Raw genomic sequence first — 57,671 nt, 5'->3', positions numbered from 1 at the left:
TTAACCCGACCCTGGTTGTTATATGAGGATGTAAAAATGCTCAGTCAAATACAACGCTTTGGTGGCGCTATGTTCACCCCGGTTTTGCTATTCCCCTTTGCCGGAATGATTGTGGGAATAGCAATTATGCTGCAAAACCCCATGTTTATCGGCGAATCGTTAACGCAACCCGACAGCTTATTTTTCCAGGTCATAAAAATTATTGAAGAAGGTGGCTGGGCGGTATTTCGTAATATGCCGCTTATTTTTGCCGTAGGTTTACCTCTTGGCCTGGCTAAACAGGCGCATGGCCGGGCGTGCCTTGCGGTATTAATTAGCTTCCTGACCTGGAACTATTTCATTGGCGCAATGGGAACGGTCTGGGGCGATTTTTTTAACGTTAACTTTAACTCAGAACCGGTAGCCGGAAGCGGGCTGGCGATGGTCGCCGGGATTAAAACGCTGGATACCAGCATCATTGGTGCCATCGTTATTTCTGGCCTCGTCACGGCGCTCCATAATCGCTTTTATGATAAAGCCCTGCCTGTTTTTCTGGGTATTTTTCAGGGCACCTCGTTTGTGGTGATTGTCGCGTTTTTCCTGATGCTCCCGTGCGCGTGGTTAACGCTACTTTGCTGGCCGAAAGTTCAGGGCGCTATTCAGTCGTTACAGACATTTTTAAGCAGCGCCGGGGCATTAGGCGTGTGGATTTACACCCTGCTTGAACGCCTGTTAATTCCCACCGGCTTACACCATTTTGTTTACGGTCCTTTTATTTTTGGCCCGGCGGTTATTGAAGGCGGTTTACAACCGTACTGGATCCAGCATATGAGTGAATTTAGCCAGAGCGCGCAGCCATTAAAAGAACTTTTCCCGGCGGGCGGTTTTGCCATGCACGGTAATTCAAAAGTATTCGGCGCGCCGGGTATTGCGCTGGCAATTTATTACACGGCGGCCCCGGAAAATCGGGTTAAAGTCGCGGGATTATTAATTCCGGCTACCTTAACCGCCATTCTGGTGGGCATTACGGAGCCGCTGGAATTTACCTTTTTATTTATTGCCCCTTTCCTGTTTGTTATTCACGCCCTGTTAGCCGCGACAATGACCGCGCTCATGTATCTGTGTGGCGTCGTCGGGATGTTCGGCGGCGGTATGTTAAATGAATTTTTACCCCTCAACTGGATGCCGATGTTCCATAACCATGCCTCAGTGATGTTTATTCAGCTCGGCATCGGCTTATCTTTTACCGCCATCTGGTTTGTTGTTTTCCGCACCTTAATTCTGCGCTTCAACCTGAAAACGCCGGGCCGTGACGAGAGCGAAATCAAGCTCTACAGCAAAGCCGATTACAAAGCGGCGCAGGGGCAACCCCTCGCCTCACCGGAATCCAAAACCGGCCAGGCCGCGGGTTTCCTGCATGCACTCGGCGGGGCGGCCAATATTGAAAGCGTAAATAACTGCGCCACCCGGCTGCGTATCACGCTGATCGATATGACCAAAACCCAAAGCGACGATGTTTTTAAAGCCCTCGGCGCACATGGCGTGGTCCGGCGCGGCAATGCCATTCAGGTGATTGTCGGCCTGCACGTTCCGCTGGTGCGCGATCAGCTTGAAACCCTAATGAAAACCCCTTTAACGAACGAACCATCCACCATGACGGAGGCTTTATCATGAAAAAATTCTCAGTGGTTATCGCTGGCGGCGGCAGCACCTTTACCCCCGGCATCGTGCTGATGCTGTTAGCCAATCAGGATCGTTTCCCCCTGCGGGCGTTGAAATTTTATGACAACGACGGCGCGCGGCAGGAAGTGATTGCCGAAGCGTGCAAAATCCTCCTTAAAGAACAAGCGCCGGAGATTGAGTTCAGCTACACCACCGATCCCAAAGCAGCCTTCAGCGACGTGGATTTTGTGATGGCGCATATTCGCGTCGGTAAATACCCGATGCGTGAAAAAGATGAAAAAATCCCGCTGCGCCACGGTGTATTAGGCCAGGAAACCTGCGGACCCGGCGGGATCGCCTACGGGATGCGCTCTATCGGCGGCGTGCTGGAACTGGTCGATTATATGGAAAAATACTCCCCCGACGCCTGGATGCTGAATTACTCCAATCCGGCGGCGATTGTGGCGGAAGCGACCCGCCGCCTGCGCCCTCACGCAAAAATCCTCAACATCTGCGATATGCCGATTGGTATTGAGGGGCGCATGGCGCAGATCGTCGGGCTGAAAGACCGCAAGGAGATGCGCACCCGCTATTACGGGCTGAATCATTTTGGCTGGTGGACAGGTATCGAAGATTTGAACGGCAATGACCTGATGCCGAAACTGCGCGAATACGTGGCGAAACACGGATATGTTCCCCCCACTGACGACGCGCACACGGAAGCAAGCTGGAATGATACGTTTGCGAAAGCGCGGGATGTGCAGGCTCTGGACCCGGACACCATGCCCAACACCTACCTGAAATATTATCTGTTCCCGGACTATGTGGTGGCGCACGCCAACCCGGAACGCACCCGCGCAAACGAGGTGATGGATCACCGGGAAAAACAGGTGTTCGGCTCCTGCCGGGCGATTATTGAAGCGGGTCACTCCTCGGCCGGCACGCTGGAAATCGACGAGCACGCGTCTTACATTGTCGATCTGGCCCGCGCCATCGCCTTTAATACCCAGGAGCGGATGCTGCTGATCGTGCCGAACAACGGCGCGATTCATAATTTTGATGCCGACGCGATGGTGGAGATCCCGTGCCTTGTGGGTAAAAACGGACCGGAGCCGCTGACCGTGGGCGACATCCCGCATTTCCAGAAGGGGATGATGAGCCAGCAGGTGGCGGTGGAAAAACTGGTGGTGGATGCCTGGGAACAACACTCCTACCAGCGGCTGTGGCAGGCGATCACCCTGTCCAGAACCGTCCCGAGCGCCTCCGTGGCTAAGGCGATTCTCGATGACCTGATTGAGGCGAATAAAGAGTACTGGCCTGAACTGCATTGATGCTGGTCCCCCTCACCCTAACCCTCTCCCCCAAGGAGAGGGAACCGATCGAGCACGGACTTGCTCCTCTCCCCCAGGGAGAGGGAACCGATCGAGCGCGGACTTACCTTTCCCCCTCTCCCCCAGGGAGAGGGAACTGGCCGGGCGCGGGCTTGCTTTTCCCCCTCTCCTGGGGGAGAGGGCCGGGGTGAGGGGGCATCTCACGGCAAAAAAATCGCGGCTAGCCAGGCATAATGTCGGCTGTTAATCTGTCCGTCTCAGGGAGTATATCAAAGGAGATCTGATGAAAATTTCCCGCATCGGTGAGGCCCCCGACTACCGCTTTTCGCTGGCAAATGAACGCACGTTTCTGGCCTGGATCCGCACCGCGCTTGGGTTTCTGGCGGCAGGTGTTGGGCTTGATCAATTAGCCCCCGATTTCGCCACGCCGCTTATCCGTGAGCTGCTCGCGCTGCTGCTGTGCCTGTTCGCGGGCGGGCTGGCGATTTACGGTTATCTGCGCTGGCTGCGCAACGAACGCGCCATGCGGTTGAAAGAAGATCTGCCGTATACCCGCAGTTTACTGGTTATCAGCACGAGTCTGGTGATCGTCGCCGCCATCGTTATGGTGCTCGTGTTCTATGCCGGATAGCCGCAAAGCCCGTCGTATGCAGGACCCCGGCCTTCAGCCGGAGCGCACCTCGCTGGCCTGGTTTCGTACCCTGCTCGGCTATGGCGCGCTGATCGCCCTCGCCGTAAAGCACCACTGGTATGAATCCGGCATCACGTTCTGGATTTCGCTGGTGGCACTGGCGCTGGCGGGCGTGATCCTGTGGCGCTACACCCGCCAGCGTAATCTGATGGACGTCGAACACAGCGATTTTGCGCAGTCTGCGGCGGTGCGCGACAAACTGCTCATCGCCCTGGCGGTGCTGTCGCTCGCGTTACTGTTTGCCGTCACGCACATCCGCCAGGTGATCCTTTTTCTTCAGGGCTGGCTTTAACGCCCTTTCGCCAGATAAGCGGCCATTTCGTCTTCCGGCACCATCCCGCCGCCCGTCGCCCACACCAGATGGGTGGCGTGGCGGAGTCGATCAGCCGTCAGTCCCTGTAACTGGTGGTAGCCGCTGTCGCCACAGACGAGCTGCGGTCCGGCCATGCCCGCCAGGGCAGACGGTTCAAGGCGGATGTTCTCCTCCTGTGCCAGCCAGCCGAGCATGTCGTACAGCGTCTGATCGTCGAGGGTGTAAAACCCGTCCAGCAACCGTTCCATGGCGCGGCCCACAAAGCCGGACGCGCGCCCGACTGCCAGCCCATCGGCGGCGGTCAGGTTGTCGATACCCAGATCCTGGACCGCGATGGTGTCGTGCAGCCCGGTGTACACGCCAAGCAGCATGCAGGGCGAGTGCGTCGGTTCGGCGAACAGGCAATGCACATGATCGCCAAACGCCATTTTCAGGCCAAATGCCACCCCGCCGGGGCCGCCGCCGACGCCGCACGGCAGATAGACAAACAGCGGGTGATCGGCATCCACGCGGATGCCCTGCTCAGTAAACTGCGCTTTCAGGCGCTCGCCCGCCACGGCGTAACCCAGAAACAAAGTGCGTGAGTTTTCGTCGTCGATAAAAAAGCAGTTCGCGTCCGACTGCGCGGCTTTACGCCCCTCTTCCACCGCCACGCCGTAATCCTGCTCATACTCCACCACGTTCACGCCGTGACTGCGCAATTTCGCCTTTTTCCATTCGCGGGCGTCAGCAGACATATGCACGGTGACCTTAAAGCCCAGACGCGCGCTGATGATGCCGATGGACAGCCCCAGATTCCCCGTCGATCCCACTGCAATGCTGTACCGGGAGAAAAACGCTTTAAACGCAGGCGTCGAGAGCTTGCGGTAATCATCATCGGGCGAGAGCAGCCCGGCGGCGAACGCCAGCTTTTCGGCGTGGGTCAGCACTTCAAAAATGCCGCCCCGCGCTTTGATAGAGCCGGAAATCGGCAGATGGCTGTCTTTTTTCAGCCACAGCGAACCGGAGATCGGCTGGCCTGACTCCGCCTGCAAGCGTTGCTGCATGGCCGGGATCGGCACCAGTTCCGACTCAATAATGCCCTGAGTGGCCGCGGTTTCCGGGAACGCCTCAGCCAGCCAGGGCGCAAAGCGATGCAACCGGGCATGGGCGTCGCGGATATCGGCCTCGCTGAGACCCACAAACGGCAAACCTTCAGCCAGCGATGTGGTGTTGGGATTAAACCAGCAGGTTTCCTGGAGGTTGATGAGCGAGGCGACGAGCGGAAAGCGGGCGGTGAGTTCGGCTGGTGTCATGGTGGCTCTCTTTGCGTTAGCGATAACTCAAGAAAGCAGGAAGGCGGCGACGGTGCAAGAAAAAAGACCGTCGCCGGGGACAGGAAGTTAAATGGCCTGCTCGTGGTGTGCGAAGCGCGAGGCGAGCGGCAGCCAGCACAGCAGGATCAGCAGGCCCATCAGCGTCATCAGCATCCCAAGGCTTGCCTGACCGCTTTGTGGCAATAGCGCCGACAGCCATGCCAGCACGCCGGAACCGATGTTTTGCAGCCCGCCAACCAGCGCACCGGCGGTACCCGCGAGGAACGGAAACGGCTCCATCGCGCCGCTGGTCGCCAGCGGAAACAGCATTCCCGCGCCGAAGAAGAACAGCGCCGCAGGCACCAGTAACGTCCAGACATTCATCACGCCGAACCAGCCCGGCACCCACATCATCACGCCCGCCAGCAGGCAGCTCACCACCGCCTGCCACATTAACGTGGTGAAGCGTTTGTTTTGCCGTCCGGCGAACCAGGCTCCAAAAAAGGCCGCCGGGATCGGCAGGATAAACAGCACGCTCACCGCCATGCTGCTAAGTCCCAGCCCTGCCCCGAGCAGTACGCCGGAACAGGCTTCAAACACCGCAATCCCCGCCAGACCGCCGATTAACATCAGCAGATAACAGGTGAATGCGCCGTTGCCAAAAAGCGTTTTATAACTGTCGATAAGCCGGCTGCGGGGGGCTGCAACCGGGCGGGTTTCCGGCATCCAGCGGGCCATGCTGAAGGTGACGATGACGCAGAGGATCAACAAAAAAGCGAAGCACGCCCGCCAGCCCCATACCGTATTGAGCAGGCCGCCAATCAGCGGGGCCAGCAGCGGGCTGACCAGGATGCCCATGTTCAGCAGGCTGTTGGCATGGCGCAGTTGCGTGCCTTCATAGAGATCGCGCGGCAGCGTGCGCGCCATCACGCCACCGACGCCGGTGCCCATTCCCTGTAGCGCGCTGGCGACAATCAGCACCGTCAGGCTGTGAGTGGTCATCGCTATCAGCGTCGCCAGCAGGAAGATGCTCATGCCCGCGAGGATCACCGGGCGGCGGCCAATCCGATCTGAGAGCGGGCCATAAAACAGTTGTGAGACGCCGTAGGTCAGCAGATACGCCGCCATTACGCTTTGAACTGCTCCGTCCCGCACCTTAAATGCCTGCGCCATATCGGTGATAGCCGGAATATAAATGGTTTGCGCCATCTGCCCGACAGCCACCAGCAGCACCAGCATCAATAACAAATTGACGTTTCTGTTCCGTTTCATTTCGCTGAATACTTTTCAAAAAGGAAAAAACAAAGAATAAGTTGCTGGGTATCCCCATAAATGCGAGAGGAATCTACCACACCACGGAAATGAAGCCATCATGCACGGCGTGAATGACAGAACGAAGAAAGTCAGGCTTTGTAAACAATTATCGGCAATAAATGTTGCCAGTTTGCCTCAGGCGAGACGAAGTAATATTGCGCCGATGGCGATACCACAGGCGGCAACAATCCGCATCCCGGATACCCGCTCTTTAAGCAGGATAAACGCGATGAGTGCGCCAAAAAGAATGGAGGTTTCCCGCAGCGCGGCGACCACCGCCAGCGGTGACTGCGTCATTGCCCACAGCGCCAGGCCGTAGGAGCCCATGGTGCCAATCCCGCCAAAAACCCCCTTTTTCCAGTGCGCGGCCAGATAGCGCGAAGCGGCCTGCCGTCGGGCGATCATCGCCCAGACCAGCAGACAGACGCCGTTCATGAAGAAGGTCCACAGTGTGTAACCAAAGGCGGTTTCAGACAGGCGCACGCCCGTGCCGTCCACAAGGGTGTATCCGGCAATAAAACAGGCGTTGAACAGCGCAAGGACAATGCCCTTATGCGAGCTGGCGCGGCCGTTGAAGGCCATTCCAAGAATGGCGAGGCAGATAACGGCAATCCCCGTCCAGGCCAGCGGCGAGAGGTGTTCACCCAGCGCCACGACGCTGATTAACGCGACCAGCAACGGGGCGGTGCCGCGCATCAGCGGGTAGGTCTGGCTCATGTCCGACACCTGATAGGTTTTAGCGACCAGCACGGTATAAACCACCTGTAACGCGCAGGAGACAGCAAGATACGGCGCGCTTTCCCAGGTCGGCTGCGGCGCGAAAGGCAGCAGGATAAGGGCGATGAGCGCTGCGGAACCGCTCACGCTGATGGCGGAATAGAGTTTATCGCTGCCCGCCTTAACGATGGCGTTCCAGCTTGCATGCAGCAGAGCGGCAAAAAGCAAAGTGAGAAAAACAGTGAGCGTCATAATGGACAACACAGGTGAATTGTCATGGAAATGTAACACTCTTTGCTGATTTGACCAGCGCGTATCCTGTAAAAGGGGGCGGTGGCCCGCCCCCTTTGGTGCGGCTTGAACCTGATTTACTTGAGGTATTTCAGGACGGCATCAAGCAGTTGCAGCAACGCAACAATGAGTTTCAGGATCAGTACAGCAATATCCACTCCGCTCATACGCTTCTCCTTAAGGTATAAGGAGTACGTCCGGCTGGCGTACCTGTCCGCCGCCTGTAACCAGCCGTATATTCACACGCTGCCGCCCGTCTGCCTCTTTGCTTATGCAGCCCGACACAAACGGAACGAGATTGTGTGATGTTGGCGTATCACAGTGTGCACTCCCGGGGTTAAGGCACTGACGGCACCACCCGTTTCAGCCAGGACTTATTTGCGCCCGTCAAACACGCGGCCCCGTATCGCACACTCTGAAAGCTCTTTTATTATAGAAAAATACTGTATGCATGAACAGTATTTTTTAGACAAAATGACGGCTTTGAACCATACTCATACTGCGCAAAATTGCGTCCATTGCGTATCGCACGTATACTCACAGAGTTGACGTAGCACAGTGTGCACTGCGGTCTACCACCCGCAAACGCACGCGAAAATGGCCCTTTTCCGGGCCATTTTCTTTTGTGTCATTCCCCATTTGCTTCACTCTCTTTTCGGTAGCCCAGTGCCAGGCTCTGGCTGGGATCAAACAGCGAAATGCTCTCCACCTGATCGAGTAAAATCACCTTGCGAAAATGCAGCGCGGAATGCGGCTCAGAGCTTAAGGTAATATTTTGGCTGGCATATAACGCGCTGTAATTATTTTCTATTTTAAATTCTGCGCTGTCGCGCTCGCGATATCCCGTTAGCATAGGAATAAGCACAATATTATTTAATGATGTGCTGTCCACGGTTGCGGTATGGATCATACCAATATAAACGCGCTGTGATTTCAATGTCAGCCATGCCAGTTGACCGGTTTCCATGCACTGATAAATTAATCCTTCAATGCCATTGGCGCGGGAAAGATATTTATAAAGTTGTCGCCGTCCATCGCTGTTTAAATTTGCACTGCGCGCCCAGTTGGAGCGATACAGACAAAATAAAATAGCAAAGGCAAGCATAATGACGACCGGGGCCTGAATCCCAAGAAAACTCCAGTTCATAAACGTCATTTGCAGGCGGTGATCGTCACTGCCGGTCATTTCCGGCACCGCGTTCATGGCAATCGACGTTAACAGCAAACAGAGCCAGATGATCGCGGTCGTGAGTATTCCCTGAAGAACGAAAATGCAGCCGTAAAGCGCGACAAGAAAGTAAACGTCCCAACCGAAGGTGCGCCGTAGCTTCAGGCGGGTAGAGAGGTCGCGGCTGGTGTACCAGTAGCCGCAGACCATCAGAACCATAAAAATAGCCGTGCCCATATTACATCCTTTTTAATGCATCAACATGACGGGAAAAATCATCAATAACGGCCGGGCAGTTGATATTCACCCCGGCATTACCGTCTTCATCAATGACAATACGATCTCCATCCTCAATGGCTTCTTCCACATGTCTGCGATCAATCACATTCAGGAGCCTTTCCGGGCTTGCGAACAATTTGCGTAGTGCGTGTAGCATAATTACCCTTTTACGACTAAAAAATTAAATATCCCTAATATTAGTCGTGACAACGGCAGATGGCTATTATTACAAAACGTAAATAATGCCTCTGCCGAAGTGTCATATTATTTCGGCTATCAGACTTTTCTCCTTTTAATAATCAGACTTGCCAGATAATGAGTTTGCCACCAGGCTTAAATAGAGAAAGGGTGTTAATACGCTATTTAAATAACCCAGAGGAGAACGTCATGATTTATATCAATAAACATATGAGCGGTGCCAAAGATGACCCGTCAGAAGCGCCAGAATCCGGAGACAAACCGGAGAACGATCCGAAAAAATCGTCCTGACGGTCGCTACAGCAGCTTGCTCCCGGGGTCAGTCCGCTGGCTCCGGTACATCAGAACCCCCCTTCACATGTCTAAAAAAACTCGTTTTATCGACATATCTGCGTGACATGTTTATGCTATCGACATAACATCACGCTATGTCGAAAAAAAGGACTTTAATAAACATGTGGAATCCAGAGCATCCGTATAACCAATTACCTCCGCTGCCACCTGATTTGGCTACGGTAGAAACCCGGTCCGTTCTCAAAGCCTGCATTAGCGCACGCGCTGCGCTCGCGGAGTTAAAAGCCGCAGGCGAGTTGTTACCCGATCAAGGGTTACTGATCAATCTGTTACCCATGCTCGAAGCAAAAGACTCATCACGCATTGAAAATATCGTGACCACCAGCGATCAGCTTTTCCAGTATGCCGATCGGGCCGAGTACGCCGATCCGGCAACAAAAGAGGCGCTGCGATACCGCACGGCGCTTTATCAGGGCATTAATCAGCTAAGCCAGCATCCACTGTGCGCAAACTCAGCGATAAAGATATGCACGACGCTACGTGCGGTAGAAACAGACGTACGCAAAACGCCGGGTACCGTGCTGCGCGATCAGAATATGAAAGTGGTCTATACCCCGCCTGAAGGAGAAAAGGTGATCCGCGATTTGCTCTCAAACTGGGAAAAATTTCTTCATGAACGAGATGAACTGGATCCACTGGTAAAAATGGCAATCTCTCACTATCAGTTTGAAAGCATTCACCCGTTTCCTGACGGTAACGGACGGACAGGCCGCATTCTTAATATTCTGTTTTTGATAGAAGCAGGGTTACTTAGCCTTCCAATTTTGTATCTTTCCCGATTCATACTGGCGCAGCGGAGCGATTACTACAGCTTACTGCGGGGTGTGACTGAACGAGGAGAGTGGGAGAAGTGGATCCTATTTATGCTTGAAGCTGTAGAAAACACCGCAGTCTGGACACGCAAAAAAGTTGCCATTATTCGGGCGCTGGTAGAAAACACGGCGGTGGTTATTCGGGAAAAGTTACCAAAAATCTACAGTTGGGAGCTGGTACAAGTGCTCTTTGCCCAGCCTTACTGTCGTATCGAAAACCTGGTGGAAGCGGGAATTGCAAAACGCCAGACCGCATCGGTTTATCTTAAGCAGTTAGTGGCAATGGGCATTCTGGAAGAAGTAAACGCAGGCCGGGAAAAGCTGTATATCAATACGCGATTGCTGCAAGAAATGAATAGCTAAAGCATATTTTGCGATCACGGTCATTTGCAACAAACCGTGATCCCCGGCGCATTTTTACGCCGCTGTGCATAAAGTCGTTGTCTGAATCCACATCCTGTGTTTGTATGAATCCTGTTAATTAAATGAACAACAGGCCCCTAATGAACCCAACCATGCTGACCCCGACCCTACTAAAAACCGCGCCATTCGCCGCGGTGGTCGTCGTGCGTGTGGTGGTGGTCGTCGGCATCGCGCCGTAGGGTCCGGAACACACGATTCCAAACCCCGCCGGCGCAAACCGGGCGGGGTTTTTTATTGTGACCTCCCCGGAAAGTCGGCCCAGAATAAAAGGACTGGAGCATGGCAAGTTCGGGCACAACATCACACCCTAAGCGCTTCACGGGCGCGCAGTTAATCGTTCATTTACTGGAGCGCCAGGGCATTTCGATTGTCACCGGCATTCCCGGCGGCACGGTGCTTCCGCTCTATGACGCCTTAAGCCAGAGCACGCAAATCCGGCACGTACTGGCCCGTCACGAACAGGGCGCGGGCTTTATCGCTCAGGGTATGGCGCGAACTCAGGGCAAACCGGCGGTATGTATGGCCTGTAGCGGGCCGGGTGCCACCAACCTCGTCACCGCCATTGCCGATGCGCGTCTCGACTCCATTCCGCTGGTCTGCATCACCGGCCAGGTGCCGTCCTCGATGATCGGCACCGACGCCTTCCAGGAAGTAGACACCTACGGTATTTCTATCCCCATCACCAAGCATAACTACCTGGTGCGCGATATCCGCGAGCTGCCGCAGGTCATCAGCGACGCGTTTCGCATTGCCCAGTCCGGTCGTCCGGGCCCGGTGTGGATAGATATTCCTAAGGATATTCAAACGGCTGAAATTGAACTCAGCGACCTGCCGGAACCGGGTGGCGTGGCACCTGCGCCCGCCTTCAGCGCGGCAAACGTGCGCGAGGCCGCAGCGATGATCAACCAGGCGCAGCGCCCGGTGCTGTATCTCGGCGGCGGGGTAATCAATGCGCCAGAACAGATCCGCGAGCTGGCGGAAAAAGCGAATCTGCCCACCACCATGACCTTAATGGCGCTCGGCATGTTACCCAAAGCACATCCGCTGTCTTTGGGGATGCTCGGGATGCACGGCGCGCGCAGCACCAACTTTATTTTGCAGGAAGCGGATTTGCTGATTGTTCTCGGCGCGCGTTTTGATGACCGGGCGATTGGCAAAACCGAGCAGTTCTGCCCGAATGCCAAAATTATCCACGTCGATATCGATCGCGCTGAACTGGGCAAAATCAAGCAGCCGCACGTTGCGATTCAGGGCGATGTGAGCGAGGTGCTGGCTGAGCTGATCCCGCAGATTGACGCCCAGCCGCGTGCGGCCTGGCGCGATCTGGTGGCGCAACTGCAACAGGAGTTCCCGGCGGCGATGGCGGGAGCCGACGATCCGCTGACCCATTACGGGATTATTCGCGCGGTGGCGGCCTGCGTGGATGACGAGGCGATTATCAGCACGGATGTCGGCCAGCATCAGATGTGGACGGCACAGGCGTATCCGCTCAACCGGCCGCGCCAGTGGCTGACGTCTGGCGGTCTGGGCACAATGGGCTTTGGCCTGCCGGCGGCCATTGGCGCGGCGCTGGCAAATCCTGACCGCAAAGTGCTCTGCTTCTCCGGCGACGGCAGCCTGATGATGAATATTCAGGAAATGGCGACCGCCGCCGAAAATAATCTCGATGTGAAAATCATCCTGCTGAATAACGAGGCGCTGGGGCTGGTGCATCAGCAGCAAAGCCTGTTCTACAAGCAGGGCGTGTTCGCCGCCACCTATCCGGGCACGATCAATTTCATGCAGATTGCCGCCGGATTTGGCCTGCACACCTGTGATTTAAATGCTGAAGCGGACCCACAGGCCGCGTTGCAGGCGGCGATTTCTCGCCCCGGTCCGGCACTGATTCATGTGCGTATCGACGCTGAACAAAAAGTGTATCCGATGGTGCCGCCGGGCGCGGCCAATACTGAGATGGTGGGGGAATAAGCCATGCAACATTCTGAACATGACAACGTCATTCTTGAACTCACCGTGCGGAACCATCCCGGCGTCATGACCCACGTTTGCGGGCTGTTTGCCCGCCGCGCGTTTAACGTGGAAGGCATTCTTTGTCTGCCGCTACAGGGCGGCGAGCAGAGCCGTATCTGGCTGCTGGTGGCGAACGATCAGCGGCTGGAGCAGATGATTAGCCAGATCGACAAGCTGGAAGATGTGGTGCAGGTGATCCGCCATCAGACCGATCCAGGTGTGTTCAATAAACTGGGGCTGTTCTTCGAGTGAGATTACTCGCTCCCGGATTCGGGTGTGAGCACTTTCACAAAGCCGTTGCGACAGCAGGCCGGATACTCCGCGGGCAGCGGACGGTCGCTGATTAACACGTCAAACCCGGACAGCGGGGCAATGCTGGCCGGGGCCACTTCATCAAACAGCGCGTAGCGCGCGAGCAAAATTTTGCGGATGCCGTGCTCCATCGCTTTGCGCTTGATCGGCAGATCGTCCGGGTTAAACCAGCTCACGCCAAAGTGTTCATGCACGCCGCTGGCGGAGATAAACACTTTGCGCGGGTTGAGCGAGTCCAGAATCGTCGGATTACTGGCGTCATAGAACGCATCGCTTTTCGCGCGGTACGTGCCGCCGCACAGCATCACCGTGGCGTTAGGTTTGGCGTTGAGCGCCATAAATACCTGATGGGAATAGCAAATCCCGGTAAAACTGATTTCATCGGGGATCATACTCACCACCAGCGGCATTTCCGGGCCGTTGTCGAAAAACACCAGATCGTTCTCGCTCACCAGCCCTGCGGCCAGGATGGCAATCGGCATATCATCGCGGTGATGGGGGCGCACGGGCGCGACAGGCTGGCTGGCGGCAGGCGCGGCGGGCTTGTTGACCATCACAATGTAGCCGCCGAGCAGCGCAAGCGGCAGCGGCTCCTCTTCCTGGCTGAAATCACGACGAATGGTCATCACAGAAACTTCCAGCATCCGCGCCGCCTCTTTTAAGTGGATGCGGTCGGTCTTTTTGAGCAGTTCCATCAGCCGACGAATACGCTCTTTCTGCTTGGTTTCCATTCACTTTCTCCGCGTTACCGCACTCAATTTCTGATGTTCCTAAAGTAACATTTTCACTCTCAGGCGGGAACATTGGGCGATCAAATGTTCCTGTAATTGCGAAATGAGTCACAAATGATACTAAAATAACATGATAATGTTACGATAATATCATTGTTAAGCATTTGTTTCTGAGAGGTAGTAAAATGGATATCGCAGTCATTGGCTCCAACATGGTGGATTTGATCACCTACACCAACCAGATGCCGAAAGAGGGCGAAACGCTGGAAGCGCCCGCCTTTAAAATTGGCTGCGGCGGCAAGGGCGCAAACCAGGCGGTGGCGGCGGCGAAGCTCAATTCCAAAGTGCTGATGCTGACCAAAGTGGGCGACGATATTTTTGCCGATAACACGATCCGTAATCTGGAATCCTGGGGCATCAATACCACCTACGTGGAAAAAGTGCCGTGTACCAGCAGCGGTGTCGCCCCGATATTTGTGAATGCTAATTCCAGTAACAGTATTCTGATTATTAAAGGTGCCAACAAATTCCTGTCACCGGAAGATATCGACCGCGCGGCGGAAGATTTAAAAAAATGTAAGCTCATTGTATTGCAACTTGAAGTGCAACTGGAAACGGTCTATCACGCCATTGAGTTTGGTAAGAAGCACGGCATTGAAGTGTTATTAAACCCGGCTCCGGCATTGCGTGAATTAGATATGTCTTATGCCTGCAAATGTGATTTCTTCGTGCCGAATGAAACCGAGCTGGAAATTCTGACCGGTATGTCGGTAGACACCTACGACAATATTCGTCTTGCCGCGCGCAGTCTGACTGATAAAGGCCTGAACAATATTATCGTCACGATGGGCGAGAAAGGCGCGCTGTGGCTCTCCCGCGATACGGAAGTGCATGTCCCGGCGATCAAGGTTAACGCCATTGACACCAGCGGCGCGGGCGATGCGTTTATCGGCTGCTTTGCGCACTATTACGTCCAGAGCGGCGATGTTGAAACCGCCATGAAAAACGCCACGCGTTTCGCTGCTTTCAGCGTGACGGGCAAAGGCACCCAGTCGTCTTACCCCAGTATTGAGCAATTCAATGAATTCCTGGCGTTAAACGAATAATAAACCCCCTGCACAGTATAAAAGGTAGCACTATGAACGATAAAAACATCGTTCAGATGCCTGACGGGTATCTGAATAAAACACCTCTGTTCCAGTTTATTTTGTTATCCTGCTTATTCCCGCTATGGGGATGCGCTGCTGCGTTAAATGATATTTTAATTACGCAGTTTAAAAGCGTATTTTCATTAAGTAACTTCGCCTCTGCCTTAGTGCAGAGTGCGTTTTACGGCGGGTATTTTTTAATTGCTATTCCGGCGTCGCTGGTAATTAAAAAAAGCAGTTATAAGATCGCCATATTAATCGGCCTGACGCTCTATATCGTCGGCTGTACATTATTCTTCCCGGCATCGCACATGGCTACCTACACCATGTTCCTCGCCGCGATTTTTGCTATCGCTATCGGCTTAAGTTTCCTGGAAACCGCCGCCAACACCTACAGCTCCATGCTGGGGCCGAAGTCCCACGCCACGCTGCGCCTGAACGTCAGCCAGACCTTCTACCCAATCGGTGCGGCGGCGGGCATTTTGCTCGGCAAATATCTGGTATTTTCCGAGGGCGACAGCCTGGAAAAACAGATGGCGGGCATGACACCAGCGCAGATCCACGATTTCAAAGTGCTGATGCTGGAAAACACTCTCGAACCCTACAAGTACATGATTATGGTGCTGGTGGTGGTGATGGTGCTGTTTATGCTGACCCGCTTCCCGACCTGCAAAGTGGCGCATACCGCCAGCCGTAAACGCCCGTCGGCAGCCGACACGCTGCGCTATCTGGCGGGTAACGCCCGTTTCCGTCGCGGTATCATTGCGCAGTTTTTATATGTCGGAATGCAGGTGGCGGTGTGGTCGTTCACCATTCGTCTGGCGCTGGAACTGGGTGATATTAACGAACGCGATGCGTCCAACTTTATGGTGTACAGCTTCGCCTGCTTCTTTATCGGCAAGTTTGTCGCCAACATTCTGATGACCCGTTTTAACCCGGAAAAGGTGCTGATCCTCTATTCGGTGATCGGGGCGCTATTCCTGGCCTATGTCGCGCTGGCTCCGAGCTTTAGCGCGGTGTACGTGGCGGTGCTGGTGAGCATTCTGTTCGGGCCGTGCTGGGCGACCATCTACGCCGGAACGCTGGACACAGTAGATAACGAACACACCGAAATGGCGGGCGCGGTGATCGTAATGGCGATTGTCGGCGCGGCGGTGGTGCCTGCGGTGCAGGGCTACGTGGCGGATATGTTCCACTCGCTGCAACTGTCGTTCCTGGTGTCCATGCTGTGCTTTGTGTATGTCGGCATCTATTTCTGGCGTGAATCTAAAATCCGTCGCGATGTGACGGTGAATGAGGAGACAAATCATGGCAACGCGTCTGACACTGTGGCGTGATTTATTTACCGCGCAGCCCAAAACGCTGCTGGAAAACGCGGATTTTACGGTAAGCGCTTTTCGCTATCCGGGCGGTGTGGAAGGGCTGAAAGTCTCTAACGCACGCGGCCATCTGGTGATCCTGCCGTGGCTTGGGCAGATGATCTGGGACGCGCAGTTCGACGGCCACGATCTGACCATGCGCAATATGTTCAGCCAGCCGAAACCGGCCAAAGAGATTGTCGAAACCTACGGCTGTTTCGCCTTTCACTCCGGGCTGCTGGCGAACGGCTGCCCGTCGCCCGACGACACCCATGCGCTGCACGGTGAAATGGCCTGTGCCGCGATGGATGAGGCCTGGCTTGAACTGGACGGTGACCAGCTTCGCATTTGCGGGCGTTATGAATACGTGATGGGATTCGGTCATCATTATTGCGCTGAACCTGCGGTGACGCTGCATAAAGCCAGCGCGCTGTTTGATATTCACATGGCGGTGACCAATCTGGCGTCGGTGGCGATGCCGCTTCAGTACATGTGCCACATGAATTACGCGTATGTGCCGGATGCCACCTTTAGCCAGAATCTGCCGGACGAGGCGCTGGCGCTGCGGATGTCCATTCCGGCGCACGTTAAACCGACCGAACAGTGGCTGGCGTTTAACGCGCGTATCCAGCACGGTGAAGCGTCACTGAAAACGCTTTCGGAACCGCAGTATTACGATCCGGAAATCGTCTTTTTTGCCGATAAACTCGATCGCTACACCGCGACGCCGGAGTTTCAGATGACCGCGCCGGACGGCACCACTTTTGTGACCCGTTTTGCTAGCGCGGAGTTTAACCATGTGACGCGCTGGATTTTGTATAACGGCGATCAGCAGGTGGCGGCGTTTGCGCTTCCGGCGACCTGTCGCCCGGAGGGATTCCTCGCGGCACAGGCCAGCGGCACGCTGCAAACAATTGCGCCAAAAGAAACCCGCTGCTTTACGGTCACCACCGGCATTGCCGGGTAAAACTGACGATGTACGTCGCCGCATTTCCCCTTATGATAAGCGCTCGGGTAAGAAGCAGGAGCGTTCATGATTTGGATAATGCTGGCGACGCTGGTGGTGGTGTTTGTAGTGGGATTCCGGGTGTTAACGTCAGATTCCCGGCGGGCGGTGCGCCGTCTGAGCGAGCGGCTTGGCATTACGCCGGTGCCGGTTGAATCGATGATCGACCAGCTTGGCAAAACGGCGGGGGCGGAGTACATCCACTATCTGGCGCGCCCGGATGAAGCGCATTTGCAGAATGCCGCCCAGGTGCTGTTTGTCTGGCAGGCGTGCATTGTCGATGGCAGCGAACAGAATATGCAGTACTGGCACCGGATGCTGAAAAAAGCACGGCTGGCCGCCCCGCTGACGGATGCGCAAATTCGTCTGGCGCTCGGGTTTCTACGTGAACTGGAACCGGATGTGGCGGAGATCAACGCCTTTCAGATGCGCTATAACGCGCAGTTTATGCCAGAGGAAGGGGTTCACTGGCTGCACTGATTCTCGCCCTGAAACAGGGCGAGATCATCACAACTATTAATGTGCGTCGATAAAGACAATCTTCAGCACAAACAGCAGGGCCACTACGATCACGCACGGACTCAGCTCGCGCAGGCGACCGGTACCGATTTTCATCACGCAGTAGGAGATGAAGCCCAGCGCGATGCCTTCGGTGATGGAGAAGCTGAACGGCATCATCACAGCGGTGATAAACGCCGGAACGGATTCGGTCAGATCGTCCCATTTCACGCGCGCAAGGCTTGAGGTCATCAGCACGCCCACGTAAATCAGCGCGCCTGCGGCGGCATACGGCGGCACCATGCCCGCCAGCGGTGACAGGAAAATCACCAGCAGGAACAGCAGACCAACGACCACGGCGGTCAGACCGGTGCGGCCCCCGACGGAAACACCGGACGAGGATTCGATATAGGCGGTCACGGATGAGGTGCCGATAAACGACCCGGTCACCGACGAGATGCTGTCCACATACAGCGCCTGCTTCATGCGCGGGAATTTACCCTTTTCATCTGCCAGGCCTGCTTTGTCGGTCACGCCAATCAGCGTACCGGAGGAGTCGAACAGGTTAACCAGCATGAAGGAGAAAATCACGCCCGCCAGCCCCAGGTTAAACGACCCGGCCAGATCGACATGACCAATGACGCTGGTGACGCTCGGCGGCGCAGAGACAACGCCGTGGAACTGCACGTCGCCAAGCCACCAGCCGAGCAGCGTGGTCACGATGATAGAAACCAGCACCGCCGCGTGAATATTACGGGAGGCGAGGATGGCGATGATAAAGAAGCCGAGCACGCCCAGCAGGACGCTGTGCGAGGTCAGGTTACCGATAGCCACCAGCGTTTCCGGGTTAGCGACGATCACGCCAGCGTTTTTCAGCCCCATCATGCCGATGAACAGACCGATGCCGCTGGTGATACCCACGCGCAGGCTGACCGGAATATTGGCAATCATCCAGTAACGCACGCGGAAAATCGTCAGCAGCAGCAGGCCGACCGCGCCCCAGAAAATCGCGCCCATACCGACCTGCCAAGGCAGGCCCATCGCCTGGACCACCACGAAGGCGAAGAAGGCGTTCAGGCCCATGGCCGGAGCCAGCGCCACCGGCAGGTTGGCAAACAGGCCCATCAGGATGCTGCCGAACGCGGCGATAAGACAGGTGGTGACGAAGACGGCGCTGGTATCCATGCCAGCAACGCCCAGAATTTGTGGATTTACAAAGACGATGTAAACCATCGTTAAAAAGGTGGTGAAACCGGCGATCACTTCAGTGCGTGCCGTCGTGCCGTGCTCGCGCAGTTTAAACACGCGCTCGAGCAACCCCTGGCCGGATGGCTGGGTGGTGTGTTGTTGGCTCATTATCAATTTCCAAACGGGAAGGGAAAATCCGGTCGCTATCCTATACCAAAATGCGGCACTATTGACGGGTAAGATGCACTTTTTTTCATTGATTTTGCTTATACGGCAACGATTGCGTTGCGATATCTGCGGGAAGAAAACGTTAAACTTGCTTTGAACAGGAAATGGCATGTCTCAAATTGAAGCGGTATTTTTCGACTGTGACGGTACGCTGGTCGATAGCGAAGTGATTTGTTCCAGAGCGTATGTTCATATGTTCCAGGAATTTGGCATTACGCTCGATCTTGAAGAGATATTTAAGCGTTTTAAAGGCGTGAAGCTTTACGAGATCATCGACATCATTAATGCCGAACACGGCGTGGATCTGGCGAAAGCCGATCTGGAGCCGGTCTATCGCGCCGAGGTCGCACGCCTGTTCGACAGTGAACTTGAGGTTATTGCTGGCGCAAATGCGCTGCTGGATTCGATGACCGTGCCGATGTGCGTGGTGTCGAACGGCCCGGTGAGCAAGATGAACCATTCCCTGGGTAAGCTCGGGATGCTGCATCATTTCCCGGATTTGCTATTCAGCGGCTATGACATTCAGCGCTGGAAGCCCGATCCGGCACTGATGTTCCACGCGGCGAAAGCGATGGGTGTTGATCCGACAAAGTGCATTCTGGTGGATGATTCTTCCGCAGGGGCGCAGTCAGGGATTGATGCGGGGATGGAGGTGTTTTACTTCTGTGCCGATCCTCATAATAAGCCGATTGAACACCCGAAGGTGACGACGTTTACTGAGCTGGCGCAGTTGCCGGGGCTGTGGAAGGCGCGCGGGTGGGAGATTACCCGGTAATTTCACCCTCACCCTAACCCTCTCCCTGAGGGAGAGGGGACAGATCGAGCGCGGGTTTATGCTCATCACCGATCTTGCCCTTCCCCCTCTCCCCAGGGGAGAGGGTCGGGGTGAGGGGTGTTAACTCACTCTTTCGGGTCTTTCCCCGCCAGTAGCTTATCAAGCTCGTCGCCGCCCACGTGGCGGAAATCCTGGCCCTTCACGAAGTAGAAAATATACTCGCAAATGTTCTGGCAGCGGTCGCCGATACGCTCAATGGAGCGCGCGCAGAACAGGGCGGTCAGGACACTGGGAATGGTGCGCGGATCTTCCATCATGTAGGTCATCAGCTGACGCACAATGCCTTCGTATTCCTGATCCACTTTCTTGTCTTCACGGTAAATACGCACCGCTTCGTCAAGATCCATACGCGCAAACGCATCCAGCACGTCGTGCAGCATCTGCACGGTGTGGCGGCCCAGCGACTCGAGGCTTACCAGCAGCGGTTGATGCTGGTGGGAGAATTTCTCAAGCGCGGTGCGGCAAATTTTATCCGCTACGTCACCGATACGTTCCAGTTCGGCGATGGTTTTGATAATCGCCATCACCAGACGCAGATCGCTCGCCGTCGGCTGACGCTTGGCGATGATGCGCACACAGGCTTCGTCGATGGCGACTTCCATCATGTTCACCTGTTGATCGCCTTCCACCACGCGTTTTGCCAGTTCGCTATCCTGATTGTGCATAGCGGTGATGGCATCCGAAAGCTGTTGCTCCACCATGCCACCCATGGTCATAACCTGAGTGCGAATGCTTTCCAGCTCGGCGTTAAACTGGCCGGAAATGTGTTTATTAAGATTGAGATTGTCCATGGTGTACTCCCGAATCAACCGTAGCGGCCAGTAATATAGTCTTCAGTTTGTTTTTTCGCGGGCTTCGTAAACAGGTCGTCGGTGTTACTGAACTCTATTAACTCGCCGAGGTACATAAATGCCGTATGATCGGAGCAACGCGCTGCCTGCTGCATGTTGTGGGTCACGATTACCACGGTGTAATCCTGTTTTAACTCCGTGATCAGCTCTTCGATACGCCCGGTGGAGATGGGGTCCAGCGCTGAACAGGGTTCATCAAGCAGGAGCACTTCCGGGCGAATGGCGATGCCGCGCGCGATACAAAGACGCTGCTGCTGACCACCGGAGAGAGAGTACCCACTCTGATGTAATTTATCTTTGGTTTCATTCCAGAGTGCGGCCTTGGTCAATGCCCACTGCACACGCTCGTCCATATCGGCGCGGGAGAGCTTTTCAAACAGGCGCACACCAAACGCGATGTTGTCATAGATGGACATCGGGAACGGCGTCGGTTTCTGGAACACCATGCCCACTTTGGCACGCAGCAGGGCGATGTCCTGGGTATTGGTCAGAATGTTGTCGCCATCAAGCAGGATTTCACCTTCCGCGCGCTGCTCCGGGTAGAGCGAGTACATTTTGTTAAATGTACGCAGCAGGGTGGATTTGCCACAGCCTGACGGACCGATAAACGCCGTCACCTGGTTTTTTGCAATATCCAGGTTGATGTTTTTCAGGGCATGGAATTTCCCGTAATAGAAGTTCAGATCGCGAACCTGAATCTTACCGGATGCTGTATCAACCATACTCATTTTACTCTTTTCCTCATTCGGCGCGGCCCAGAGCCACGCCGCAAAATATTAACCGTGTTTCTTCTTCGCGAAGATCACGCGCGCCAGAATGTTCAGTAACAGTACGCACAGGGTGATGAGCAGAACGCCCGCCCAGGCCAGTTGCTGCCATTCCGCAAACGGGCTCATGGCAAATTTGAAAATCGTCACCGGCAGGTTAGCGATTGGCTGCATCATGTCCGTGCTCCAGAACTGGTTGGAGAGCGCGGTAAACAGCAGCGGTGCGGTTTCGCCCGCAATACGGGCGATCGCCAGCAGCACACCGGTCAGAATGCCGGAGATCGAGGCTTTTAAGGTGATCGCGGAAATCATTTTCCACTTCGGCGTACCCAGGGCGTAGGCCGCTTCACGCAGGCTGTCCGGCACCAGTTTGAGCATGTTCTCGGTGGTACGGATCACAATCGGCACCTGCAGCAGCGCCAGCGCGATCACGCCCGCCCAGCCGGAGAAGTGCTCCATTTGCGCGACAACGATGGTGTAAACGAACAGACCGACCACAATGGATGGCGCGGAGAGCAGGATGTCGTTGATGAAACGAATCACTTCCGCAAGCCAGGATTTACGCCCGTACTCTGCGAGGTAGATGCCCGCCATGATGCCCAGCGGCGTACCAAATATGGTCGCCCAGAGAATTAACAATCCGCTGCCCGCCAGGGCGTTCGCCAGACCGCCACCCGCCGTGTTTGGCGGCGGCGTCATTTCGGTGAACAGCGCCAGCGACATCCCGTCGATACCACGGGTGACGGTGGAGAACAGGATCCACACCAGCCAGAAAAGACCGAACGCCATGGTCGCCATGGAGAGGGTCAGAGCGATGCGGTTACGGTTGCGGCGGCGAGCCTGCATCTTACGGCGCGATTCAGCCAGCGCCGTGGTGTTTTGCATTTCCAGCGTAGCCATTAGCGCGCCCCCTCGTTTTTCGCCAGACGCATGATCATGACTTTAGAAATCGCCAGCACGATAAAGGTAATGACGAACAGGATCAGGCCCAGTTCCATCAGCGCGGCAACGTGCAGACCGGATTCCGCTTCCGCAAATTCGTTAGCCAGCGCCGAGGTGATGCTGTTGCCCGGCATGTAAAGCGAGGCGCTGTCGAGCTGGTAGGTGTTACCGATGATAAAGGTCACGGCCATGGTTTCACCCAGTGCGCGGCCCAGACCGAGCATCACGCCACCGATCACCCCGTTTTTGGTGAACGGCAGGACGATGCGCCAGATCACTTCCCAGGTGGTGCAGCCGATGCCGTACGCGGACTCTTTCATCATTACCGGCGTCTGCTCGAACACGTCGCGCATAACCGAGGCGATGTACGGAATGATCATGATGGCGAGGATGACGCCAGCCGCGAGAATACCGATACCAAAGGCCGGGCCGGAAAATAGCGCACCCACAAACGGGATGTTAGACAGCACGTTACCGACCGGCTCCTGGAAGTATTTCGCAAACAGCGGGGCGAAAATAAACAGCCCCCACATGCCGTAAACAATACTTGGAATGGCCGCCAGCAGTTCAATGGCGATCCCCAGCGGACGCTTAAGCCAGCCTGGTGCCAGTTCCGTCAGGAACAGTGCAATGCCGAAGCTCACCGGAACGGCGATCAGCAATGCGATAAATGAGGTGACGAGGGTGCCGTAAATCGGAACGAGCGCACCGTAAATATCGTTAGGCGCATCCCACTCTTTGCTCCACAGGAAGGAGAAGCCGAATTTCTGGATGCTTGGCCAGGAGGAGACAATCAGCGACAGGATAATGCCGCCCAGCAGCAATAGCACAATCAGCGCAGCCAGTTTTACCAGCGCGCTGAAGATCATGTCACCTTGTTTCCCCGGAGGGTTAAAAGCAGGCTTGGTTGCAGCCATATGTCACTCTTTTAGTTAAATACATTTTACGAAGTTGCCCGGTGGCGCTAACGCTGACCGGGCCTACAGGTTTAACTGTAGAGCGGGCTGCATTTATGCCACCCGCCATTTTCGTTAATTTCTGCTATTAGTACAGCGCTTTACCGCTGCTGTCTTTCACGTTGGTTTTCCATGCAGCACGAACCTGCTCAACCACGCTGTCCGGCAGGCTGGCGTAATCCAGATCGTTCGCCTGTTTAGCACCGTCTTTGTAAGCCCAGTCGAAGAATTTCAGCACTTCAGCGCTCTGCTCAGGCTTTTTGGATTCTTTGTGAACCAGGATGAAAGTGGTGGAGGTGATTGGCCATGCGTCGTCACCTTTCTGGTTGGTCAGGTCCTGAGCGAAGGATTTGCTCCAGTCCACGCCTTTAGCGGCGTTAGCGAAGCTGTCTTCGGTCGGGCTAACCGGTTTGCCGTCGGCAGAAACCAGTTTGGTGTAAGCCAGGTTGTTCTGCTTGGCGTAGGCGTATTCAACATAACCGATAGAACCCGGCAGACGCTGTACGAACGCGGCGATGCCGTCGTTGCCTTTACCGCCCAGACCGGTCGGCCAGTTTACGGTAGAGCCTGCGCCTACTTTAGATTTCCACTCTTCGTTCACTTTTGCCAGGTAGCTGGTGAACACGAAAGAGGTACCGGAACCGTCAGCACGACGAACCACAGCGATGTTCTGTGAAGGCAGTTTCAGGCCTGGGTTCAGTTTGGTGATGGCTTCGTCATCCCACTTCTTGATTTTGCCCAGGTAGATGTCGCCCAGAGTTTTACCATCCAGCACCAGCTCGCCAGATTTCAGACCTGGGATGTTGACTGCCAGCACCACGCCACCGATAACGGTCGGGAACTGGAACAGGCCTTCCTGAGCCAGTTTCTCATCAGACAGAGGAGCATCAGACGCGCCAAAATCGACGGTGTTAGCAATGATTTGCTTCACGCCGCCGGAGGAGCCGATACCCTGGTAGTTAACTTTGCTACCGGTTTCTTTCTGATAGGTATCTGCCCATTTGGCATACACTGGCGCCGGGAAAGTTGCACCCGCGCCGGTCAGGCTTGCGGCTGCGTTAGCAGCGAAAGCGCTCAGGGATAAGGTCGCGGCGACAACAGTGGCGACAGTGGTACGCATGGCTTTCATAATGTCTCCTGCAAGATTCGTAAATCATTGTTTAAGTGGCTACGAGAGCAAAATAGGACAAACAGGTGACAGTAAAATGTATGAAATATGACAGTTTTATGACAACCCCTGAGATCTCAGTGTCATCATAAATAATTATCTAAAAATCAAAAAGATATGAAGAGAATGAAGGAATTATTACGGGTATATTTTCTTTTTATTACAGGATAAAAAGTAGCTGAAGATGACAGTTTGTCATAAAGAAAGGCGTGAAAACGCCCCGACTTTGCAGACGGGGCGGTTGCAGGATTACTCGACAGTAACCGATTTTGCCAGGTTACGCGGCTGGTCAACGTCGGTGCCTTTGATCAGCGCGACGTGATACGCCAGCAGTTGCAGCGGTACGGTGTAGAAGATCGGAGCGATGACTTCTTCCACATGCGGCATCTCGATGATGTGCATGTTTTCGCTGCTGTTAAAACCGGCGTCCTGGTCAGCAAAGACGTACAGCTGGCCGCCACGGGCGCGCACTTCTTCGATGTTGGACTTCAGTTTTTCCAGCAGTTCGTTGTTCGGCGCAACGACGATCACCGGCATATCTGCATCAATCAGCGCCAGCGGGCCGTGTTTCAGCTCGCCTGCGGCGTACGCTTCCGCATGGATGTAAGAGATCTCTTTGAGCTTCAGCGCGCCTTCCAGTGCGATCGGGTACTGATCGCCACGGCCGAGGAACAGGGCGTGGTGCTTGTCGGAGAAATCTTCTGCCAGCGCTTCGATGCGTTTATCCTGGGAGAGCATTTGCTCGATGCGGCTCGGCAGCGCCTGTAAGCCGTGAACAATGTCGTGCTCAATGGACGCATCCAGCCCTTTCAGGCGGCTTAACTTCGCCACCAGCATCAGCAGCACGGTGAGCTGCGTGGTGAAGGCTTTGGTGGAAGCCACGCCGATTTCGGTGCCGGCGTTGGTCATCATCGCCAGATCGGATTCGCGCACCAGCGAGGAGCCCGGCACGTTACAAATCGCCAGCGAACCGAGATAGCCCAGCTCTTTCGACAGACGCAGCGCGGCGAGGGTATCCGCCGTTTCGCCCGACTGGGAGAGGGTGATCATCAGGCTGTTACGGCGCACGGCAGATTTGCGGTAGCGGAATTCAGAGGCGATTTCTACATCGCACGGTACGCCCGCCAGCGATTCAAACCAGTAGCGGGAAACCATACCGGAGTTGTACGAGGTGCCGCAGGCGACGATCTGAATATGCTCAACCTGGGAGAGCATGTCGTTGGCGTTCGCGCCCAGCTCGGTCAAATCCACCTCACCGTGGCTGATGCGCCCGGTCAGCGTGTTTTTGATCGCGTTCGGCTGCTCATAAATCTCTTTCTGCATGTAGTGGCGGTAAATGCCTTTATCACCCGCGTCATACTGCAAATTAGATTCGATGTCCGGGCGCTTCACTTCGCGGCCAGATTTGTCGAAGATGTTTACGCTGCGGCGGGTTACTTCCGCGATATCACCTTCTTCCAGGTAGATAAAGCGGCGGGTTACCGGCAGCAGAGCCAGTTGGTCGGAGGCGATGAAGTTCTCACCCATGCCAAGACCAATCACCAGCGGGCTGCCTGAACGGGCGGCCAGCAGGGTATCTGGATGGCGGGTATCCATGATCACCGTACCGTAGGCACCGCGAAGCTGCGGAATGGTACGCAGCACGGCATCACGCAGTGTGCCGCCCTGTTCCAGTTCCCAGTGCACCAGGTGAGCAATCACTTCGGTGTCAGTTTCAGAGGCAAAAACATAACCACGCGCCTGCAAGACTTCGCGCAGCGGTTCGTGGTTTTCGATAATCCCGTTATGCACCACCACAATGTGTTCAGACACATGCGGGTGCGCGTTTTCTTCGGAAGGTTCACCGTGAGTTGCCCAACGCGTATGCGCAATCCCCGTTCCGCCATGCAGAGGCTGTTCTTCTGCCGCCTGAGACAGCATCTGAACTTTACCCAGACGACGCAGACGGGTCATGTGCCCTTCTTTGTCGACCACGGCCAGACCCGCAGAGTCATAACCACGATATTCCAGACGACGTAAACCTTCGAGAAGGATTTCAGCAATATCACGCTGCGCGACTGCGCCAACAATTCCACACATAGTTTCATTTCCTGATAATGGCATTTTGCCATGCGTTGTCGCTGACCTGTTTTACCCTTTACGGGTGCCCCGAGCCTTGTAGAGAGTGGGGTTATTTTTTTATTTACTGCTTTTGGGCGGGGGCAATCATTGTCGTTGCCCCTCACCCCGGCCCTCTCCCGCAGGGAGAGGGAGAAAAACCACCCCGCACCCTATCCAGGGTGAGGGGTGAATCTGTTACTTCTTCTTAACCGGACGTACCCAGGACTGCTTATGAACCTGCGGGACGCGGCTTAATACCAGTTCGTTATCTGCAACGTCGCGGGTCACTGTCGTACCCGCGGCAATCGTTGCACCATGACCGACGCTGACGGGCGCAACCAGTTGGCTATCAGAACCCACAAACACATCGTCACCAATAATGGTTTTGTGTTTATTAGCCCCGTCGTAATTACAGGTAATGGTCCCGGCACCAATATTTACGTTGTCGCCAATCTCCGCATCGCCCAGGTAGGTCAGATGACCGGCCTTTGAGCCTTTGCCGAGACGCGCTTTTTTCATTTCAACGAAATTGCCGACGTGCGCACCGTCCAGCAATTGTGCGCCGGGGCGCAGACGCGCAAACGGGCCGATAGTACAGGCCGTTGCCAGCTCAGCGTCTTCTACCACGCTGTAAGGGCTTATCTCACAATCATCGCCAATGACGCTGTTTTTGATCACGCAGCCCGCGCCGATCTTCACGCGGTTGCCCAGCGTCACCGTGCCTTCAAGGATAACGTTAGTATCAATTTCCACATCCCGCCCGTGCGTCAGGGAACCACGCAGGTCAAAACGCGCGGGATCGCGCAGCATAACGCCCGCCAGCAGCAGTTTTTCTGCCTGCTCGGACTGGTAGACGCGCTCAAGACGGGAGAGTTGCAGGCGGTTATTCACGCCTTCCACTTCGCTCAGGCGTGCCGGGTGCACAGCAGCAATTTCGTGGCCTTCGTTATAGGCCATGGCAATAACGTCAGTGATGTAATATTCACCCTGCGCATTGTTGTTGCTCAGTTTGCTGAGCCAGCGTTTTAAGTCCGCACCGTTTGCGATGAGAATGCCGGTATTGATCTCCTGAATCTCTCGCTGCGCATCAGTCGCATCTTTATGCTCCACGATGCCGGTAACAACGCCGTTATCACGGGTGATGCGGCCATAGCCCGTCGGATCGTCAAGTTTCACGGTCAGTAAACCAATGCCGCCCTGCGGTTTGGCATCACGCAGACGTTGCAGCGTGTCGACGGAAATCAACGGCACATCGCCGTACAGCATCAGAATGTCTTCATCGTCGGCGAAAGCGGGAGCGGCTTGCTGCATTGCATGGCCGGTGCCTAATTGCTCTGCCTGTAATACCCAGTTCAGGTTGTCGTTATGCAGCGTTTCTTTCAGCAGATCGCCACCGTGACCGTAAACCAGATGCACACGGCTGGCACCCAATTGATTAGCCGCATCAATGACATGCTGCACCATCGCTTTCCCGGCAAGGGTGTGCAGCACTTTGGGGAGATCGGAATACATGCGGGTTCCTTTACCAGCGGCAAGGATCACCACGCTCATAGCACTGTTCAACATACGCATCCTGACTGTAATTTGAGTGAGAAGTCTTACTTTTTCGCATTGAAAATACTACATTTTTTTCGCCGTGAAATGTAAGTACGCTAAATAATACGCAACAGGGAATAAACCTGCCTTAACCGCGGCATTTTTATACATCAACCCTATTTTTGTCTGCATAAAAGTGCTGCCCCTCAGTCATAAAAAATTTATCCCGATGTTTTTGCTATTTTTTTGCCGCATAAATAAAGATGAGCCAAATAAAAACACTGTTTTAATTACCTCGTAGTGTGATGAGTAAAAAAGAAACAGCATTTCATTTTGATGATAATAGCCAAAACATCAATCTGGAGAATATGATGAACCCTAAAATCCCTCTGGCCCTCACGCTCTGCGGAGCCGTTATTTCACTGCCTGCGCTGGCGCAGGATACCCATGTCTGGAAAGCCATCGCCTTCGGGCAGTCCGTGGACATGAACTTTTCCTCTAACGTTCTGCCTGAAAAAATCGGCGTCAACGATGTCACTATTGATGGCAAGAAACTGACGCCCACTTCCCAGGCTGATTTATCCCAACCAATAATCATCGAAAGTCGCGGCGGCAAAATAGCGAATTCGCATGATGGGCTGACGTTCTTCTATACCGAACTGCCTGGAAGCGAAAACTTTGTTTTGCAGGCAACGGTGACGGTCGATCAGTTTGGCCCGGAGAATGGCGCGAAGCCCGCCGCGCAGGAAGGCGCGGGATTACTGGTGCGCGACGTGATTGGCCTTCCCCGCCAGCAACCGTTGAAAGAGGGGTATGAGGAATTTCCGGCGGCATCCAATATGGTGATGAACGTCATCATGACTCAGGATAAAAAAGATGCCCATCGGGTCAAATTACAGGCCATTGCGCGGGAAGGGATTACGCAGCCATGGGGTAACGCCGGTTCATCGATTACCCGGCAGAGTTATAAAGAAGAAGTTGATCTGAATGCCACCCCGACATTTCGCCTGAAACTTCAGCGCACCAATGACGGCTTTATAACGGCCTGGGCCCCAGCCGGAAGCGATCAGTGGGTGACGCAGGCGGTGCCCCATGCCGATCTCATTTCCGTTCAGGATAAAGAAAAATACTACGTCGGCTTCTTTGCTTCCCGGAATGCCAAAATTACGGTCAGTGAGGCCTCGCTAACTACCGGACCCGCACATACTGTCGCCTCCGGCCCCTATGTCGCAAAAGGCTGGCCGGTAGTGATGCAGATTGCATCAGGTCAGAAAAGCGTGGCGGAGCGTTATACGCTGCAAACGCGGGCGAATTACGACGGCCATTTCAGCGTTCGTCAAAACGAAGTGGTGATCGGTAATGAAAAACCGGTTAAAGCGGGGGAGATGTTTACCCTGACCACGACGTTGCAGGATAAAAATGATTTCAGCATCACGTTTACGCCCACCAGCGGGAAAGACAAAACGCCAGTACAGCAATCGCTTCAGGTGGAGCGGATCGCCGGCGTGACGGGGAGCGAACTCTATACCTCCCCGGCAGGTAAAGCCGATGCCGCAGGCACGGTAGACGCCCCTGTGGATTTAGCGACGGCGGTTGATCGGGTACAGCCGGGCGGAAAAATTATCCTTGCCGCAGGCGATTACCCAAATACGACGATCCCCCTGAGCGCCAGTGGACTGAAAGATCGGCCCAAGACGCTACAGGCGAACGGTAAGGCGGTGATCCACGGCATGTTGCTGGATGCGCATTACTGGAATATTGAAGGTATCCATATCACTGATAAAAGCCTGCGCGTGCAGGGCAGTCATAATCTGATCGAAAACGTGGTGGCTTATAAGAACGATGATACAGGCATTCAGATCTCCTCCCCGGACAAAATTGGTCGTCCGCTTTGGGCCAGCTACAACCGGGTGGTGAACGCTGAATCATTCAGTAATGAAGATCCCGGCAAAATCAATGCGGATGGCTTTGCGGTGAAGATGCGCGTCGGGGAGGGCAACCGGCTGGAAGGCTGCTATTCCCACGATAATATTGATGACGGCTATGACCTCTTTAATAAGATTGAGGATGGGGCGAATGGGGCGGTGACGATCGTGAATTCCATCGCCCGCAATAACACCAGCAATGGTTTCAAACTCGGCGGGGAAGGGCAGCCAGTCGCGCATGAAGTGCGCAACAGCATTGCGGTCGGTAATCATCTTGATGGTTTTACCGATAACTTTAACCCTGGCAAGTTGCAGGTCGCCAATAACGTCGCCGTAGACAATCAGCGCTTTAATTATATTTTCCGCCCCAGCCCTTACGGGAGTGCAGAAACGCAGGGGGTGTTTACCGGAAATCTGTCGCTACGCAGCCAGCCGGGAAAATATGACGATGCCGTGGTGGGCAACATTGATGACACCAATGTTTTTATTCGCGACGGTAAGAGTGTGACCCAAACGGGCAGGGAAGTGAAAAAGGAGGAGTACAGGACGCTGGCATTGCCTCAGCCACTGCTGCGCAACACGGACGGCAGCTTTAATCTGGGTGATTTTTTAAAGAAACCCTGAAAAAACAAAGGTCGCCTCAGGGCGACCTAAAATTCTTATCTGCTCACGCCACCCGCTGTTGTCGTTTTGATGGGCGGTACAACGTGGAGCCAGACTGTTTATTACAGCGTAAACGTACCAAAAGAAACGTTCATGTTGTTGAAGAAAGCGATGATTTTGTTAATCAGTTTCATGATGTTTTCCCGGTCAGTGGATTAATTTGTGTGACTCAGCTCACAAAAAGAAGTCTACTCCTCAAATTTTAACCGATCAACATTTTTGTGAAGCTAATCACAAAAAATTAAAAACAGCATTTCATTATCTGACTCTGTTTATCACGGGCATAAAAAAAGCCAGCCTGGAAACCCAGACTGGCTTAGCCTTTCAAGCAGGTACTTACATCGCTTTTTTGGTCAACTCGATAACGCGCAGTTTCGCGATCGCTTTGGCCAGTTCCGCTGATGCCTGTGCGTAATCCACGTCACCGTGTGAGCTCTTAATGTGCTCTTCGGCTTTACGCTTCGACTCCAGGGCTCGCGCTTCGTCGAGATCCTGGCCGCGAATAGCGGTATCAGCCAGAACGGTCACGCTACCAGGCTGTACTTCAAGTACGCCACCTGACAGATAGATAAACTCTTCATGACCGAACTGTTTTACGATGCGGATCATACCAGGCTTAATGGCGGTGAGCAGCGGCGCGTGACCAGGGAAAATACCCAGTTCACCTTCACTACCCGTTACCTGGATTTTTTCGACAGTACCAGAGAACATTTGTTGCTCTGCGCTGACGACGTCCAGGTGGTATGTCATTGCCATATCACCCTCCGATTAAGGCGTTAAAGTTTTTTGGCTTTTTCCACGGCTTCTTCGATGGAACCCACCATGTAGAACGCCTGCTCTGGCAGGTGATCGTATTCGCCTTCCATAATGCCTTTAAAGCCACGGATGGTGTCTTTCAGGGAGACGTATTTGCCCGGAGAACCGGTAAATACTTCTGCCACGAAGAACGGCTGGGACAGGAAGCGCTGGATCTTACGAGCGCGAGCTACCACCAGTTTGTCTTCTTCTGACAATTCATCCATACCCAGGATGGCGATGATGTCTTTCAGTTCCTGGTAACGTTGCAGCAGGGACTGTACGCCACGCGCGGTGTCGTAGTGTTCCTGACCAACCACCAGCGGATCCAGCTGACGGCTGGTGGAGTCCAGCGGGTCAACGGCCGGGTAGATACCCAGAGACGCGATCTGACGGCTCAGTACCACGGTTGCATCTAAGTGAGCAAAGGTGGTGGCTGGTGACGGGTCAGTCAAGTCATCCGCAGGTACGTATACCGCCTGAACGGAGGTGATAGAACCGGTTTTGGTGGAGGTGATACGTTCCTGCAGAACGCCCATCTCTTCCGCCAGCGTCGGCTGGTAACCTACCGCTGAAGGCATACGACCCAGCAGTGCAGATACTTCTGTACCGGCCAGGGTGTAACGATAGATGTTATCAACGAACAGCAGAACGTCACGACCTTCGTCACGGAACTTCTCAGCCATGGTCAGGCCGGTCAGTGCAACGCGCAGACGGTTTCCCGGCGGCTCGTTCATCTGGCCGTAAACCAGGGATACTTTGTCCAGAACGTTGGAGTCGGTCATTTCGTGGTAGAAGTCGTTACCCTCACGAGTACGCTCACCCACGCCTGCAAACACGGAGTAACCGGAGTGCTCGATCGCGATGTTACGGATCAGCTCCATCATGTTTACGGTTTTACCTACACCCGCACCACCGAACAGACCAACTTTACCGCCCTTAGCGAACGGACACATCAGGTCGATAACTTTGATGCCGGTTTCCAGCAGTTCCTGAGAGCTGGACAGCTCTTCGTAGGACGGTGCTGCGCGGTGGATAGCCCAACGCTCTTCTTCACCGATGTCGCCTTTCATGTCGATCGGCTGACCCAGCACGTTCATGATACGACCCAGTGTTGCTTTACCTACCGGGACTTCGATCGGGTGCTCAAGGTCTTTTACTTCCAGACCACGACGCAGACCGTCAGAAGAACCCATGGCGATAGTACGCACGATACCACCACCGAGCTGCTGCTGAGCTTCCAGCACCAGACTCTCGTTACCATTCTGAACCTCAAGAGCATCGTACACGCGCGGTACGGCATCCTGAGGGAACTCGACGTCAACCACGGCGCCGATTACCTGGACAATTTTTCCAGTAGCCATCTTGAATCCTCTACGAATTAACCTGGTTATACCGCGGATGCACCACCGACGATTTCGGTGAGTTCCTGAGTAATGCTGGCCTGACGAGCTTTGTTGTATACCAACTGCAGCTCTTTAATCAGGCTGCCGCCATTGTCGGTAGCGGCTTTCATCGCCACCATACGTGCGGCCTGCTCGCTGGCCAGGTTTTCTACCACGCCCTGATAAACCTGAGACTCAACGTAACGACGCAGCAGGGTGTCCAGCAGCGGTTTCGGATCGGGTTCATACAGGTAATCCCAGGCTTTCTGTTTCAGCTCATCATCTTCTGATGCCGGTAACGGCAGCAACTGGGTGAGCGTCGGGGCCTGTGACATGGTGTTAATAAATTTGTTGCTGACAATGTACAGCTTGTCCAGACGGCCTTCATCATAGGCCTGCAACATCACTTTAACCGGGCCGATCAGTTCGGACAGGGACGGGTTATCACCCATACCGGTCACCTGGGCAACAATATTGCCACCCACGGAATTAAAGAAAGACACGCCCTTTGAGCCGATCATTGCGAGGTCGCACTGAACGCCTTTATCGGACCAGACTTTCATATCCGCCAGCAGTTTTTTGAACAGGTTAATGTTCAAACCACCGCACAGACCACGGTCGGTCGACACCACCAGGTAGCCCACGCGTTTAACGTCGCGTTCTTCCAGGTAAGGGTGCTTATATTCCAGATTACCGTTTGCAAGGTGACCAATCACTTTGCGCATGGTCTCTGCATAAGGACGGCTGGCTGCCATTCTGTCCTGCGATTTACGCATTTTGGAAGCGGCGACCATCTCCATCGCTTTAGTGATCTTTTGCGTGTTCTGGACGCTTGCGATCTTACTACGTATCTCTTTTGCGCCGGCCATGAGCTTCTCCTCAATGCCTTGCGGTCTGCCCTAAGACAGACCGCCAGACGTTACCAGGACTGGGTTGCTTTGAAGGAATCGAGGATGCCTTTCAGCTTGCCTTCGATTTCGTCGTTATAGCCACCGGACTGGTTGATCTCTTGCATCAGCGGAGCGTGGTCACGGTCAACGTAAGCCAGCAGAGCGGCTTCGAAGCTACCGATTTTCGCCAGTTCCACATCTTCGAGGTAACCGCGTTCAGCCGCGAACAGTACCAGGCCCTGTTGTGCAACAGACATTGGGGCATACTGTTTCTGTTTCAGCAGCTCGGTCACTTTCTGACCATGGCTCAACTGCTTACGGGTTGCTTCGTCCAGATCGGATGCGAACTGAGAGAACGCAGCCAGTTCACGATACTGTGCCAGCGCGGTACGAATACCACCGGACAGTTTCTTGATGATCTTGGTCTGAGCAGCACCACCAACACGGGATACGGAGATACCCGGGTTAACTGCCGGACGAATACCGGAGTTAAACAGGTTGGTTTCCAGGAAGATCTGACCATCGGTAATAGAAATTACGTTGGTCGGAACGAACGCAGAAACGTCACCCGCCTGGGTTTCGATGATCGGCAGTGCGGTCAGGGAGCCGGTTTTACCTTTTACTTCACCTTTGGTGAAGTTCTCAACGTATTCCGCGTTAACGCGGGATGCGCGCTCCAGCAGACGGGAGTGGAGGTAGAACACGTCGCCCGGGAATGCTTCACGTCCTGGCGGACGGCGCAGCAGCAGGGAAACCTGACGGTAAGCAACAGCCTGTTTAGACAGGTCATCATAAACAATCAGTGCATCTTCACCGCGATCGCGGAAGTATTCGCCCATTGCGCAACCGGCATACGGTGCCAGGTATTGCAGTGCAGCAGATTCAGACGCGGTTGCGACCACAACGATGGTGTTGGACAGCGCATTGTGCTCTTCCAGCTTACGCACCACGTTAGAAATGGTGGACGCTTTCTGGCCGATAGCCACGTACACACATTTGATACCGGAATCACGCTGGTTGATGATCGCATCGATTGCCATCGCGGTTTTACCGGTCTGACGGTCACCGATGATCAGCTCACGCTGGCCACGGCCGATTGGGATCATGGCATCAACGGATTTATAACCGGTCTGCACCGGCTGATCGACGGACTGACGATCGATTACGCCCGGTGCGATAACTTCGATAGGCGAGAAGCCATCGTTATCAACCGGACCTTTACCGTCGATTGGCGCACCCAGGGTGTTCACCACGCGACCCAGCAGGCCACGGCCTACCGGAACTTCAAGAATACGGCCAGTACACTTCACCTTCATCCCTTCGGCGAGGTCAGCATACGGACCCATCACAACTGCACCTACGGAGTCGCGCTCCAGGTTCAGTGCGATAGCGTAACGGTTACCCGGCAGGGAAATCATCTCACCCTGCATACAATCGGCCAGGCCGTGGATGCGGATAACACCGTCGCTTACAGAAACAATTGTACCTTCGTTATGAGCTTCGCTCACAACACTGAACTGAGCAATGCGCTGCTTGATCAGTTCGCTGATTTCGGTGGAATTCAGTTGCATGCTCCAGTCCCCTTAAGACTGCAAGACGTCTGCGAGGCGCTCAAGACGGCCGCGTACGCTGCCATCAATGACCATATCACCCGCACGGATGATTACGCCTGCCATTACAGACTTATCGATATTGCAATTCAGCTTAACTTTGCGTGACAGACGTTTTTCCATCGCGGCAGTGATCTTCGAAAGCTGCTCTTCACTCAGTTCAGTCGCAGAGGTTACTTCAACTTCAGCGGTAGCTTCACTAAGGGCACGTAAGTGCTCAAACTGCTCAAGAACATCGGGGAGCACCTTCAGGCGGCCATTTTCCGCCATCACCCGAATCAGGTTCTGGCCATTGGCATCCAGTTGCTCACCACAAATGGCGATGAACGACTCGGCGAGGGTTTCTGGCGCTAACGCACCTGAAAGCATCTCAGCCATGTGTTCGTTTTTCGTTACCTCAGCGGCAAACGCCAGCATATCCTGCCAGCGATCAACACCCTGGTGTTCGACAGCAAAGTCAAAAGCTGCTTTGGCGTAGGGGCGAGCTACCGTAACAAATTCAGACATCAGCCCCTCCCTCCTTACAGTTCAGCGACAAGTTTGTCCACGATGTCGCTGTTAGCAGCTTCATCCACGGAACGTTCGATGATCTTCTCGGCGCCAGCAACAGCCAGGATAGCAACTTGCTTACGCAATTCCTCGCGAGCACGTTTACGCTCAGCGTCAATTTCCGCCTGAGCCTGCGCCACGATTTTGGTACGTTCCTGTTCTGCTTCGGTTTTCGCTTCGTCCAGAATCTGAGAGCGACGTTTGTTCGCCTGCTCAATGATTACCTGGGCTTCCGCTTTCGCCTTTTTCAGCTGGTCGGTCGCGCTGGCCTTTGCAAGGTCAAGATCCTTATGTGCTCGTTCTGCAGAAGCGAGACCGTCAGCAATTTCTTTTTGACGCTTCTCGATGGCAGCCATCAACGGCGGCCATACATACTTCATGCAGAACAGAACAAACAGGACAAACGCGATGGCCTGGCCGAGGATTGTTGCGTTAAGATTCACAGCACAATGCCTCTTATCTGGTTAACGTTCTAAATATTGCTTAATCAAGCAACGCTTACTACGCGACAGCAAACATCACGTACAGACCCAGACCTACAGCGATCATCGGGATTGCATCCACCAGACCCATAACGATAAAGAACTGAGTACGCAGCAGAGGAATCAGATCCGGTTGACGCGCTGCGCCTTCCAGGAATTTGCCCCCGAGGATGCCGATACCGATCGCAGCACCGATTGCCGCCAGACCCATCATCACAGCGGCAGCCATGTACAGCAGATCCATATTCAGGTTTTCCATGACAGTCTCCAGTTTGTTTCAGTTAAAACGTAGTAGTGTTGGTAAAATCAATGCTCTTCAGATGCCATCGACAGATAAACAATCGTCAGAACCATGAAAATGAAGGCTTGCAGCGTAATGATCAGGATGTGGAAAATGGCCCATGGCACATTCAGAATCCACTGTGACCACCACGGCAGAAGACCTGCAATCAGAATGAAGATCAACTCACCGGCATACATGTTGCCGAACAGTCGCAGACCGAGTGATACCGGTTTAGACAGCAGGCTTACCCCTTCAAGGATTAAGTTGACAGGAATAAATGCCCAGTGGTTGAACGGCTGCAGCGTCAGCTCTTTCGTGAAGCCGCCAATGCCTTTCATTTTGATGCTGTAGAACAGAATCAGGATAAATACGCCCAGCGCCATCGACAGGGTGATGTTCACGTCAGCAGACGGAACCACACGCAGTGCCGGCAGGCCAAACACGTGCTCGCCGATGTACGGCAGCAGGTCGATAGGCAGCAAATCCATCAGGTTCATCAGGAATACCCAGACGAAAATCGTCAGGGCCAGCGGAGCAATCAGCTTGCTCTTGCCGTGATACATGTCTTTCACGCTGCCATGGACAAAGCCAATGACCAGCTCGATTGCCGTCTGGAATTTTCCAGGGACGCCGCTGGTTGCTTTCTTCGCCACGCTACGGAACATGACCAGGAACAACAGACCCAGAAGCACCGAGAAAAACATGGAGTCGATGTTAAGCGTCCAGAAAGTGGCTGGGGGGTTATGCGGATCCACCAGCGAAAGTGTACGCAGGTCAATCTGAAGGTTGTTCAGATGGTGGCCTATGTACTCCTGCGGTGTTGAGATTTCTCCTGCAGACATGATGCCTCTTACCCTTTGTTGTTAATTACAGCAGGTGCCAGTATCTGTACAACCAGCACCGAAACCCACGTCACGATCAGCGGCAAGAAAACCGCCTTTAAAACCGCCAGCGCCACCACCAGGAGGGTAAAGGTCGCCAACACCTTAAACACTTCACCGAAGGCGAAGGACCAGGCCATGCGGCCTTTAGCAGGTGTATGCGCCTGATGACGCCAGGCAAAAATCATAAACAACATATTTGGCAGTAAGACTGCCACACCTCCGCATAAAGCGGAAATGCCCCAGAAGGGGTCTTTGAGGCTAAATAGCAATCCACTTGCTACTACCGCCAGGAACTGAATGAACAGAAGCTTACGAGCAACGTTTCTACTCAAGAGCGACAAAGACATCACGTTTTCACTCCTGCTACCTTTGAGGTATGTCGCGTGTCGTATAAAACGTTCTTTAAGGCTCAGAGTCAAGCATCAAAAAGCGGTCAAATTATACGGTGCGCCCCCGTGATTTCAAACAATAAGTAGCGAAAAGGTGAATAAATGTTTAAATATTTTTCTGAGTCGCTATTTTTCCACTTTTCAGCAAAGTGTGAACAATCGAACAAAATGGCGCATATCGCGAAATCACTGATGCTAAAGCGTGCATCAGATCACAATTTGTACATTTACCTTTAGTACTGAATATGCCGCACCGAAAATTCTGGTAGTGCATCTTAATGATATATAAGCGTATATTCTTTACCGTTTTCAAAAAATCGCGATATACATCAAAAACCTTTCATTGACATTCTTAATAAATATTTAACATCTCTGTCAGGTAATATTGCTGATTTTTAGCAGCCTGATATTTTCCCCATTGACTATTTTAAGGGTTAACAAAAAAAGCTACGTTAACGAATAGAAAAATACCAGTAAAAGCAGGGTTAAATTAGTTCCCGGATAGCCTGTTTCTTTGCGCCGTTTTTTAACACATTCACCACAGCGCAAATTAAACATTTTTTGATAAAAATTAACTATTATTTGGTTTAATTACCACCAGGTGACGTTCGCCATCAAGCTGGGGAACCGCTAATTTAACCACTGATTCGACCGTCAAACCCGCAGGCAGCGCGGCGATTTCATCATCGGGCACTTGCCCTTTCAGCGCATAAAACCGTCCCTGCTCACCTGGCAGATGATGACACCAGCTCACCATATCGTTAAGCGAGGCAAAAGCGCGGCTCACGACGCCATCAAATGGCGGCTCAGCCGGGAAATCCTCAACGCGGCTCTGCACCGGGGTAATGTTTTCAAGTTTCAGTTCATGTTGAACCTGACGCAGGAAGCGTATGCGCTTACCCAGGCTGTCCAGCAGCGTGAAATGCGCTTCAGGCAGCACGATAGCCAGCGGTACGCCCGGCAGTCCAGGGCCGGTGCCGACATCAATGAACCGCGAACCGGTCAGATGCGGCGCAACGACGATACTGTCAAGAATATGGCGAATCAGCATCTCGTTCGGATCGCGTACGGAAGTCAGGTTATACGCTTTGTTCCATTTGTGGAGCATATCGACATAGGCCACCAGTTGTTGTTTCTGGTGATCGGTGAGCGAAATGCCTGCTTCATTCAGCAGACGAGAAAGTTTGTTGAGCACGGTGAATACCTGTTTTGATTTGCCGGATAAGCGGGTCGTTATCCGGCCTACAGAGTTGCAGACCCGGTAAGCGTAGCGCCACCGGGCAACGTTTAGCGCATTACGCGCTGCGGCGCAGCATACCTTGTTTTTTCAGCCACACCAGCAGGATAGAAATAGCCGCTGGCGTGATGCCTGAAATACGCGATGCCTGACCAATCGACGACGGTTTATGGTCATTCAGCTTGGCGATAACCTCGTTGGACAGGCCATTCACCAGACGATAATCCAGCGTCGCAGGTAACAGAGCGTTCTCGTTACGCTGCTGTTTCTCGATCTCTTCCTGCTGCCGTGCGATGTACCCTTCGTACTTCACCTGGATTTCAACCTGCTCGGCGGCTTGCGGATCGGCAAGTCCTGGCGCGAACGACGACAGTTGGGTCATCTCCGCGTAGGTCATTTCCGGACGACGCAGCAGATCTTCGCCGTTGGCTTCACGCGACAGCGGCGCACTCAGCTTCGCATTCACTTCGTCAATCTGTGCAGAGTGCGGGTGCAGCCAGATGTCTTTCAGGCGCTGACGTTCGCGCTCGATGCTTTCCAGCTTATCGTTAAAGCGCGCCCAGCGTTCGTCATCAACCAGACCCAGTTCACGACCCACTGCCGTCAGGCGCATGTCAGCGTTATCTTCACGCAGCATCAGGCGGTATTCCGCGCGGGAGGTAAACATGCGGTACGGCTCTTTGGTACCCAGCGTGCACAGGTCGTCGACCAGAACGCCCAGGTAAGCCTGAGAACGTCCAGGTGCCCAGCCCTCTTTTTCCGCAGAAGATCGCGCGGCGTTAAGACCCGCCAGCAACCCTTGCGCGGCCGCTTCTTCGTAACCCGTCGTGCCGTTGATCTGGCCGGCAAAGAACAGGCCGGCAATGAATTTGCTTTCCAGCGTCGGTTTCAAATCACGCGGATCGAAGAAATCGTACTCAATGGCATAGCCAGGACGCACAATCTTCGCGTTTTCCATCCCCTGCATTGAGCGGACGATTTGCATCTGAACATCAAACGGCAGGCTGGTGGAGATGCCGTTCGGGTAAATTTCGTTGGAGGTCAGGCCTTCCGGCTCCAGGAAGATCTGGTGCTGGTTACGATCGGCAAAGCGCATCACTTTGTCTTCGATCGACGGGCAGTAACGCGGGCCGATCCCTTCGATCACGCCAGCATACATCGGGCTGCGATCGAGGTTATTGCGGATCACATCATGGGTTTTTTCGTTGGTATGGGTGATGTAGCACGGCACCTGACGTGGGTGCTGAGCCGCGTTGCCCATGAACGAAAAGACCGGCATCGGGTTATCGCCATGCTGTTCAGCCAGTACGCTGAAATCGATTGTGCGCGCGTCAATACGCGGCGGCGTACCGGTTTTCAGGCGATTGACGCGCAGCGGCAGTTCGCGCAGACGACGTGACAGCGAGATAGACGGTGGATCGCCTGCACGACCACCGCTGTAGTTGTCCAGACCGATATGGATCTTGCCGTCCAGGAATGTCCCGACCGTCAGCACCACGGCTTTCGCGCGGAACTTCAGGCCCATCTGGGTCACGGCACCGACGACACGATCGTTTTCGACGATCAGATCCTCAACCGCCTGCTGGAAGATCATCAGGTTCGGCTGGTTCTCCAGTGCCGTACGCACGGCCTGGCGGTAAAGCACACGATCCGCCTGAGCTCGCGTGGCACGGACAGCCGGGCCTTTGCTCGCGTTTAGTATCCTAAACTGGATGCCTGCCTGATCGACAGCTCTCGCCATCAGCCCGCCAAGCGCATCCACTTCTTTCACCAGGTGTCCTTTCCCAATACCGCCGATCGCCGGGTTGCAGGACATCTGCCCCAGGGTGTCGATATTGTGAGTCAAAAGCAGGGTTTGTTGACCCATACGTGCGGCGGCCATTGCGGCCTCAGTGCCTGCATGACCCCCGCCAATGATGATGACGTCAAAAGGATCCGGATAAAACATGGTGATTTGCCTCGCGTAAAGCGGTTAGAAAGTGGATTGAAGCTGAGGCCGTGGATTCTACTCAACTTTAGTCCATCGAGAAAGAGCCGGGATCCTTGCTATTAAAAAGAAGATCTTTTTATTTAGAGATCTCTTTTACTATGATCTCTTATTAGGATCGCCATGCTCTGTGGATAACTGCGATCCGGTCAGGAAGATCAATCAGTTATTGAGGATCACTAGCTGTGAATGATCGGTGATCCCAGACAGTATAAGCTGGGATCAAAATGAAGGGTTATACACAACTCAAAAACTGACCAAACCTTATACCGTGGATAACTACCGGTTGATCCAAGGTTTTAACCAGAGTTATACACAGTTGATCGCTCGATCTTTACACATTACTGAGTAAATTAATCCAGGATCCCAGCCAGATTTCTGCCGGATCTTCCGGAATGTCATGATCAAGGATGTTGATCCGCAGAGTTTCACCGATCTGTTTTGCCCCGCAGGCGATCAATTCTGCTTCCAGCTTCTCGATCGCCCCGCAAAAGGTGTCGTACTCACGACTGCCGATCCCGATAGCGCCAAAGCGCACCGCTGACAGATCGGGCTGCTGTTCTTTCAGTTCTTCATATAAAGGAAGAATGTTGTCCGGCAGATCGCCTGCACCATGGGTGGACGAAACCAGTAACCAGACGCCCTGCGTCGGGAGATCCTCTAATAAAGGCCCATGCTGCGTGCTGGTGGAAAACCCGGCGTCCTCCAGCTTTTCTGCCAGATGTTCCGCAACGTATTCCGCGCCGCCCAGGGTACTGCCACTAATAAGAGTAATGTCTGCCATGATCGCACGTCCCGGTTTAAGAGTGGCGTATTGTACGCTGTGAATGAGCTGGGATCTACCTGTGGAAAATGTGGTAATTATTTTCCCTGCCTACGGGCGGATCGTGCGCATAATCGGGTTCTGCAGGGAGATCAGCGTTTCAGTGGACTGAATTTCATCAATTGTTTGGATCTTGTTGATAAGTACCTGCTGAAGCGCGTCGATCGATTTACACATCACCTTAATAAAGATGCTGTAGTGCCCGGTGGTGTAATAGGCTTCGGTCACTTCTTCCAGACTTTCCAGGCGGGCCAGGGCTGAAGGGTAGTCCTTCGCACTCTTAAGGATAATGCCGATAAAACAGCACACGTCGTACCCCAGTTGTTTTGGGCTGATGTCGATACGTGCGCCGGTGATAATCCCCGCCTGCTTCATCTTCTCCACGCGAACGTGAATCGTGCCGGGGCTGACGCCAAATTGTTTGGCCAGTTCAGCATAGGCAGTACGTGCATTCGCCATCAGCGCGTCAAGGATGCCGCGATCGAGATTATCGATCTGATAATTTTCCATAGGTTTTTCTTATGTTGATTGATGATTCATGTCAGTTTAGCGCGTTATTTTGATGGATTAAAAGTGAAGGTGGCTTTTTACTTGTGCATTATTGAATATCACTCCGTTTTTGTTGCTTAATTGAAAGCAACAGGACACAGGAGTTACATAATGAAAACCGCTTACATCGCAAAACAACGCCAGATCAGTTTCGTGAAATCCCATTTTTCCCGCCAGTTAGAAGAAAAACTGGGCCTGATTGAAGTACAGGCACCGATTTTAAGCCGCGTGGGAGACGGGACTCAGGACAACCTGTCGGGCTGCGAAAAAGCGGTACAGGTCAATGTGAAAACGCTGCCGGATGCCCGCTTCGAAGTGGTGCACTCCCTGGCAAAGTGGAAGCGTCAGACACTGGGACAACACGACTTCAGCGCAGGCGAAGGGCTTTACACGCACATGAAAGCCCTTCGCCCGGATGAAGATCGCCTGTCAGCGATCCACTCGGTCTATGTCGATCAGTGGGACTGGGAACGCGTAATGGGAGATGGCGAACGCCACACCGGCACGCTGAAAGCCACCGTTGAAGCGATCTACGCCGGGATCAAAGCGACAGAAGCCGCAGTAAGTGAACAGTTTGGTCTGGCACCGTTCCTGCCAGAGCAGATCCACTTTGTTCACAGTGAAGAGTTACTGGCTCGTTTTCCTGGTCTTGATGCCAAAGGCCGCGAGCGCGCCATTGCCAAAGAACTGGGCGCAGTATTCCTGATGGGTATCGGCGGCAAGCTGAGTGACGGTAAACGTCATGACGTGCGTGCACCGGATTATGATGACTGGACGACCGCCACCGAAGCCGGTTTTGCCGGGCTCAACGGCGATATTCTGGTGTGGAACCCGGTGCTGGACGATGCGATTGAGCTTTCCTCCATGGGGATCCGTGTGGATGCCGACACCCTCAAACGCCAGCTTGCCCTCACCGGCGACGACGATCGTCTGGCGCTGGAATGGCACCAGGCGCTGCTGGCTGGCGAAATGCCACAAACCATCGGCGGCGGTATCGGCCAGTCGCGTCTGACCATGCTGCTGCTGCAACTGCCGCACATCGGGCAGGTACAGTGCGGCGTCTGGCCGGCGCAGGTTCGTGAGAGCGTCAGCGCGCTGCTGTAAGTTAACGCCGCCAGCGTCGCAGCAGGCGGCTGCGCATCCCGGTATCAAAGCGCCAGATATGATCGAAAATGCGCATGATGCCGGGTTTGCCATGAACGGACATCGCCACCGCATGAAAACGGTGCTGATGTACGCGCTGCAATTCCGCCACTTTACTGACCACCTCATCCGGCAACCGCTGGGCAATAAAATCAGAAATCACCACCGCATCGGCATCAAACCACTCCCCCCCCTGCATCCGCTCAATGATGGCGCGAAAACAGCTCGCCAGATCGGTGCCGCCGCGAAAACGCTGGCTGAGAAAACGGATCGCCTGCTCGATCCCTTCCGGGCCTGACAGCTCGTAACGCACCACCTCGCTTGAAAACAGCATGATGAAACAGCGGCGTCTGTCCGCCAGCGCGATACGCATCAGGGCCAGGCAAAAGGCTTTGGCGCACTGTTCGTTGAAGCCGCCCATCGAACCGGAGGTATCCACGCAGACGATAAACGGGCCGCGCGGCTGTTCGTCGAAATCCTGATGAATCACCGGCCGCTCGGTGATCTTCTCCCGCCAGGCTTCGCCATGCAGCCGGTAAGTGAGTAACTGCTTCTCCACCAGCTTACGGTAAAACTCATATTCCAGTTCGGTGATGCCGAGGGTGGCCAGTTCCGGCGGCAACAGGCGCAAAATATCGTCGCTCTGTTGCAGGCCATCAACCTGCTCTGGCACGGTCGCCGGTTCGCGTACCAGCGTGCGGAAGGTTTCCATCGGCGCATCTTTTCTTGGCACCGATTTCGCCTCACGCGAGCGCCCGAGCTGTTCGGCTAGCTGTTTTAGCTCGGGCTGATCGGCAAGAAAATCGCCGTACTTAACGATTAACTGGTAATCACCGCGCTTAAGCTGCCCGGCGCTCATGTCCCACAGCCGCCCGGCGGCGTTTTCGTTTTCTACCAGCACCGGATCAAGCTGCCCGCTGAGCGTCATGCGTTCCTGCACTTCGCTGAGTAACTGCTCACGTTCTTCTTCCAGCAGTTGCTGATTGAGCGAAGTGGCCTGAACCACCAGGCTTAAGCGCCAGCGCTGTAAAAACAGGGTGTGCAGGGCGGGAGTCATGGTGCGGTTATCCGCCACCAGTTGTTGCGCCTGCGCGGCATACGGGGAGTGCACCTTCTCCAGCAGGGTCAGGATCTGCGGAAGCTGGAGGATAAACTGGGTGGTCGAAAGCAACTGACTTTGCTGGTAGCTGAGCACCTCTTCCGTCAGTTCCGGCGGCACGCGGGTATCTTTCAGCCTGCTTTTGAGCGCTTCCCGCCAGCGCGGAATATCCTCTGTGACGGCATGTCGTAGTTTTGGGAATTTCTCAAAAAAAATCGCCAGTTGCGGAGACGCCAGTAGCGCCACGATCAACTCTTCGATCAACCCCTCTTCGCTGACCGTCAGGATCATGTTGAGGGTATCCATCGTCAGCATTGACGGGCCTGTTTAATCTGCTCGCTGACGTCCTGTAAGCTGGCTTCGATACGACCTAACCAGTCGTTATGAATGAACAGGCACTTTTGCTGCTCGCTAAAACGGGTGTGCTGCTGATGCCATTCGGTGTCGAGCGCGTCGAGTTGCTGTTTGATTTCATCCGGCACGCTCTCCTGAGAAGCCCCTGGCAGGGCGAGCCGGGAGCTTTGCAAACTCACGTCGCGCACGAGGAGATGCAGCGTGGCGTCCACTTCCAGATTCAGCGGCTGCGCGAAGCCAATCCCGTTCAGCTTGCCACGGATTTCACCGCCTTTTGCCAGCCACTGCGCCAGCGCCGCATGGTCTATCGTCACATGGATAACCTGCATATCGTGCAGTTTGAGCGGCTGCTGTAGTAGCAGCGTCAGCGTAGGGTCGTTGACGTTTGCAGGCAGTTCATAATGCGGACGGCGGCTGAACATACCGCTCTGACGTAACACCGTCAGCGCGGTTTTATCGCTTTGCTGTTGCTGAAGCTGGATGCGGCGCTGGGTGATTGCGCCCAGTTGCGTCAGCATCGCCTGCTGCTGCCAGGCGTGCCCGGTCATCAAAATTTCCATCTGCTGCGCCAGCAAATTCATGCTTTTCGCGTCGTGCCATAAGCAGTCTTTTAGCAGAATCAGATCGATGGGAGCGACCGCATCGCGCCCGCAGAAGAAGGCGCAGGCCTGAAGCAGACGGATCGCTTTTTTCCAGCGGCGGTCAGAGACGTAAGGTGCGTCAGGCAGGTTATCGATTTGCTGGCGCAGCATAAAAATCAGTTCAAAAACGTTATCGGGCAGTTTGATCGTCGGAATCACCTGCTGCCAGTGCTGATACTCTTCATCGGTCACCTGCAACGCAGGCGGAACCGGGTTGTCACTCTCATCCTGCTGGCTCACCAGCATGGCGCGGAAATTCCCCTTTTCCTGCACTTTATCCAGCCACAGCCGGATAAGCAGGCGGTCATACAGCGCCTCCAGGCTGCTGTCGGCTTCCGGTAATTCGTTAGACGCGGCCACCAGCAAACGCATGGGGATTTTTTCTTCGTGTGCGCCGTTGCGAAAACGTCGCTCGTTGATGGCGGTGAGCAGGGTGTTGAGGATCGCCGGGCCTGCTTTCCAGATTTCATCCAGAAAGACGATTTCAGCTTCTGGTAAGTAACCGCTGATGAGACGTTCATAACGGCCTTCGTCTTTTAACGCCTGGATGGAGAGCGGGCCAAAGACCTCTTCGGGCGTGGAAAAGCGTGTCATCAGATATTCAAACGCGCGGGCATGTTGAAACGCGAACTTTAAGCGGCGGGCGATAAGGCTTTTGGCAATCCCCGGCGGGCCCAGAAGAAAGACGCTTTCACCGCTGAGGGCCGCCAGCAGGCATAAACGGATCGCATGGCTTCGCTCAAAAAGTCCCTTTTCCAGCGCGCTGCTCAGGCGGGAAATTCTTTCTGCTAATAAGTGTGAGTGAGCCATAATTCATTTGCATCCTTTCGCCGTGTTGGAGGCGGAAAAAGCGAGTATAGAGGTTTTATTAAGGGCCTGTAATAGACTGAAGATCGGCTTTATTTTCTTTGAGCCAGATTAACCTGACCGCATTTAGCGCTACGATTTACGGGATAATCGTGCATACTGTGCGCCTTTTGTGGGCCAAGGGACTAAGCACACAGTTGTCATTCAAACAAAAAGATTAGTCTATGAGCGCTGATAATAAACAATCGTTGCCTGCTGTCACTCTCGCCGCTATTGGTGTTGTCTATGGCGACATCGGTACCAGCCCGCTTTATACCCTCCGTGAATGTCTGTCCGGTCAGTTTGGCTTTGGCGTAGAACGCGACGCCGTTTTCGGCTTTCTGTCGCTGATCTTCTGGCTGCTGATTCTGGTCGTTTCTCTTAAATACCTCACCTTCGTCATGCGGGCGGATAACGCCGGTGAAGGGGGGATCCTGACGCTGATGTCGCTGGCGGGGCGTAACACCTCGGCGCGCATGACATCGGTACTGGTGATCATGGGGCTTATCGGGGGAAGTTTCTTCTATGGTGAGGTGGTGATCACCCCGGCGATATCGGTGATGTCGGCCATAGAAGGTCTTGAGATTATCGCGCCGTCGCTCGAAACCTGGGTGGTGCCGCTGTCGATTATCGTCTTAACCCTGCTGTTTATGATCCAGAAGCACGGCACAGGGCTTGTGGGCAAACTCTTTGCGCCAATTATGCTGACCTGGTTTGTGATCCTGGCGGTGCTTGGCTTGCGCGGTATTATGAGCAACCCGGAAGTGCTTCAGGCGCTCAATCCGGCATGGGCGGTGCACTTCTTCCTCGAATATAAAACGGTGTCGTTTGTGGCACTCGGCGCGGTGGTGCTGTCTATCACCGGGGTTGAGGCGCTGTATGCGGACATGGGGCACTTCGGCAAACTGCCGATCCGCGTGGCGTGGTTCAGCCTCGTGCTGCCGTCTCTGGCGCTGAACTATTTTGGCCAGGGCGCGCTGCTGCTGAAAAACCCGGAAGCCATCAAAAACCCGTTCTTCCTGTTAGCCCCCGAATGGGCGCTGATCCCGATGCTGATTATCGCGACCCTGGCGACGGTGATTGCGTCTCAGGCGGTGATCTCCGGGGTCTTTTCGCTGACGCGTCAGGCCGTACGCCTGGGGTATTTATCGCCCATGCGCATTATTCACACCTCGGAGATGGAATCCGGGCAGATTTACATTCCTTTTGTGAACTGGATGCTCTACTGCGCGGTGGTGATTGTGATTGTCAGCTTTGAGCACTCCAGTAATCTGGCGGCCGCCTACGGCATTGCGGTGACCGGCACGATGGTGCTGACCTCCATCCTGTCGACTACCGTAGCGCGTAAAAACTGGGGCTGGAACAAAGTGCTGGTGGGGCTGATCCTGATTGGCTTCCTGTGCATTGATGTTCCGCTGTTCTCGGCCAACCTCGATAAGCTGCTCTCTGGCGGCTGGCTGCCGCTGAGCCTGGGTATCGTGATGTTTATCATCATGACCACCTGGAAAAGCGAGCGCTTCCGTTTGCTGCGGCGTATCCATGAACACGGTAACTCCCTTGATGCGATGATTGCTTCGCTGGAGAAATCTCCGCCGGTGCGCGTGCCGGGGACGGCGGTGTATATGTCGCGGGCGCTGAACGTGGTGCCGTTCGCCATGCTGCATAACCTCAAGCACAACAAAGTGCTGCATGAGCGGGTGATCCTGCTGACGCTGCGTACTGAAGACGCGCCTTATGTGCCCAATATTCGCCGGGTACAACTGGAGCAGCTTTCACCGACCTTCTGGCGTGTGGTCGCCAGCTATGGCTGGCGTGAAACGCCGAACGTGGAAGAAGTATTCCACCGCTGTGGACTGGAAGGACTCAGTTGCCGGATGATGGAAACCTCGTTCTTTATGTCGCACGAGTCGCTGATTCTGGGTAAACGTCCGTGGTATTTACGCCTGCGCGGTAAGCTCTTTCTGCTGCTTCAACGCAACGCGCTGCGTGCGCCGGATCAGTTTGAAATTCCGCCTAATCGTGTTATTGAATTAGGAACGCAGGTCGAGATTTAAGCGTAAAAACGCCGGGTGGCGCTGTGCTTACCCGGCTGATAAACTGGCAGGCACACGCAAGCGTAGTGCCGCCGGGCAGTCCCTATCTTCTTCCACATTTCACTTAGCGAAACGTTTCGACGACGATCACAATTCTGTTACTTCATGATGGTTTTCTGAACGGCATTCGGAATAAACTTACCTCAGCGAAACGTTTCGCTAGTGGAGAAGAAAATGAAGAAAGGGTCTGTACTGAATTCTGATATTTCGTCGGTTATTTCCCGTCTTGGGCATACTGATACGCTGGTGGTGTGCGATGCCGGATTGCCGGTGCCGCGTAGTACGCAGCGCATTGATATGGCATTAACTCAGGGCGTGCCCTCGTTTATGCAGGTGCTGGAAGTCGTTACCGCCGAAATGCAGGTTGAGACAGCCATTCTTGCTGCGGAAATTAAACACCATAATCCGCAACTCCACGAAACGTTGCTCAATCATATTGAGCAGCTGCAGCAACACCAGGGAAACACCATCGCTGTTCGCTACGTTACGCACGAACAGTTCAAACAACAAACCGCAGACAGTCAGGCGGTGATTCGCAGCGGGGAGTGTTCCCCGTATGCGAATATCATTCTCTGTGCTGGCGTCACCTTCTGAGGCCATCATGGACGCATTACTGCAACTTAAAAATATCGATAAAGCGTTCCCCGGCGTCAAAGCGCTTTCCGGTGCCGCGCTAAACGTTTATGCCGGTCGCGTCATGGCGCTGGTGGGTGAGAACGGCGCGGGCAAATCCACCATGATGAAAGTGTTAACCGGCATCTACCAACGTGATGCGGGTTCACTGCTGTGGCTGGGTCAGGAAACCACCTTTAACGGGCCGAAGTCGTCGCAGGAAGCCGGGATCGGCATTATCCATCAGGAACTGAACCTGATCCCGCAGCTCACCATTGCTGAAAACATCTTTTTGGGCCGCGAGTTCGTTAACCGCTTCGGCAAAATCGACTGGAAAAAGATGTACGCGGAAGCGGACATTTTGCTGGCGAAGCTCAATCTGCGCTTTAAAAGCAACCGGCTGGTGGGCGACCTCTCCATCGGCGATCAGCAGATGGTGGAAATCGCCAAGGTGCTGAGCTTTGAGTCGAAGGTCATCATTATGGATGAACCTACCGACGCGCTGACCGATACCGAAACTGAATCTCTGTTCCGCGTGATCCGCGAGCTGAAAGCTCAGGGACGCGGGATTGTCTATATCTCCCACCGCATGAAAGAAATCTTCGAAATCTGCGACGACGTGACGGTTTTCCGCGACGGGCAGTTTATTGCCGAGCGTGAGGTGGCGTCGTTAAGCGAAGATTTGCTGATCGAAATGATGGTCGGCCGCAAGCTGGAAGAACAGTATCCGCATATTGACCAGGCTCCGGGCGATGTTCGTCTCAAGGTGGACAGCCTGTGCGGGCCGGGCGTGGATAACGTCTCCTTCGTGCTGCGCAAGGGCGAAATTCTTGGCGTGGCCGGGCTGATGGGTGCCGGACGTACAGAATTGATGAAAGTGCTGTATGGCGCACTGCCGCGTACCAGCGGTTATGTAACTCTCGACGGTCATGAAGTCGTCACGCGCTCGCCGCAGGATGGCCTGGCCAACGGCATCGTTTATATCTCCGAAGACCGTAAGCGTGACGGGCTGGTGCTCGGCATGTCGGTGAAAGAAAACATGTCCCTGACTGCGCTGCGCTACTTCAGCCACAGCGGCGGCAGCCTGAAGCACAAAGATGAACAGCAGGCGGTGGGTGATTTTATCCGCCTGTTCAATGTTAAAACGCCGTCAATGGAGCAGCCGATTGGCCTGCTTTCCGGCGGGAATCAGCAAAAAGTGGCGATTGCCCGCGGCCTGATGACGCGACCGAAAGTGCTGATCCTCGACGAACCCACGCGCGGCGTGGACGTTGGCGCGAAGAAAGAGATCTACCAGTTAATTAACCAGTTCAAGGCCGAGGGGCTGAGCATCATTCTGGTGTCATCCGAAATGCCGGAAGTGCTCGGCATGAGCGATCGCATCATGGTGATGCATGAAGGCCATTTGGGTGGCGAGTTCACTCGCGAGCAGGCCACTCAGGAAATACTGATGGCGGCAGCTGTCGGTAAGCTAAATCGTCATACGCAGGAGTTCACGCAATGAGTACCCAAGCTGTTTCTACCCGCCGCTATTTCAATAAAGCGTGGCTGATGGAACAAAAATCGCTGATTGCCCTGCTGGTGCTGATTGCGATCGTCTCCACCCTGAGCCCGAACTTTTTTACCGTTAATAACCTGTTCAACATCCTGCAACAAACGTCGGTCAACGCCATTATGGCGGTGGGGATGACGCTGGTGATCCTCACTTCCGGAATCGATCTGTCCGTCGGTTCCCTGCTGGCGTTGACCGGCGCAGTGGCAGCGTCGATTGTGGGGCTTGAAGTCAATGCACTGGTGGCGGTGGTGGCTTCTCTGGCCTTAGGTGCAGCGATTGGTGCCGTTACCGGGACGATTGTTGCCCGTGGACGCGTACAGGCGTTTATCGCCACGCTGGTCATGATGCTGCTGCTGCGCGGTGCCACCATGGTCTACACCAACGGCAGTCCGGTGAACACCGGCTTCACTGACAACGCCGATCTGTTTGGCTGGTTCGGTATCGGTCGCCCGCTGGGTATCCCGACGCCGGTATGGATTATGGGAATTGTCTTCCTGGCGGCGTGGTATATGTTGCATCACACCCGTCTTGGCCGCTATATCTATGCGCTGGGCGGTAACGAAGCGGCAACGCGACTGTCCGGCATCAGTGTGAACAAAGTTAAGATTATCGTGTATTCGCTGAGCGGCCTGCTGGCTTCTCTGGCGGGCATTATTGAAGTGGCGCGTCTCTCCTCTGCACAGCCTACCGCCGGTACGGGTTATGAGCTGGATGCTATTGCGGCGGTGGTGCTGGGCGGAACGAGTCTCGCAGGCGGGAAAGGACGTATCGTCGGAACCCTGATCGGTGCGTTGATCTTAGGCTTCCTCAATAATGGTCTGAATTTGCTGGGTGTTTCCTCTTATTACCAGATGATCGTTAAAGCAGTAGTGATTTTGCTGGCGGTACTGGTAGACAACAAAAAGCAGTAATCAACGACATTACAGGACATCTGAATATGAACATGAAAAAACTGGCTACTCTGGTTTCTGCTGTGGCGCTGAGCGCGACCGTGAGCGCGAACGCAATGGCGAAAGATACCATTGCGCTGGTGGTCTCCACGCTTAACAACCCGTTCTTTGTCTCGCTGAAAGATGGCGCGCAAAAAGAAGCCGATAAACTGGGTTACAACCTGGTGGTTCTGGACTCGCAGAACAACCCGGCGAAAGAGCTGGCGAACGTGCAGGACTTAACGGTTCGCGGCACGAAATTGCTGCTGATCAACCCAACCGATTCTGATGCTGTCGGTAACGCAGTGAAGATGGCAAACCAGGCTAATATTCCCGTGATCACCCTTGACCGCATGGCGGCAAAAGGTGAAGTGGTCAGCCACATCGCTTCCGATAACGTGCTGGGCGGCAAAATCGCGGGTGACTATATCGCCAAGAAAGCCGGTGAAGGCGCGAAAGTAATCGAACTGCAGGGCATCGCCGGTACTTCGGCTGCGCGTGAGCGTGGTGAAGGCTTCCAGCAGGCTGTTGCTGCTCACAAATTTGATGTACTGGCCAGCCAGCCTGCAGACTTCGACCGCACCAAAGGTCTGAACGTAATGCAGAACCTGCTGACCGCGCACCCGGATGTGAAAGCGGTGTTTGCCCAGAACGATGAAATGGCGCTGGGTGCACTGCGTGCATTACAGACTGCCGGTAAAACCGACGTGATGGTTGTCGGCTTCGACGGTACGCCAGATGGCGAGAAAGCGGTAAATGACGGCAAACTGGCAGCGACCATCGCCCAGTTACCGGAACAAATCGGCGCGAAAGGCGTGGAAACCGCAGACAAAGTCATCAAAGGCGAGAAAATCCAGGCGAAATATCCGGTCGATCTGAAACTGGTTATCAAGCAGTAATCGGTTTAAAACACATAAGAAAAGCAAGGCACGCGCCACCTCCTCTGGTGGCGCATTTACAGGATGATCCGATTATGAAAATGGCTGGCAAACTTGTCGTCCTTGGCAGTATTAATGCCGATCACATTCTCAACCTTGATGCGTTCCCGACACCTGGCGAAACCGTCACCGGCAGTCAGTATCAAATTGCTTTTGGTGGCAAAGGCGCTAATCAGGCGGTTGCCGCCGGGCGCAGCGGTGCTGACATCGCGTTTATTGCCTGTACCGGCGATGACGACACCGGCGAGCGTATCCGTAAACAACTGGAAAGCGACAACATTGATGTTGCGCCAGTCAGCGTGATTGACGGTGAATCTACCGGCGTGGCGCTGATTTTTGTTAACGGCGAAGGGGAGAATGTCATCGGTATTCATGCGGGCGCTAACGCGGCACTTTCTCCGGCGCTGGTTGAAGCGCAGCGCGAGACGATTGCTGAAGCGGCTGCTTTATTGATGCAGCTTGAGTCACCGCTGGAAAGCGTGCTGGCGGCGGCTAAAATCGCTCATGAAAACCAGACACGGGTAGCACTGAACCCGGCTCCGGCGCGTGCGCTGTCTGATGAACTGCTGGCGCTGGTGGATATCATCACGCCTAACGAAACAGAAGCTGAAAAGCTCACGGGCATTCGCGTTGAAAACGACGACGATGCCGCCCGCGCTGCCGGGGCGCTGCATGCCAAAGGCATTGATACGGTGCTGATTACGCTGGGTAGCCGTGGCGTATGGGCGAGCGTGAATGGTGAAGGCCGTCGCGTGCCGGGCTTTAAAGTGAAAGCCATTGATACCATCGCCGCCGGGGATACCTTTAATGGTGCGCTGATGACCGCGCTGCTGGAAGAGCGTTCCCTCGACGAGGCGATTCGTTTTGCTCACGCAGCGGCCGCGATCGCCGTGACGCGTAAAGGCGCGCAACCGTCCGTCCCGTGGCGCAAAGAGATAGAAGACTTTTTAGGTCAACAGGGGTAGCACTCGATGGCCACCATGAAAGACGTTGCCCGGCTGGCGGGCGTTTCCACTTCCACCGTGTCTCACGTCATTAATAAAGACAGATTTGTCAGTGAGGCCATCAAAGAGAAAGTGGACGCGGCGATTAAAAGTCTGAATTACGCGCCATCAGCCCTGGCGCGTAGTCTGAAGATTAATCAAACCCGTACCATCGGCATGTTGATCACGGCCAGTACCAACCCTTTCTACTCTGAACTGGTGCGCGGCGTTGAGCGCAGTTGCTTTGAGCGTGGTTACAGCCTGGTGCTGTGTAACACCGAAGGTGATGAGCGGCGCATGAACAGTAATCTGGAAACGCTGATGCAAAAGCGCGTGGACGGGTTGCTGTTGCTCTGCACTGAAACCCATCAGCCTTCGCAAGAGATCATGCAGCGTTACCCGTCCATTCCCTCTGTGATGATGGACTGGTCGCCGTTCGACGGTGACAGCGATCTGATTCAGGACAATTCCCTGCTGGGCGGCGATATGGCCACCCAGCATCTTATCGACAAAGGCTATACCCATATCGCCTGCATTACCGGGCCGCTGGATAAAACCCCGGCGCGTTTGCGTCTGGAAGGGTATCGCGAAGCCATGGCGCGAGCCGGATTACCGGTTGGCAAGAACGATGAGATCGTCGGTAATTTTGAATTTGCTGGTGGTTTTGAGGCGATGAAAAACCTGCTGGCCCAGGAGCCGCGCCCGCAGGCGGTGTTTATTGGTAACGATGCGATGGCATTTGGCGCATACCAGGCGCTTTATCAGGCCGGGCTAAAGGTGCCGCAGGATATGGCCATTGTCGGCTACGACGATATTGAACTGGCGAGTTTTATGACGCCGCCGCTGACGACGATTCATCAGCCGAAAGATGAACTGGGTGAGCTCGCCGTCGATGTATTAATTCACCGTATCAGCGATCCCACCCTTGCACAGCAGCGCCTGCAACTTACGCCCGTCCTGATGGATCGTGGCTCCGCCTAACGCTTATGGCGTTCCTTGATTAAATTGCGTCCGTCTTTGGCTTTTAACAGCATGAAGACGGAGGCAGAAATCAGCGTAATCACACCCATGGTGATAAAGGTATAGTGGAACTGCTCCACCGTACTGGCGCTTTCAAACCCTTCATAAAATCGCAGTACCGCTGCGCTGACGGCAACACCCAGGCTAATAGAAAGCTGCTGCGTAACGGCGAGCATACTGTTGCCGCTGCTGGCGTTCTCGTCGGTCAGGTCGGCAAGGGTGATGGTATTCATAGCGGTAAACTGCGTCGACATCGCCATGCCCAGCACAAACAGCGGCAGGATGAGCATCCAGATTTCCATTGACGGTGACTGCATCGAGAACTGCGCAATCAACACGCCAATAATAATGGTGATGCCAACCAGGGTGCCGCGATAGCCAAATTTGCGCAGCAACTGCGTGACAAAGGATTTCGCCAGAATAGAACCCATCGCGGTGGGAGCCATCATGCAGCCTGCGATCAGCGCCGGGTAGCCAAAACCCACCTGTAACATTAGCGGCATTAAAAACGGTACGCAGCCGGTGCCGAGGCGCGAAGCCAGATTACCCGCGATGCCAACCGAGAAGGTGCGCGTTTTGAACATCGGCAGCGCAATGATCGGTGACGGGTAGCGGCGGGCGTGACGAATATAGAGTAATAGAAGAAGAAGGCCGGTGGCGCTCACCGAAAGCGCAATCCAGCTCGCAACGATTTTCTCACCGAACAATTCCATGCCGCTGGAAAACAGCACCAGGCTCAGACCAAACAGTAAAAAGCCGCGCATATCGAACCCGCGCCGCGGGGTGGTGAAGTTCGGCATATATTTGCGCGCATATAAAAGCCCGGCGATCCCAATCGGGATATTAATGAGGAATATCCAGTGCCAGCTCGCCCATGTCACCAGAACGCCACCCAGCACCGGGCCGAGGATCGGACCGACAAGACCTGGCATGGTGACAAAATTGAGTACCGGCAGTAATTCACTGCGCGGATAAGCGCGTAGTAGCGCGAGGCGCGCCACGGGCATCATCATGGCACCGCCAATACCCTGAATAACGCGGAAGGTGACCAGCATCCCCAGCGAACTGGAGAGGGCGCAGGCCAGCGAACCGAGGGTGAACAACGAGACGGCAATCATAAAGATGCGACGCGTCCCGAAGCGATCGGCCAGCCAGCCACTGACCGGGATCAGCATGGCGACGGTAAGGGTGTAGCTGATAATCGCTGACTGCATCGCCAGCGGGGAGCGATCAAGGCTTTGGGCAATAGCAGGCAGCGCTGTGTTTAAAATGGTGGCATCCAGTGCCTGCATAAAGAAGGCCATCGCCGCGATCCACGGCAATCCGGCCATACTGTGCGCTTTTTTGGTTGTCATGCGTGATCCTGTAATTTAACCGGGCGTATTCAACAATAACTGGCATGTTTCAAATGCGCCCTGAGCGTTGCCGTCCTGAATTGCGTCGACAATGGCCTGATGATGTTCGAGTTTCACCACGTCGTTATGGGTAATGGAATTGAAGTAGGTGTGGTAAACGGACTGGAATAGCGCGGCAAAGGAGGTCAGGAAAGGATTACCGCTCATGGCATAAATATGTTCATGCCACGCCATATCTACCTCTATCCAGCGCTCGCGGTGGAAATGCTTCTTTAATTGCACCATCTCGTTCATCAGCGTATTCAGGTGTACTTTTTGCTCCGCGCTACCCAGCAGCGCGGCAAGCTGGCAGGCCTGAGGTTCAAGCGTACTGCGTAAAACCAGGAAGTGTTGAATGACGTCCTGGCAGTTCTCCTCCGTCATCCACCAGGCGAGCAGCTCCTTATCAAGGAAGTTCCAGCTCTCTTTTGGCATCACGCGGGTACCAATACGAGGTCTTGGAAGCACCATTCCTTTTGCGGTAAGGGTCTTTACGGCCTCCCGGATGGCGGTGCGGCTGACGCCAAACGCACTACCCAACTCCATTTCTGCAGGAAGAATACTGCCGGGGGCATACTCACCGGTTAAGATCCGCTGTGCCAGTTTCTCAGCCAGAACATAAGAAAGGTTCTTCTGTGCTGCTAACTGTTGGGCGCTCAAGGGCATTCGTCGCATTCCTTTTTCTCATTTTTACGTTTTAGTATGCCACCTGATCGGGGATGTCGATGATAAAAAGAGCAAATCCGCCTGGGTTTGGTGATATTTACCGCGCTTTGCTTAAATAAAACGCGCTTGAAAAGTTTTTTGATATTAAGGGTTGCCAGCCCGGAGAAACTCCCTATAATGCGCCTCCACTGACACGGAACAACGGCTTACAGGCCGCCGGGTTGGCAGGGTTCCTCCGGGAATTCTGGCAGAGAAAAGCGAAAATAATTGCTTGACTCTGAATGAGGAAAACGTATTATACGGGACCTCGCGACAGAGCGCTAAAGCGCGTCGCAACTGCTCTTTAACAATTTATCAGACAATCTGTGTGGGCACTCAAGGACATGGATTCTTAACGTCGCAAGACGCTAAATGAATACCAAGTCTCTGGAGTGAACATACGTAATTCATTACGAAGTTTAATTCACGAGCATCAAACTTAAATTG

General features: G+C 54.3%; 55 protein-coding genes. 23 read left to right on the top strand and 32 right to left on the bottom strand.

Going from position 1 to position 57,671, the window contains the following annotated elements; all coding sequences use genetic code 11:
• Positions 1-36 precede the first annotated feature (36 nt).
• The 4 genes from BM373_RS14845 to BM373_RS14830 all read left to right on the top strand — a co-directional run bounded on the left by BM373_RS14845 (position 37) and on the right by BM373_RS14830 (position 3,955).
• Complete coding sequence (locus tag BM373_RS14845; RefSeq protein WP_090462786.1) at positions 37-1,653, top strand: alpha-glucoside-specific PTS transporter subunit IIBC; 1,617 nt, start codon at positions 37-39, stop codon at positions 1,651-1,653.
• Positions 1,650-2,972: a 6-phospho-alpha-glucosidase gene (locus tag BM373_RS14840; RefSeq protein WP_090462783.1), complete on the top strand. Its 1,323-nt coding sequence runs from the start codon at positions 1,650-1,652 to the stop codon at positions 2,970-2,972. The genes BM373_RS14845 and BM373_RS14840 overlap by 4 nt, the downstream gene beginning before the upstream one ends.
• Positions 2,973-3,255: 283 nt before the next feature.
• Complete coding sequence (locus BM373_RS14835) at positions 3,256-3,603, top strand: YidH family protein (protein WP_090462781.1); 348 nt, start codon at positions 3,256-3,258, stop codon at positions 3,601-3,603.
• The gene (locus BM373_RS14830; protein ID WP_090462778.1) at positions 3,593-3,955 is read left to right on the top strand and encodes a DUF202 domain-containing protein; all 363 of its coding nucleotides are present in this window, start codon (positions 3,593-3,595) and stop codon (positions 3,953-3,955) included. The genes BM373_RS14835 and BM373_RS14830 overlap by 11 nt, the downstream gene beginning before the upstream one ends.
• Here BM373_RS14830 and dsdA read toward each other — a convergent pair.
• The 6 genes from dsdA to BM373_RS14800 all read right to left on the bottom strand — a co-directional run bounded on the left by dsdA (position 3,952) and on the right by BM373_RS14800 (position 9,197).
• On the bottom strand, positions 3,952-5,271 hold the full coding sequence (gene dsdA / locus BM373_RS14825; protein ID WP_090462775.1) for a D-serine ammonia-lyase: 1,320 nt from the start codon (positions 5,269-5,271) through the stop codon (positions 3,952-3,954). The two genes, BM373_RS14830 and dsdA, sit on opposite strands and share 4 nt — an antisense overlap.
• Before the next feature lie 87 nt (positions 5,272-5,358).
• Positions 5,359-6,543: a multidrug efflux MFS transporter EmrD gene (emrD, locus tag BM373_RS14820; protein WP_090462772.1), complete on the bottom strand. Its 1,185-nt coding sequence runs from the start codon at positions 6,541-6,543 to the stop codon at positions 5,359-5,361.
• 177 nt (positions 6,544-6,720) lie between these two features.
• Positions 6,721-7,554, bottom strand: a complete 834-nt coding sequence (locus tag BM373_RS14815) for a DMT family transporter (RefSeq protein WP_090462768.1) — start codon at positions 7,552-7,554, stop codon at positions 6,721-6,723.
• A gap of 116 nt (positions 7,555-7,670) precedes the next feature.
• The gene (gene tisB, locus BM373_RS14810; protein ID WP_090462765.1) at positions 7,671-7,760 is read right to left on the bottom strand and encodes a type I toxin-antitoxin system toxin TisB; all 90 of its coding nucleotides are present in this window, start codon (positions 7,758-7,760) and stop codon (positions 7,671-7,673) included.
• Between the two features lie 461 nt (positions 7,761-8,221).
• Positions 8,222-8,998 carry a hypothetical protein gene (locus BM373_RS14805; RefSeq protein WP_090462762.1) on the bottom strand — a complete coding sequence of 259 codons (777 nt, stop codon included), beginning with the start codon at positions 8,996-8,998 and terminating at the stop codon, positions 8,222-8,224.
• A 1-nt stretch (position 8,999) separates the two neighbouring features.
• On the bottom strand, positions 9,000-9,197 hold the full coding sequence (locus BM373_RS14800; RefSeq protein WP_090462758.1) for a hypothetical protein: 198 nt from the start codon (positions 9,195-9,197) through the stop codon (positions 9,000-9,002).
• A 251-nt stretch (positions 9,198-9,448) separates the two neighbouring features.
• Between BM373_RS14800 and BM373_RS21850 the strand changes: the two genes are divergently transcribed.
• From BM373_RS21850 to ilvN, 5 genes are all read left to right on the top strand, one after another.
• Positions 9,449-9,529, top strand: a complete 81-nt coding sequence (locus tag BM373_RS21850; protein WP_318371221.1) for a hypothetical protein — start codon at positions 9,449-9,451, stop codon at positions 9,527-9,529.
• A 164-nt stretch (positions 9,530-9,693) separates the two neighbouring features.
• A complete protein-coding gene (fic, locus tag BM373_RS14795) occupies positions 9,694-10,767 on the top strand; it encodes a protein adenylyltransferase Fic (protein ID WP_090462755.1) in 1,074 nt (357 codons plus the stop codon).
• A gap of 140 nt (positions 10,768-10,907) precedes the next feature.
• Positions 10,908-11,006, top strand: a complete 99-nt coding sequence (gene ivbL / locus BM373_RS14790) for an ilvB operon leader peptide IvbL (RefSeq protein ID WP_143102670.1) — start codon at positions 10,908-10,910, stop codon at positions 11,004-11,006.
• A gap of 100 nt (positions 11,007-11,106) precedes the next feature.
• Complete coding sequence (ilvB, locus tag BM373_RS14785; RefSeq protein WP_090462752.1) at positions 11,107-12,795, top strand: acetolactate synthase large subunit; 1,689 nt, start codon at positions 11,107-11,109, stop codon at positions 12,793-12,795.
• 3 nt (positions 12,796-12,798) lie between these two features.
• Positions 12,799-13,089: an acetolactate synthase small subunit gene (ilvN, locus tag BM373_RS14780; protein ID WP_072570949.1), complete on the top strand. Its 291-nt coding sequence runs from the start codon at positions 12,799-12,801 to the stop codon at positions 13,087-13,089.
• Between the two features lie 2 nt (positions 13,090-13,091).
• Here ilvN and BM373_RS14775 read toward each other — a convergent pair whose 3' ends face one another.
• Complete coding sequence (locus BM373_RS14775) at positions 13,092-13,880, bottom strand: DeoR family transcriptional regulator (RefSeq protein WP_090462750.1); 789 nt, start codon at positions 13,878-13,880, stop codon at positions 13,092-13,094.
• A gap of 185 nt (positions 13,881-14,065) precedes the next feature.
• On the opposite strand from BM373_RS14775, the gene rbsK (BM373_RS14770) reads away from it, so the two are divergent.
• The 4 genes from rbsK (BM373_RS14770) (at position 14,066) to BM373_RS14755 (ending at position 17,872) form a co-directional block, all read left to right on the top strand.
• Positions 14,066-14,986, top strand: a complete 921-nt coding sequence (gene rbsK, locus BM373_RS14770) for a ribokinase (RefSeq protein WP_090462748.1) — start codon at positions 14,066-14,068, stop codon at positions 14,984-14,986.
• Between the two features lie 32 nt (positions 14,987-15,018).
• Positions 15,019-16,365 (top strand): L-fucose:H+ symporter permease, encoded by a 1,347-nt coding sequence (gene fucP / locus BM373_RS14765; protein ID WP_090462745.1) that lies wholly within the window; start codon positions 15,019-15,021, stop codon positions 16,363-16,365.
• Positions 16,337-17,353, top strand: a complete 1,017-nt coding sequence (locus BM373_RS14760) for an aldose 1-epimerase family protein (protein ID WP_090462743.1) — start codon at positions 16,337-16,339, stop codon at positions 17,351-17,353. Before fucP ends, BM373_RS14760 begins: the two co-directional genes overlap by 29 nt.
• Positions 17,354-17,419: 66 nt before the next feature.
• Positions 17,420-17,872 carry a DUF1198 family protein gene (locus BM373_RS14755; protein WP_090462741.1) on the top strand — a complete coding sequence of 151 codons (453 nt, stop codon included), beginning with the start codon at positions 17,420-17,422 and terminating at the stop codon, positions 17,870-17,872.
• Between the two features lie 36 nt (positions 17,873-17,908).
• Here the strand turns inward: BM373_RS14755 and adeP are convergent, their stop codons facing one another.
• Entirely contained in the window at positions 17,909-19,246 is a 1,338-nt protein-coding gene (gene adeP, locus BM373_RS14750) for an adenine permease AdeP (protein WP_090462738.1), read from the bottom strand.
• A 169-nt stretch (positions 19,247-19,415) separates the two neighbouring features.
• Between adeP and yieH the strand changes: the two genes are divergently transcribed.
• Positions 19,416-20,081 (top strand): 6-phosphogluconate phosphatase, encoded by a 666-nt coding sequence (yieH, locus tag BM373_RS14745; RefSeq protein ID WP_090462735.1) that lies wholly within the window; start codon positions 19,416-19,418, stop codon positions 20,079-20,081.
• A gap of 125 nt (positions 20,082-20,206) precedes the next feature.
• On the opposite strand, the gene phoU is transcribed toward yieH, so the two are convergent.
• The 7 genes from phoU to glmU form a co-directional block, all read right to left on the bottom strand.
• Positions 20,207-20,932, bottom strand: coding sequence for a phosphate signaling complex protein PhoU (gene phoU / locus BM373_RS14740; protein WP_090462731.1), 726 nt, complete (start codon positions 20,930-20,932; stop codon positions 20,207-20,209).
• Between the two features lie 14 nt (positions 20,933-20,946).
• Positions 20,947-21,720, bottom strand: coding sequence for a phosphate ABC transporter ATP-binding protein PstB (pstB, locus tag BM373_RS14735; protein ID WP_090462728.1), 774 nt, complete (start codon positions 21,718-21,720; stop codon positions 20,947-20,949).
• Positions 21,721-21,768: 48 nt separating this feature from the next.
• Positions 21,769-22,659, bottom strand: a complete 891-nt coding sequence (pstA, locus tag BM373_RS14730) for a phosphate ABC transporter permease PstA (RefSeq protein ID WP_090462725.1) — start codon at positions 22,657-22,659, stop codon at positions 21,769-21,771.
• Positions 22,659-23,618 (bottom strand): phosphate ABC transporter permease PstC, encoded by a 960-nt coding sequence (gene pstC, locus BM373_RS14725; protein ID WP_090462722.1) that lies wholly within the window; start codon positions 23,616-23,618, stop codon positions 22,659-22,661. Before pstC ends, pstA begins: the two co-directional genes overlap by 1 nt.
• A 127-nt stretch (positions 23,619-23,745) precedes the next feature.
• The gene (gene pstS, locus BM373_RS14720; protein WP_090462719.1) at positions 23,746-24,786 is read right to left on the bottom strand and encodes a phosphate ABC transporter substrate-binding protein PstS; all 1,041 of its coding nucleotides are present in this window, start codon (positions 24,784-24,786) and stop codon (positions 23,746-23,748) included.
• Between the two features lie 288 nt (positions 24,787-25,074).
• Positions 25,075-26,904 (bottom strand): glutamine--fructose-6-phosphate transaminase (isomerizing), encoded by a 1,830-nt coding sequence (gene glmS / locus BM373_RS14715; RefSeq protein WP_090462716.1) that lies wholly within the window; start codon positions 26,902-26,904, stop codon positions 25,075-25,077.
• Between the two features lie 216 nt (positions 26,905-27,120).
• Entirely contained in the window at positions 27,121-28,491 is a 1,371-nt protein-coding gene (glmU, locus tag BM373_RS14710; protein ID WP_090462713.1) for a bifunctional UDP-N-acetylglucosamine diphosphorylase/glucosamine-1-phosphate N-acetyltransferase GlmU, read from the bottom strand.
• Positions 28,492-28,832: 341 nt separating this feature from the next.
• Here glmU and BM373_RS14705 point away from each other — a divergent pair, with 341 nt between their 5' ends.
• On the top strand, positions 28,833-31,010 hold the full coding sequence (locus tag BM373_RS14705) for a right-handed parallel beta-helix repeat-containing protein (protein ID WP_090463245.1): 2,178 nt from the start codon (positions 28,833-28,835) through the stop codon (positions 31,008-31,010).
• 375 nt (positions 31,011-31,385) lie between these two features.
• Here the strand turns inward: BM373_RS14705 and BM373_RS14700 are convergent, their stop codons facing one another.
• From BM373_RS14700 to asnC, 13 genes are all read right to left on the bottom strand, one after another.
• The gene (locus BM373_RS14700; RefSeq protein ID WP_090462707.1) at positions 31,386-31,805 is read right to left on the bottom strand and encodes a F0F1 ATP synthase subunit epsilon; all 420 of its coding nucleotides are present in this window, start codon (positions 31,803-31,805) and stop codon (positions 31,386-31,388) included.
• Positions 31,806-31,825: 20 nt separating this feature from the next.
• Positions 31,826-33,208, bottom strand: coding sequence for a F0F1 ATP synthase subunit beta (gene atpD / locus BM373_RS14695; protein WP_090462704.1), 1,383 nt, complete (start codon positions 33,206-33,208; stop codon positions 31,826-31,828).
• Positions 33,209-33,234: 26 nt separating this feature from the next.
• On the bottom strand, positions 33,235-34,098 hold the full coding sequence (gene atpG, locus BM373_RS14690) for a F0F1 ATP synthase subunit gamma (protein WP_090462701.1): 864 nt from the start codon (positions 34,096-34,098) through the stop codon (positions 33,235-33,237).
• A gap of 50 nt (positions 34,099-34,148) precedes the next feature.
• A complete protein-coding gene (gene atpA, locus BM373_RS14685; protein WP_090462698.1) occupies positions 34,149-35,690 on the bottom strand; it encodes a F0F1 ATP synthase subunit alpha in 1,542 nt (513 codons plus the stop codon).
• A 12-nt stretch (positions 35,691-35,702) separates the two neighbouring features.
• Positions 35,703-36,236, bottom strand: coding sequence for a F0F1 ATP synthase subunit delta (gene atpH / locus BM373_RS14680; protein WP_090462695.1), 534 nt, complete (start codon positions 36,234-36,236; stop codon positions 35,703-35,705).
• 14 nt (positions 36,237-36,250) lie between these two features.
• Complete coding sequence (atpF, locus tag BM373_RS14675) at positions 36,251-36,721, bottom strand: F0F1 ATP synthase subunit B (RefSeq protein ID WP_090462692.1); 471 nt, start codon at positions 36,719-36,721, stop codon at positions 36,251-36,253.
• Positions 36,722-36,779: 58 nt separating this feature from the next.
• Positions 36,780-37,019, bottom strand: coding sequence for a F0F1 ATP synthase subunit C (atpE, locus tag BM373_RS14670; protein WP_000429386.1), 240 nt, complete (start codon positions 37,017-37,019; stop codon positions 36,780-36,782).
• A gap of 47 nt (positions 37,020-37,066) precedes the next feature.
• Positions 37,067-37,885, bottom strand: a complete 819-nt coding sequence (atpB, locus tag BM373_RS14665; RefSeq protein WP_090462689.1) for a F0F1 ATP synthase subunit A — start codon at positions 37,883-37,885, stop codon at positions 37,067-37,069.
• An 8-nt stretch (positions 37,886-37,893) separates the two neighbouring features.
• The gene (gene atpI / locus BM373_RS14660; protein ID WP_090462687.1) at positions 37,894-38,274 is read right to left on the bottom strand and encodes a F0F1 ATP synthase subunit I; all 381 of its coding nucleotides are present in this window, start codon (positions 38,272-38,274) and stop codon (positions 37,894-37,896) included.
• Positions 38,275-38,887: 613 nt separating this feature from the next.
• Positions 38,888-39,511 (bottom strand): 16S rRNA (guanine(527)-N(7))-methyltransferase RsmG, encoded by a 624-nt coding sequence (gene rsmG, locus BM373_RS14655; protein WP_090462685.1) that lies wholly within the window; start codon positions 39,509-39,511, stop codon positions 38,888-38,890.
• 100 nt (positions 39,512-39,611) lie between these two features.
• Complete coding sequence (gene mnmG / locus BM373_RS14650; RefSeq protein WP_090462682.1) at positions 39,612-41,501, bottom strand: tRNA uridine-5-carboxymethylaminomethyl(34) synthesis enzyme MnmG; 1,890 nt, start codon at positions 41,499-41,501, stop codon at positions 39,612-39,614.
• Positions 41,502-41,874: 373 nt separating this feature from the next.
• Positions 41,875-42,324, bottom strand: a complete 450-nt coding sequence (gene mioC, locus BM373_RS14645) for an FMN-binding protein MioC (protein WP_090462679.1) — start codon at positions 42,322-42,324, stop codon at positions 41,875-41,877.
• Positions 42,325-42,414: 90 nt separating this feature from the next.
• Complete coding sequence (gene asnC / locus BM373_RS14640; protein ID WP_090462677.1) at positions 42,415-42,873, bottom strand: transcriptional regulator AsnC; 459 nt, start codon at positions 42,871-42,873, stop codon at positions 42,415-42,417.
• A 150-nt stretch (positions 42,874-43,023) separates the two neighbouring features.
• Between asnC and asnA the strand changes: the two genes are divergently transcribed.
• Complete coding sequence (gene asnA, locus BM373_RS14635; RefSeq protein WP_090462674.1) at positions 43,024-44,016, top strand: aspartate--ammonia ligase; 993 nt, start codon at positions 43,024-43,026, stop codon at positions 44,014-44,016.
• A 1-nt stretch (position 44,017) separates the two neighbouring features.
• Here the strand turns inward: asnA and viaA are convergent, their stop codons facing one another.
• Both viaA and ravA read right to left on the bottom strand, forming a co-directional pair.
• Complete coding sequence (viaA, locus tag BM373_RS14630; protein ID WP_090462671.1) at positions 44,018-45,469, bottom strand: ATPase RavA stimulator ViaA; 1,452 nt, start codon at positions 45,467-45,469, stop codon at positions 44,018-44,020.
• Positions 45,463-46,959, bottom strand: coding sequence for an ATPase RavA (gene ravA, locus BM373_RS14625; RefSeq protein WP_090462668.1), 1,497 nt, complete (start codon positions 46,957-46,959; stop codon positions 45,463-45,465). The genes viaA and ravA overlap by 7 nt, the downstream gene beginning before the upstream one ends.
• 221 nt (positions 46,960-47,180) lie before the next feature.
• On the opposite strand from ravA, the gene kup reads away from it, so the two are divergent.
• From kup to rbsR, 7 genes are all read left to right on the top strand, one after another.
• On the top strand, positions 47,181-49,049 hold the full coding sequence (kup, locus tag BM373_RS14620; RefSeq protein ID WP_090462665.1) for a low affinity potassium transporter Kup: 1,869 nt from the start codon (positions 47,181-47,183) through the stop codon (positions 49,047-49,049).
• 213 nt (positions 49,050-49,262) lie between these two features.
• Complete coding sequence (gene rbsD / locus BM373_RS14615) at positions 49,263-49,682, top strand: D-ribose pyranase (protein WP_090462662.1); 420 nt, start codon at positions 49,263-49,265, stop codon at positions 49,680-49,682.
• Between the two features lie 7 nt (positions 49,683-49,689).
• Entirely contained in the window at positions 49,690-51,204 is a 1,515-nt protein-coding gene (gene rbsA / locus BM373_RS14610) for a ribose ABC transporter ATP-binding protein RbsA (RefSeq protein ID WP_090462659.1), read from the top strand.
• Positions 51,201-52,166 (top strand): ribose ABC transporter permease, encoded by a 966-nt coding sequence (gene rbsC / locus BM373_RS14605; protein WP_090462656.1) that lies wholly within the window; start codon positions 51,201-51,203, stop codon positions 52,164-52,166. The genes rbsA and rbsC overlap by 4 nt, the downstream gene beginning before the upstream one ends.
• Positions 52,167-52,192: 26 nt before the next feature.
• Positions 52,193-53,083 carry a ribose ABC transporter substrate-binding protein RbsB gene (rbsB, locus tag BM373_RS14600; RefSeq protein ID WP_090462653.1) on the top strand — a complete coding sequence of 297 codons (891 nt, stop codon included), beginning with the start codon at positions 52,193-52,195 and terminating at the stop codon, positions 53,081-53,083.
• A gap of 74 nt (positions 53,084-53,157) precedes the next feature.
• Complete coding sequence (rbsK, locus tag BM373_RS14595) at positions 53,158-54,087, top strand: ribokinase (RefSeq protein ID WP_090462649.1); 930 nt, start codon at positions 53,158-53,160, stop codon at positions 54,085-54,087.
• Between the two features lie 6 nt (positions 54,088-54,093).
• Positions 54,094-55,086 (top strand): ribose operon transcriptional repressor RbsR, encoded by a 993-nt coding sequence (gene rbsR / locus BM373_RS14590; RefSeq protein ID WP_090462646.1) that lies wholly within the window; start codon positions 54,094-54,096, stop codon positions 55,084-55,086.
• On the opposite strand, the gene mdtD is transcribed toward rbsR, so the two are convergent.
• Together mdtD and BM373_RS14580 are read right to left on the bottom strand one after the other, a co-directional pair.
• Entirely contained in the window at positions 55,083-56,480 is a 1,398-nt protein-coding gene (gene mdtD, locus BM373_RS14585) for a multidrug transporter subunit MdtD (protein WP_090462643.1), read from the bottom strand. The two genes, rbsR and mdtD, sit on opposite strands and share 4 nt — an antisense overlap.
• A gap of 15 nt (positions 56,481-56,495) precedes the next feature.
• Positions 56,496-57,185 (bottom strand): FadR/GntR family transcriptional regulator, encoded by a 690-nt coding sequence (locus tag BM373_RS14580; protein ID WP_090462640.1) that lies wholly within the window; start codon positions 57,183-57,185, stop codon positions 56,496-56,498.
• Between the last annotated feature and the right edge of the window lie 486 nt (positions 57,186-57,671).

Source organism: Enterobacter sp. kpr-6 (genome assembly GCF_900116015.1).
Lineage (GTDB): Bacteria > Pseudomonadota > Gammaproteobacteria > Enterobacterales > Enterobacteriaceae > Enterobacter_D.
Note: the sequence above shows the minus strand (reverse complement) of the source record. Positions and strands in the feature narration are given on the sequence as shown.

Bases quoted from the DNA above. Each gene is read 5' to 3' on its own strand.
- BM373_RS14775 (WP_090462750.1), bottom strand. From the start codon at position 13,880: ATGGAAACCAAGCAGAAAGAGCGTATTCGTCGGCTGATGGAACTGCTC.
- asnA (WP_090462674.1), top strand. From the start codon at position 43,024: ATGAAAACCGCTTACATCGCAAAACAACGCCAGATCAGTTTCGTGAAA.
- rbsA (WP_090462659.1), top strand. From the start codon at position 49,690: ATGGACGCATTACTGCAACTTAAAAATATCGATAAAGCGTTCCCCGGC.
- BM373_RS14705 (WP_090463245.1), top strand. From the start codon at position 28,833: ATGAACCCTAAAATCCCTCTGGCCCTCACGCTCTGCGGAGCCGTTATT.
- BM373_RS21850 (WP_318371221.1), top strand. From the start codon at position 9,449: ATGAGCGGTGCCAAAGATGACCCGTCAGAAGCGCCAGAATCCGGAGAC.
- glmS (WP_090462716.1), bottom strand. From the start codon at position 26,904: ATGTGTGGAATTGTTGGCGCAGTCGCGCAGCGTGATATTGCTGAAATC.
- dsdA (WP_090462775.1), bottom strand. From the start codon at position 5,271: ATGACACCAGCCGAACTCACCGCCCGCTTTCCGCTCGTCGCCTCGCTC.
- BM373_RS14700 (WP_090462707.1), bottom strand. From the start codon at position 31,805: ATGGCAATGACATACCACCTGGACGTCGTCAGCGCAGAGCAACAAATG.
- BM373_RS14830 (WP_090462778.1), top strand. From the start codon at position 3,593: ATGCCGGATAGCCGCAAAGCCCGTCGTATGCAGGACCCCGGCCTTCAG.
- viaA (WP_090462671.1), bottom strand. From the start codon at position 45,469: ATGCTGACGATGGATACCCTCAACATGATCCTGACGGTCAGCGAAGAG.
- BM373_RS14580 (WP_090462640.1), bottom strand. From the start codon at position 57,185: ATGCCCTTGAGCGCCCAACAGTTAGCAGCACAGAAGAACCTTTCTTAT.
- atpD (WP_090462704.1), bottom strand. From the start codon at position 33,208: ATGGCTACTGGAAAAATTGTCCAGGTAATCGGCGCCGTGGTTGACGTC.
- BM373_RS14805 (WP_090462762.1), bottom strand. From the start codon at position 8,998: ATGGGCACGGCTATTTTTATGGTTCTGATGGTCTGCGGCTACTGGTAC.
- atpA (WP_090462698.1), bottom strand. From the start codon at position 35,690: ATGCAACTGAATTCCACCGAAATCAGCGAACTGATCAAGCAGCGCATT.
- fic (WP_090462755.1), top strand. From the start codon at position 9,694: ATGTGGAATCCAGAGCATCCGTATAACCAATTACCTCCGCTGCCACCT.
- atpH (WP_090462695.1), bottom strand. From the start codon at position 36,236: ATGTCTGAATTTGTTACGGTAGCTCGCCCCTACGCCAAAGCAGCTTTT.
- BM373_RS14800 (WP_090462758.1), bottom strand. From the start codon at position 9,197: ATGCTACACGCACTACGCAAATTGTTCGCAAGCCCGGAAAGGCTCCTG.
- BM373_RS14815 (WP_090462768.1), bottom strand. From the start codon at position 7,554: ATGACGCTCACTGTTTTTCTCACTTTGCTTTTTGCCGCTCTGCTGCAT.
- rbsK (WP_090462649.1), top strand. From the start codon at position 53,158: ATGAAAATGGCTGGCAAACTTGTCGTCCTTGGCAGTATTAATGCCGAT.
- BM373_RS14845 (WP_090462786.1), top strand. From the start codon at position 37: ATGCTCAGTCAAATACAACGCTTTGGTGGCGCTATGTTCACCCCGGTT.
- ilvN (WP_072570949.1), top strand. From the start codon at position 12,799: ATGCAACATTCTGAACATGACAACGTCATTCTTGAACTCACCGTGCGG.
- rbsK (WP_090462748.1), top strand. From the start codon at position 14,066: ATGGATATCGCAGTCATTGGCTCCAACATGGTGGATTTGATCACCTAC.
- pstC (WP_090462722.1), bottom strand. From the start codon at position 23,618: ATGGCTGCAACCAAGCCTGCTTTTAACCCTCCGGGGAAACAAGGTGAC.
- emrD (WP_090462772.1), bottom strand. From the start codon at position 6,543: ATGAAACGGAACAGAAACGTCAATTTGTTATTGATGCTGGTGCTGCTG.
- kup (WP_090462665.1), top strand. From the start codon at position 47,181: ATGAGCGCTGATAATAAACAATCGTTGCCTGCTGTCACTCTCGCCGCT.
- mnmG (WP_090462682.1), bottom strand. From the start codon at position 41,501: ATGTTTTATCCGGATCCTTTTGACGTCATCATCATTGGCGGGGGTCAT.
- mdtD (WP_090462643.1), bottom strand. From the start codon at position 56,480: ATGACAACCAAAAAAGCGCACAGTATGGCCGGATTGCCGTGGATCGCG.
- rbsC (WP_090462656.1), top strand. From the start codon at position 51,201: ATGAGTACCCAAGCTGTTTCTACCCGCCGCTATTTCAATAAAGCGTGG.
- rbsD (WP_090462662.1), top strand. From the start codon at position 49,263: ATGAAGAAAGGGTCTGTACTGAATTCTGATATTTCGTCGGTTATTTCC.
- ilvB (WP_090462752.1), top strand. From the start codon at position 11,107: ATGGCAAGTTCGGGCACAACATCACACCCTAAGCGCTTCACGGGCGCG.
- rbsB (WP_090462653.1), top strand. From the start codon at position 52,193: ATGAACATGAAAAAACTGGCTACTCTGGTTTCTGCTGTGGCGCTGAGC.
- glmU (WP_090462713.1), bottom strand. From the start codon at position 28,491: ATGTTGAACAGTGCTATGAGCGTGGTGATCCTTGCCGCTGGTAAAGGA.
- BM373_RS14835 (WP_090462781.1), top strand. From the start codon at position 3,256: ATGAAAATTTCCCGCATCGGTGAGGCCCCCGACTACCGCTTTTCGCTG.
- asnC (WP_090462677.1), bottom strand. From the start codon at position 42,873: ATGGAAAATTATCAGATCGATAATCTCGATCGCGGCATCCTTGACGCG.
- BM373_RS14840 (WP_090462783.1), top strand. From the start codon at position 1,650: ATGAAAAAATTCTCAGTGGTTATCGCTGGCGGCGGCAGCACCTTTACC.
- pstB (WP_090462728.1), bottom strand. From the start codon at position 21,720: ATGAGTATGGTTGATACAGCATCCGGTAAGATTCAGGTTCGCGATCTG.
- BM373_RS14760 (WP_090462743.1), top strand. From the start codon at position 16,337: ATGGCAACGCGTCTGACACTGTGGCGTGATTTATTTACCGCGCAGCCC.
- phoU (WP_090462731.1), bottom strand. From the start codon at position 20,932: ATGGACAATCTCAATCTTAATAAACACATTTCCGGCCAGTTTAACGCC.
- atpE (WP_000429386.1), bottom strand. From the start codon at position 37,019: ATGGAAAACCTGAATATGGATCTGCTGTACATGGCTGCCGCTGTGATG.
- ivbL (WP_143102670.1), top strand. From the start codon at position 10,908: ATGAACCCAACCATGCTGACCCCGACCCTACTAAAAACCGCGCCATTC.
- ravA (WP_090462668.1), bottom strand. From the start codon at position 46,959: ATGGCTCACTCACACTTATTAGCAGAAAGAATTTCCCGCCTGAGCAGC.
- pstA (WP_090462725.1), bottom strand. From the start codon at position 22,659: ATGGCTACGCTGGAAATGCAAAACACCACGGCGCTGGCTGAATCGCGC.
- tisB (WP_090462765.1), bottom strand. From the start codon at position 7,760: ATGAGCGGAGTGGATATTGCTGTACTGATCCTGAAACTCATTGTTGCG.
- atpG (WP_090462701.1), bottom strand. From the start codon at position 34,098: ATGGCCGGCGCAAAAGAGATACGTAGTAAGATCGCAAGCGTCCAGAAC.
- pstS (WP_090462719.1), bottom strand. From the start codon at position 24,786: ATGAAAGCCATGCGTACCACTGTCGCCACTGTTGTCGCCGCGACCTTA.
- adeP (WP_090462738.1), bottom strand. From the start codon at position 19,246: ATGAGCCAACAACACACCACCCAGCCATCCGGCCAGGGGTTGCTCGAG.
- rbsR (WP_090462646.1), top strand. From the start codon at position 54,094: ATGGCCACCATGAAAGACGTTGCCCGGCTGGCGGGCGTTTCCACTTCC.
- atpB (WP_090462689.1), bottom strand. From the start codon at position 37,885: ATGTCTGCAGGAGAAATCTCAACACCGCAGGAGTACATAGGCCACCAT.
- mioC (WP_090462679.1), bottom strand. From the start codon at position 42,324: ATGGCAGACATTACTCTTATTAGTGGCAGTACCCTGGGCGGCGCGGAA.
- yieH (WP_090462735.1), top strand. From the start codon at position 19,416: ATGTCTCAAATTGAAGCGGTATTTTTCGACTGTGACGGTACGCTGGTC.
- atpI (WP_090462687.1), bottom strand. From the start codon at position 38,274: ATGTCTTTGTCGCTCTTGAGTAGAAACGTTGCTCGTAAGCTTCTGTTC.
- fucP (WP_090462745.1), top strand. From the start codon at position 15,019: ATGAACGATAAAAACATCGTTCAGATGCCTGACGGGTATCTGAATAAA.
- BM373_RS14755 (WP_090462741.1), top strand. From the start codon at position 17,420: ATGATTTGGATAATGCTGGCGACGCTGGTGGTGGTGTTTGTAGTGGGA.